This window comes from Congregibacter sp., from assembly GCF_965660375.1.
Taxonomy (GTDB): Bacteria; Pseudomonadota; Gammaproteobacteria; order Pseudomonadales; family Halieaceae; genus Congregibacter.
This window is the reverse complement of record NZ_CBFHZO010000118.1, coordinates 57,672-114,315: the sequence shown is the minus strand read 5'-3', so window position 1 is coordinate 114,315 and position 56,644 is coordinate 57,672. Positions and strand designations below refer to the sequence as shown.

The window sequence follows — 56,644 nt, the reverse complement described above, 5'->3', positions numbered from 1 at the left end:
TGAAGCGAAGGTTGTCAGCCCCCACGAACATGTAAATGGACCCGCCTGCAGGCGTTTTTCCCATGGTCTTAAAACCCAGAATCCCCGCCGCCTGAGCCATGGCCTCTACCAGCAGCACGCCGGGGAACACGGGGTTATCGGGGAAGTGTCCATCAAAAAAAGGCTCATTAATGCTGAGATTCTTGTAGGCTACGATGGATTCGCCGGGGGTCAGTTCTACGACCCGATCTACCAGCAGGAAGGGATAACGGTGAGGAAGGTGGTCACGGATCTCCGATATGTCCATTAGACAGTTATTGTTCAAGTCCGCTATTCCTTTTTTGCAATTAACCGTTAATCGTCGTCGCCAGCTGCCTCATCCAGCGCGTTCAGCCTGGCCTCCAGCTTCACAAGGCGACGCTGGAGCGCATCGAGCTGGCTGAAGCGCACCGCGTTCTTGCGCCATTGGCGCGTCGGTTCCAGGGGTGTTCCCGATGAGTAGTTGCCCGGCTCTTCGATCTTCCTGGCAACTTTTGCCTGCCCGGTGAAGTGCGCATTGTCGCAAATCTTCAGGTGACCGGATACTCCGACCTGTCCGGCAAATGTACAATCCTCGCCCACAACGGTACTCCCCGCCATGCCCACGCAGCCAGCGATCGCGGTGCGGCGACCAATGACGCAATTGTGGGCAATATGCACCTGATCGTCGATGATCACGTCATCTGCGATCACGGTATCGTCGAGAGCCCCCCGGTCGATAGTCACACCCGCCCCGATATCGACCCGGTTACCAATGCGCACGCTGCCGAGCTGAGAGATTTTTTCCCAGCCATCAGCCCCCCTCGCAAAACCGAACCCGTCAGCACCGATGATGCTGTTAGCGTGGACGACACAGTCATCACCCAGCACCACACCGTGATAGAGAACGGCGCCCGGCCATAGACGACTGTTCTTGCCGAGGCGCGCACCGTGGCCCACATAAGCACCGTGTCCCAGTACGACATTCTCTCCCAGCACGGCCCCCGCATCTACGCAGGCACCGGGACCTATACTCGCCGAAGCCGGGACCGTGGCCGTGGGGTCAATGAAGGCGCTGGGATGCATGCCGGCAGCGGGTCGCGGCAAAGTTTCGAAGAGCCGCGACAGCCGTGCGTAGGCCAGATAGGGGTCAGCCACACAGACGCATGGCACAGGGCAGTCATCCAGCCACTCGGCCTTAAGAATGACGCATCCAGCGCGACAGTCCTTGAGAGCATCCAGATAGCGGACCTCCGACACAAAGGCCAGATCCCGGGGGCCGGCACGCCCGAGGGGCGCGATGGCATCCAGTTCGATGTCCGCATCCGCTGTACCCGGTTCACACCCCAAATGTGCCACCAGGTCGCCGAGGGTCACCATGTCAGACGCTTAGTTTGCCGCGGAACGCTGGTTGAGCTTGTCGGTGACTTTCGCAGTAATACTGTAACCGGGGTCCGCATGAATCACGGAGGTGCGCTGCAGCAGGAGGCCGATACCTTCCGTGGTGATCAGCTCACTCAAGACTTCCTGCACCATGGGCGACATCTCCTGAAGGAGCGCCTGCCCCGTGGCCTGCTCTGCCTGCTGGAGTTTACCGCCAACGTGCTCCAGGTCCGCCTGCTTGCTTGCCAGACGCTTACGCGCGGCAATCTGCTGCTCCTGGCTCATCACCGCCGCGTCTTTCTGAAACTCCCGGACGAGCTTGTCCAGCTCTTCCCGGAGACGGTCAAACTCATCTTTGTCGGCTTTGTAGCCCTCTTCACTGCGCACAGTGTCAAGACGCTGCTGCGCTGCATCGGACTGCAAGATAGCCGCCTGCAGGTCGACGACCGCAACCTTACCCTGGGCAAATGCTCCGAGCGGCGTCATGGCAACACCCAGGGCAACAATGGCTAAAAACTTCTTCATCACAACAATTACTCCTTGGAGAAAAAAACTGAAAAACGGTGAAAATTTAGAAACTCTGCCCCAGCGTGAACTGGAATACTTCTTCGCGGTCGATTTCTGAAGCATTCAATGGCTTTGCTATCGCGAAGGTAAGGGGACCGAATCCGCTCAGCCACGTGACACCAACTCCTGCAGAATAGCGCAGTTCGTCTGCGTCGAAATCAAAACAGTTGGGCTGATTGATGCCGCAGTTGTTGTTAAATACATTGCCCACGTCAACAAAAAACGCGGAGCGCACGCGGCTGCGATCTTTCAGGAAGGGCAAGGGGAACAGTAATTCTGCGCTGCCTTCCACCAGGACGTTGCCACCGAAAGGCGCTGCCCTGCGCTGCTGCTGAAAGGTTTCAAAGTCGAGCTTGCCCGTTTCCGGATTCAGCTGATAGCCAAACTGTCGACCATCGGGACCGCCAATTTCCGTCGGCTGGCCATTTTCATCGATACCGGTGGTGGGCTGGTCCACGGTGTAAATACTGGGCGGCGTGCTGCGAGGCCCCAGGGTGTTCACCTCAAAACCTCGGACGGAACCAAAGCCACCGGCAAAGAAGTGCTCATAGAACGGAAGCTCGGTGGTTTTACCGTAGCCGTCGCCATAGCCGACTTCAGAGCGAAAATGCAGAATCCAGTCATTCTTGATGGGGTAGAAGACCTCACCGCGATAGGTGAGCTTATAAAACTCCAGATCGGATCCTGGCATGGATACTTCCAGGGCAACGGACTGCGCTGCTCCCCGGGTGGCCATCTGGCCGCGATTCAATGTGGATTGACTCCAACTGCTAGTGAGCGTCCAGTTGAGATAGGAGTCGCCGTTTTCGTCGAGGAAGCCCAGCTCCGGCGGAATGGTTAACGCGCTCAGGGGCAGATCGGCGAGGGGCTGAATAACCTCCGGCTCGCCAAAGCTTCCGTCATCGAGTCGCGTGCTTTCGTAGAAACTCTCAACACCCTGCAACAATCGGGGGCTGGCCTTGATTTCCTGCACCGCGAAACGACCGGCGGTAATGTCCGTCTTGGCCAGGCCAAAGCTGAAACCCAGACGAGCCGTTTCCTTAATGGGATAACCAAAGTTAATCGCTCCGCCCCAGGTGTCCGTCGTGTAGCTCGCCACGTTTACCTCAGCAAGATCCGTAGAGCGGAAGAAAACGTTAAAACCCCGGCTGACACCATCCTCCGTGAAATAGGGATTGGTGTAGCTGAAGTTGTAGAGATCCTGAAACTGGGACGAGGACAGATTAATCCCTACACGCTTACCCGTGCCCAGGAAATTATTCTGCTGCAGGTTGAGACTCAGGATCAGACCCGCCTGCTGCGCAAAGCCCAGACTGGCGCCGATGCTGCCGGAGGTTTGCTCCTCTACGGTGAATTCAACGTCAATGAGATCGTCGTGTCCCGGAACTTCCGGCGTCTCGACTTCGGCCTTACTAAAGAACCCCAGACGCTGGAGGCGGATACGTGACTGTTCGATGGCGGCAGCGGAGGCCGGCGCGCTCTCCATCTGGCGCATCTCCCGCCGGAGGACGTTATCGGCAGTTCGCGTATTGCCCTTGAAGCTGATGCGTCGCACATAGGTACGCTTGCCGGGATCCACGAAAAACTTGATTGCGACGGTATTGTCCTCTTCGTTCATTTCGGGAATGCCGGTGACCTTGGCAAAATTATAGCCCTCGTTCCCCAGCCGGCGGGTGAGATAGTCCTCTGACGATGTCACCAATTGCTGGGAAAAGGTCTGCCCATCCCGCACCAGCACGAAACGGCGAAGGTCGGCTTCGGGGAGTACCAGATCCCCGGAGAGATCCACTTCACTGACCGTAAACTTGTCGCCCTCAATCACGTTCGCTGTGATGTAGACCTCTTCCTTGTTGGGGGAGACGGACACCTGAGTTGAGTCAATAACAAACTGCAGGTAACCCCGGTCCATGTAATAGGAAGTCAGCTTTTCCAGGTCGCCGGTGAGCTTCTCCCGGGAGTACTTGTCATCGTTGGTAAAAAAGGACAGCAAACCAGTGGTTTTGAGCTCGAAGAAATCCTTGAGCTCCTCGTCGCTAAACACCTTGTTGCCCACAACGTTCACGTGTTTGATAGCGGCAACCGTGCCTTCATCTACATCAATATTGATGGCCACCCGGTTCCGGGGTTCGGGAATCACTTCGGCATCGATGGCCGCATCGTAGCGCCCCTGAATCACGTACTGCCGCTGCAATTCCAGCTGCATCCCTTCCAGGGTTGAGCGCTGAAACACCTGCCCCACGGACAAACCCGCGCCTTTCAATCCCTCCAGCAGGGCTTCCGTTTCAATAGCCTTGTTACCGTCAATGGTGATCTCGCTGATACTGGGGCGCTCAGCGACCACGACCACCAGTACGGTGCCGTCGCGGCCGATGCGGATATCGTCAAAATTCCCCGTAGCAAACAGCGAACGCGCTGCCCGGCGGATGCTTGCCGTGTCGGCAAGATCCCCCACGCCGATGGGCATGGAGGCGAACACTGAGCCGGCGGCGATACGCTGAAGTCCTTCCACCCGAATATCTGACACCACAAAGGCCTGGGAAGCGGTCGCCTGTGGTCCCCCGTTAGCAGCGCCAGGCTCCTGTGCAGACAAAGTCAGGGGACCCATCGCCGCACAGAAACAGGTCAGATACACCGCAGCACGACGCCGGGAAGTCACCCGGAATCGTGACCGCAGCTTCGCAAGTGCGCCGGCAAAACCCGCATCGCCCAATAGCGCTATCACGGTAGTGTTCATTCCCTTCGTCAAAGTTGTATCCGCCAGACGCCGCAGCGCCTGGCTAAGCTCCCTGGGCACCTTTAGGAAAGGCGCGAAAAATCGTTGTAAAGCGCAAATACCATGAGACTGACCACCATCAGAAGGCCAATCTGATACCCCACCATCTGCACACGTTCCGGCACCGGCTTCCCCACCACAAGCTCAATGCTGTAATACAGCAGATGACCGCCATCCAGCACGGGTATGGGTAAAAGATTCAGCACGCCGAGGCTTACACTGAGCAGCGCAAGAAAACCGATGTAGGACTCCAGACCGGACTTGGCCGAAGTGGTCGCCACTTTAGCAATGGTGATGGGACCACTCAAGTTTTTCGGAGAGATGAGCCCCTGTACCATTTTAACCATAGAGTTCACCGTAAAACCGACCATTTCGGCGGTGCGCTGAACGCCGGCACCGAGGGCCTCTATGGGACCGCGATGAAACTCGCGACGCTGGCTTTCGGGCATCTCGGGAAGCACAACGCCAACGCCGACGCGACCGATGACTTCCCCCGCATCCGTGGTGGATTCCTCGGGGGTGAGGGTAAACTCGAGAGGGGCGCCGTCTCGCTCAAGTCGCACGCTCATGGCTTCACCGGGGCGGGCACGAACATAGTCAACCCAGTCTTCCCAAAGCGCCATAGGCACGCCGTCGGTGGAGATAATTCTGTCTCCCGGCTGCAGACCGGCCCGCTCCGCGGGACTTCCCGGAACCACCTCATCCAAAAGGGGAACAACGGGCGGCATGTAAAGCGTGAGTCCAAGGCCGCCGAGCAGATCAGGCTCCTCGTCGCCGGCGAGCCAGCGATTGAGCTCTCCCCGGGAGTCATAGATGACATCAGATTCGGGATAGCGCACGGAGAACCGTATGGCACCGGTATCCCCGATGCGATCCAGCAAACGGAAGGACACCGCTTGCCAGGTGGGGGTTTTGCGACCGTCGATGGCGACAATTTCCTGCCCGGGCTCCAGTCCCGCCACTTCGGCGACAGATTCGGTTTCCACTTCACCGATAATCGGGGCATAGCCGCTCTCTCCGGCGATAAACAACGCCCAGTAGGCGACGATAGCCAGGATAAAGTTAGCTAAGGGCCCCGCGACCACCACGGCGATCCGCGACAGGACCGGCTTACGGTTAAAGGCCAGGTGCTGCTCGGCGGGATCCACCTCCCCTTCGCGCTCATCGAGCATCTTGACGTAGCCACCCAGAGGAATAGCTGCAATGGCATATTCGGTGTCCAGAGAATCTTTCCAGCGCAGCAACGGCTTGCCAAAGCCAATGGAAAAACGCAGTACCTTCACGCCACAGCGACGGGCCACCCAGAAATGCCCGAACTCATGCACCGCAACCAGTACCGCCAGCGTCGCCAGCGTAATACCAATGCTGTAGAGAATATCGATCAAAGCTTTGCTGCTCCCTTGCTTTCAACGCTCTCGACGCTTGCCCTGTTGGACCTGCCTCCAGTGCTCACGGCGGCGCCTTTGTGCAATCCCTGCTTGACGTATTGATGTGCGAAGGCCCTCGCCTGCCGATCCACATCTTCGACCTCAGCAAGGCTCCTGGGTTCAATCAACGGGATGCCCGAAAGTGCCGCCTCAATGACCACCGCAATATCGAGAAACCCGATCTGCCCCTCGAGGAACGCCGCTACCGCAACCTCGTTGGCGGCATTGCACACTGCCATGGCGCTACCACCGCTGGCGATACATTCCCGAGCGATGCGTAAGCAGGGAAAAGCCATCATGTCCGGGGGTTCAAAATCCAATCTTCCCGCCGCGACAAGATCCAGCGCTTTCACTCCCCCATCGATCCGCTCAGGCCAGGCGAGGCAGCAGGCGATGGGGGTGCGCATGTCTGGCTCACCCAGCTGCGCCAGAACCGAGCCATCGTCATAGCGCACCAGGGAGTGGACGATGCTCTGCGGGTGAACCACCACCTCCACCTGATCCTCAGATACATCGAACAGCCAGCATGCCTCTGCCAGCTCCAGGCCCTTGTTCATGAGACTGGCGGAATCCACGGATATCTTGCGCCCCATATCCCAGTTGGGGTGCGCACAGGCCTGCTCCGGCGTCACCTGCTGCAGGAACTCGCGGTTCTTGCCACGAAAAGGCCCTCCGGACGCGGTGAGAATCAAACCGGCCACGCCGTCGCGCTGAGGGCGCGCCCGCGCATCGACGGGCAGGCACTGAAAAATAGCATTGTGTTCGGAGTCCACGGGCAGCAGGATCGCGCCACCCTCTTCCACGGCGCCCATGAGGAGACTACCCGCGGTCACCAGGGCTTCCTTATTGGCAAGGAGAAGTCGTTTTCCCGCCCGGGCCGCCGCCATGGCCGAGGCCATGCCCGCCGATCCGACAATCGCCGCCATCACCGTGTCTACGTCATCATGGGCAGCGACCTCCTCCAGAGCGCCGGCGCCTGCCAGTACCTCGGTCTTCAATCCACGCTCCGCCGCAACCCGCCGGGCGAGTTCCGCTGCTGATGACTCGTCCGTAAGCACGGCGTAGCGCGGCTGAAACTGGCGACACTGTTCAAAAATAGCATCCACGGAGCGCCGCGCCGCCAGTGCAAACACTTCAAAGCGATCCGGGTGCTTCCGAAGAACGTCCAGAGTATTCACGCCGATGGAGCCATTGGAGCCCAGCACCGCAACCCGTTGCAGATCCGCAGCCCCCATCAGAACCCCACCATGACCAGACCCAGGGCAAAGGTCGGCGCGGCGGCACACAGACTGTCCAGGCGATCCAGCAGCCCCCCGTGTCCCGGCAGCATGCTGCTGGAATCCTTGACGCCCCCCACCCGCTTCACCATGCTCACGGTGAGATCACCGAGCACCGACGCAAATGCCGTTGCCAGCACCACCACCAGAACGGCGACCAGGCTGAGATGATCGAAGCGTTCAGGCAAAAGACTCCAGATACCCACCGCGAGGACCGCGACCGCCAGGACTCCGCCCCAGAACCCCTCCCAGGTTTTCCCCGGACTGACCGCCGGTGACAGCGCGTGGCGCCCGAAGGCCTTACCGGTAAAGTAGGCACCGATATCCGCGGTGGCAACGATGAGCACCAGGGCGACCATGACCGCGCCACGCGCTTCGATAGTTAACAGATACAGCGCCGCGAACCAGGCGGGGACCAGAATCAGGACTCCTATCAAGGAGCGTCCCAGGCGGCTATCCCAAAGACCAGCGCTTGCGGGGAAGGACTTCACCCAAAGCAGTGCAAAGCACCACCACAGGCAGGTAAGCCCCAGTACCGGCTGCACGAGGTCCCGGGTAAAACTCTGGCCGTCGTCGGCGTAGCGATACAGTGCGCCGGCACAGGCCAAAACCAGCAGCAAATAAAGGATTTTTGACCGCAGGGGTGCAAGTCCCGCGAGCAGCGACCACTCCCAGGCCCCCAGGGCGATAATCACCAGGAAGATGCCCGCCAGAACCGGCGTGGGCAGCCAATAGGCGCCCGCCAGGAAGGCTCCCGCCATGGGAATAGCCGTTAGAACCCGCTGCTTAAGCATCCAGCGATCCGCCAAAGACGATGCCGTCGGGCTCGCCGCGACCACCGAAGCGTCGCTCGCGCTTTCCATAATCCGCCAACGCCCGGGCAAATTCGAGCTCACCAAAATCGGGCCAAAGTATCGGCGTAAAATAGAACTCGCTGTAGGCAAAATCCCAGAGCAGAAAATTGCTGATGCGCGCATCGCCGCCGGTGCGGATACACAGATCAGGGCTGGGAAAATCGCCAAGGGACAGTGCGCTTTGAAGCAGCTCCGCCGTGATGTCACTCGGCTGAAGCTCACCTTTCTGACAGCGCTTTGCAAGCCCCTGCGCCGCCTGGGTGATATCCCACTGGCCGCCATAATCTACGGCGATGACGACGGTAGCCGCGGTATTGTTCGCCGTTACGGTCTCGGCGTGGTTGATAAGCCGCTGAAGCCCCGCACTGAAACGACTCCGCTTACCGATAAAATGCAGTCGCACGTTATCTTCATGCAGCTGCTTGACCTCTGTGCGCAGGTAGCGGGAGAACAAGGCAAGGAGTGATCGAACCTCGGGTAAAGGGCGAGACCAGTTCTCGGAACTGAACGCAAATAGCGTGAGCACCTCAATCCCGTGCTCACGGCAGGCTCGCATGATGTCGCGCACTGCCTCTACACCGGCGCGATGTCCCGCAACTCCGGGCAGCGAACGTTGGCGGGCCCAGCGGTTATTACCATCCATAATGATGGCGACATGCCGGGGTGTCTGGGCGTCAGACAACCTCGTAGCGGGCTCACTTGTTCCACTGGTAGCGCCCATGGGTAATCAGATTTCTAGGAGGTCCGCTTCTTTTGCCGTGAGCATTTCCTCAACGCGCGCAACAAAGCTGTCCGTCAGCTTTTGGATCTGGTCCTGCCCTCTGCGCTCATCGTCTTCGCTAATCTCCTTGTCCTTCACCAGATCTTTGAGCATCCCCATGGCGTCTCTGCGGGCATTGCGGATGGACACGCGGGCTGCCTCCGCCTCACTGCGGGCCTGCTTGATGTAGCCCTTACGCGTCTCTTCCGTCAGCGCAGGCATGGGAATGCGAATAACCTCCCCGGCCGTTGCGGGATTGAGGCCCAGATCTGACTTCATGATGGCGCGCTCGATGTCAGGAATCATGGATCGGTCCCATGCCGTCAGTGCCAGTGTCCGGGCGTCTTCCACATTGACATTGGCAACTTGATTGAGCGGGGTATCGGAGCCGTAGTAGGACACCTTGATGCCATCAAGCAGACTCGGGTGAGCCCTGCCTGTGCGTATCTTGTTAAAGTTTGTGCCTAGCGCTTCCAGGCTGTTTTGCATCCGGGAATCGGCGTCTTTTTGAATATCTTCAAGCACTTCTTTGTCTCCAAAAAACCAGCGGTCTATTCTATCAGCGTTCCGTCATCGCCTCCCCGGACGATATTCAGTAAGGCTCCGGCTTTTTCCATCTCGAATACGCGCAAGGGGATTCGGTGATCCCGACACAGACAGATAGCCGTGAGGTCCATGACTTCCAGCTTGCGATCGAGCACTTCGTCATAACTCAGGCGGTCGTAGCGCACAGCATCAGGATCCTTCATGGGGTCCGCAGAATACACACCGTCCACCTTCGTGGCTTTGAGAACAACGTCCGCCTCAACCTCGATACCCCGTAGACAGGCCGCCGAATCCGTAGTGAACATGGGGTTACCGGTGCCGGCACAGAAAATCACCACATCACCGTTAGAGAGCGCGCGGATCGCCTTGCGACGATCGTAGTGATCCACCACACCGCTCATGGGAATGGAGGACATTACCTGGGTGGCAATGTTGGAGCGCTCCAGAGCGTCCCTGAGAGCCAGGGCATTCATCACTGTAGCGAGCATACCCATGTGATCGCCGGTGACGCGATCCAGCCCCGCCGCCTGCAAGGCAGCCCCCCGAAACAGGTTACCCCCACCCACAACGAGACCGACCTGAACGCCAATACCCACCAGCTGCCCGATCTCCAGGGCCATCTGGTCAAGTATCTTGGGGTCTATGCCAAAGCGCTCACTGCCGGTTAAAGCTTCGCCGCTGAGCTTCAGCAATATGCGTTTATATTTTTTCTCGACACTTGCCTTGTTCATGGATATTCCTCCCAGCGCGCAAGTCTACTAAAAATACCGAGCTGCGCGGTGCCGAATCCTGTTTATGGGTACAAAAAACGGGGCCTGAGCCCCGTTTCGATGTTCCTGATTGACCTCAGCTCTTGAGCTGCGCCGCCACTTCGGCCGCAAAGTCCACCGTTTCCACCTCGATACCCTCGCCTACTTCAAAGCGAGAGAAAGATTTCACGCTTGCACCAGCGCTGCTCACGAGCTTACCCACCGTGGTGTCAGGATCCTTAACAAAGGCCTGATCGACCAGGCTGTTCTCCGCGAGAAACTTCTTGATGCGACCACCGATCATCTTTTCGACAATTTCCGCAGGCTTGCCGGACTCCAGGGCCTGAGCGGTGTAGATTTCTTTTTCCTTCTCCACCAGTTCCGCGGGCATGTCCGTCGGGTTGACCACCTGAGGGTTAACCGCAGCCACGTGCATGGCGACATCCCGGGCCAAATCCTGATCGCCGGCCTGCAGCTCCACCAGTACCGCAATGCGGTTGTTGCCGTGGACATAGGCTCCCACCACGCCGTCTTCTGCGTTAGTGAGGGCCACGCGGCGCACGCCGATGTTCTCGCCAATTTTCTGCACCAGCGCTTCCCGCGCTTGCTCAAGACCGTCGGCCATCAACGCAGCAACATCCGTCTCGCGGGTTTCAAACGCGCGATCTACGACCTGCGAAACAAATGCAAGAAAGCTGTCGTCGCGAGCGACGAAGTCCGTCTCGCTGTTTACCTCAACCAGTACACCGTAGCTGCCATCGTCTGCAACGCGAGCCGACACGATACCGTCGGCAGCGGTACGACCCGCCTTTTTCGCAGCTTTCATACCGCTAGACTTACGCAGCTCTTCGATAGCCGCGTCAATGTCGCCATTGGCTGCGCTCAGCGCTTTTTTACACTCCAAAAGTCCGAGACCTGTGCGCTCCCGGAGTTCCTTAACCTGTGAAGCTGACATGCAATATTCTCCCGTCGGGGCGCCGTCTCCCGGCGCCCATTTGGATTTTCAACAATGTGGATCTTCAGATCACCATGGGTGATCTGACGGACATACCTGCTTAAGCGTCCGTAGTGGCTTCGGTCTCTGCCGCAACGGTGGGCTCTACTGCCGCTTCCGGTTCTGCAGCTTCCGCAGCAGCGGGCTCTGCAGCGGCCGCTGCCTCCTCGACAAACTCATCCTTCACAGGAGCAGCGCCACCGGCTTCTACTTTACCGGCGATACAGGCATCAGCCACGGCCGTCACGTAAAGCTTGATGGCGCGAATAGCGTCATCGTTGCCTGGAATCACGTAATCAACACCGTCGGGATCACTGTTGGTGTCTACAACACCGATCACAGGGATACCCAGCTTGTTGGCTTCAGTGATCGCGATGCGCTCATGGTCCACATCTACAACAAACAGCGCGTCGGGAAGACCACCCATGTCCTTGATACCGCCGATGCTGCGCTCCAGCTTTTCCATCTGGCGAGCACGCATCAGGGCTTCCTTTTTAGTCAATGCTGCAAAGGTGCCATCGGACTGCTGAGACTCAAGCTCACGCAGACGCTTGATGGATGCACGGATGGTCTTGTAGTTAGTGAGCATTCCGCCCAGCCAGCGATGGCTGACATAGGGCATGCCGGCACGCTCTGCCTGCTCTTTCATGATCTTGCCTGCAGCACGTTTGGTGCCCACAAACAGGATCTTGTTTTTGGACCCGGAGAGTCGCTTGACCATATCGAGCGCTTCGTTGAACGCGGGTACGGTGTACTCGAGGTTAATAATGTGGATCTTGTTGCGGTCACCAAAGATGTACTGGTCCATCTTGGGGTTCCAGTAGCGGGTCTGGTGACCGAAGTGTGCTCCAGCCTGGAGCAGGTCTCGCATGCTTACCTGTGACATAAAATTACCTGATTTTTAACGGGTTAGTCTTCCACACACCCCAACTGCAAACCCTCTAAACGGTTCGCTGACGCTAATCAGGAGCAGTTCAGGTGGCACCCTGCAGAAGGTTGTGGCATGCGGGCGTCGTTGGCCGCTCGGGAACACCCCTAATACGGCGGCGCGCTTTATAACACAAGGCACAGCACAACTCCAGAAAAACTGCCGATCAGGTGCCTGATTGTCAGACTTAGGCTACAATGGGCATTTTTGCGGGTCGTTTTCGAGCTGCCGCGTTCCCATCGTCCAAAGTAGGTCTCGAGGGACGCAAGGTGCCCGGGGAGTATCGCGGGCAGAAACACCCGGGCAAATCACCCTAAAGAATCATCCGAAAGAGCCAAGAATGTCTGTATCGATCAAAAGCGAAGAAGAGTTCGCGCGAATGCGTGTTGCCGGCGCGATGGCCGCCGAAGTGCTCGAAATGATCAAGCCCCGGGTCGTCCCCGGGATCACCACGGGAGAGCTGGATCAAATCTGCCACGACTACATCACCGATACGCTGGAGGCCATACCTGCGCCCCTCAACTACAACGGCTTCCCGAAATCCATCTGCACCTCCGTTAACGAAGTGGTATGCCACGGCATCCCCTCTGATAACAAAAAGCTTCGCAGTGGTGACATCATCAATATTGATGTCACCGTCATCAAGGATGGTTACCACGGCGATACCAGCATCATGGTGGGCGTAGGCGATGTGCTCCCCCACGCGGAGCGCCTGATGGCGATCACCCAGGAGTGCCTGTACAAAGCGATTGCTCTGGTAAAGCCCGGCGCCCGCCTCGGCGATATTGGCAGCGTTATCCAGCAATACGCCGAGAGCAACTACTACTCGGTAGTTCGGGAATACTGCGGCCATGGCATCGGAAAAGTCTTTCACGAAGATCCCCAGGTGCTCCACTACGGACGGCCCAATACGGGGCTGGTGTTACAGCCCGGCATGACCTTTACCATCGAACCCATGATCAACGCGGGGAAGCGTCATACCAAACTGAACGCCAGGGATGGCTGGACAGTCACCACCCGGGACGGGCGCCTGTCCGCCCAGTGGGAGCACACCCTGGGCGTTACCGACGATGGCTGTGAGATTTTCACGCGACGTAGCGACGAGACGCTTTGACCGAAAATGGACGCCGCCGTCTCCGAAGCCCCTGCCGATTTTGACCTGGAAGCCATCCTCCGGGAGGGTGCTGACGCAGGTCTCATCCCCGGGTTACGGGATGTGCTGCAACAGGCATCAACACGATTGGACGAGGATTTCCGGAAGGGACGCAGCGCCGGAGAGCTACTCCGTGCCCGGGCGACCCTCATCGATGATGTACTTCGTCACGCCTGGAATAGTCTCGAGCTAACCGTAGAAGGAATCGCTCTGGTTGCTGTGGGCGGCTACGGTCGTGGCGAGCTCCACCCCCACTCGGATATCGACCTGCTGATTCTTCGCGGCGGAGACAACGAGGGCGACAGTAAAAGGCTGGAGAATTTTCTGACCCTCCTCTGGGACCTGGGCCTTCAGATCGGTCACAGTGTTCGCAGCGTTGAAGAATGCATCACTCAGGCCCGGGATGATGTCACGGTGCTCACTAATCTCATTGAGGCGCGGCTCCTTTTAGGCGAGGCGAGCCTGCTGGACGCCGTGGCCCAAGGCACCCAGGACAGCAAAATGTGGGCGCCGGATGCGTTCTTTAAAGCCAAGCTCAGGGAACAGGAGGCGCGTCACGCCAAATTCGGGGACACAGAATACAGCCTCGAGCCCAATGTAAAGGGTTCCCCCGGTGGACTGCGGGATTTGCAGTTGATCGGCTGGCTGGCCCAGCGACATTTTGGCTGGAGATCGGCTGCAGAGCTCACCGATAACGAGTTCCTCACCGAGGCGGAGGCGACCACGATTATTCATGGCCAGGAATTTCTCTGGCGTGTCCGCTATGCCCTGCACATGATCACCGGCCGCGAAGAAGACCGGCTTCTGTTTGACCACCAGAGAGAGCTGGCGCGAATCTGGGGTTTTGTAGACAGCGATAAGCTGGCGGTAGAGCAGTTCATGCAGCTCTACTATCGCTGGGCCCTGGCGCTGTCCCAATTGAATGAAGTGCTCATGCTGAGCTTTGACCAGGCTGTACTACAGGCGGGGAACCCCGACACTGTTATTGACATCAATGATTGGTTTGAGCTGCGCAACGGGTACATCTGTGCAAAACGAGAGTCTGTTTTTGAGGAGTACCCGGGGGCACTGCTGGAGGTATTTCTCCACGCGGGCAATAACCCCCAGGCTTCCGGTATTGCCGCGGAAACCATCCGCCTTATCCGCGAGAACCGGCACCTCATTGATGACGACTTCCGGCAAAACCCAACCCACAAACAGCTGTTTCTCGAGGTCTTGAGATCCAACAACCGCCTCACCCGGCAGCTCAGACGTATGTCGCGTTATGGAATACTGGGGCGTTACCTACCGGCCTACGGCCAAATCGTCGGCCAGATGCAACACGACCTGTTCCACAGTTACACCGTGGATGCCCACACGCTGCAGGTGATCGAGAATATCCGTCGTTTTCTCAAGCCTGAGAATGATGAGCGGTTTCCCGTCACCAGCCGCGTTGCCCGGCGTTTACCCAAAATTGAGCTTCTGTACATTGCCGGCCTGTTCCACGACATCGGCAAGGGACGCGGGGGTGATCATTCGGAGCTCGGGGCTGTGGACGCCCGAAACTTCTGTGAAGAACATGGTCTCGGGCGTCGCGATAGCAACCTTGTAGAATGGCTGGTGCGCAACCACCTGTTTATGTCAGCGGTCTCCCAGCGCAAAGATATTTCTGATCCAGATGTTGTTCAGGAATTCGCTCAGCACGTGGGAGACCAGAATCGTCTCGATTACTTATTCGCTCTTACCGTTGCCGACATCAACGGCACCAACCCGAAGCTCTGGAACGCATGGCGGGGCAGCCTTCTGAGACAGCTTTACACCGAGAGCAAGCGTGCGCTGCGCCGGGGCCTCGAGAACCCGGTGGACAAGCAGGAGTGGATTCAGGAAACCCGGGACGCTGCGGCAAAAATCCTCGAGTATCGCGGTTTTACCGAAAGCGAACTGTCAGCATTGTGGCAGGAACGGGGCGAAGACTATTTTCTGCGGGAAAAGGCGGAAGACATCGCCTGGCACACGGAAGCCATTGCGGACCACCAGGAGCGGGGTCAGCCGCTGGTACTGGTGCGCAACGGCGTGGAGTCCAGCGTTGCCAACACCACGCAGATCTTTATTTATGCCCGCTTTGATATCGGCGCCTTTTCCCGCACCTGCTCGCGGCTGGAGCAGCTGGACCTGAGTATTCACGATGCGCGGATTTACCACGGCAGCGATGGCATGAGTCTCGACACCTACTTTGTCCTCGATTCCAGTGGCAATGCCGTAGAGGATGTGGATCGCCTGCGGCATATCACAAGTTACCTGAGTGACAAGCTGGCACCGGAGACCAACGCAAGCTTCATCCCCTCCAGGCTGACACCCCGCCGCGTGCGCTCTTTCCGTCTCGATACGGAAACGAACATGCGGATTGATCCCGTGCGTGAAGTATCGGTGCTGGAAGTCATTTCCCTGGACCGGCCGGGGCTTCTTGCGCGCATCGGTGAGGTCTTTGTGAAATATGGCGTGATCTGTGAAGCGGCAAAAATCCAAACCCTTGGGGAGCGGGTGGAAGACGTCTTTTTCGTCACCGACACAGAGCAACAGCCCATTCGCGACGCGGCGCTTGCAGAAAAAATTCAGGCCGCTATCCGGGATACCCTCGACGCGCAAGAGTCACATTAAAGAGCCCCGATGACGTGAATCCGGACCTGGCCCTCCTCAAGCCTTACCCCTTCGAACGCCTGGCAAAGCTCCTTGAGGGAGTTTCCCCTCCCGGTGACCGCCCTCTGCTGCGCCTGTCCATCGGAGAGCCTCAGCATGCACCGCCTGAAATTGTTCTCACGGCGCTAAGGGACAACCTGGACCTTCTGTCCAGGTATCCAACAACCCGAGGAGACTTTGCCCTGAGAGAGGCTCAGGCGGACTGGGTGTGTCGACGCCACGGGTTGAGGGTAGACCCCGATCGTGAAGTGCTGCCTGTCAATGGCACCCGGGAAGCCCTCTTTGCTATCGCCCAAACCTGTGTGGGGCACGCGCAGAATGCTTTGGTGGGCTCACCTAACCCCTTCTACCAGATCTACGAAGGCGCGGCCCTGCTCGCCGGCGCCCAGAGTGTGTTGCTCAATACCGTGGAGGAGACAGGTTTTCTTCCGGATCCCGACACGCTTTCCAAAGAGAAATGGGACGCCATGCAGTTGCTCTACCTATGCTCACCGGGCAACCCCGCGGGTGCGGTGATGGATAAAGCGTTGCTCCAACGCTTTATCGAAAAAGCGATGAAGCATGATGTGATACTGGTTTCTGACGAGTGCTACTCCGAAATCTACCCTGATGAGTCCACCCCGCCCACGGGACTCCTCGCCGCCTGCACCGCCATGGGCCTTGATGACTTCCAAAACTGCATCAGCATGCATTCCCTGTCCAAGCGCTCAAACCTCCCGGGGCTGCGCTCAGGATTCGCCGCTGGTGATAAAAACATACTGGCAGAGTTCCTGCGTTACCGCGGTTATCACGGTTCCGCCATGCCGCCCCACCATCAGCTTGCAAGCGCTGTTGCCTGGAGCAATGAAGAACACGTCAGGGAAAACCGTGACCGCTATCGGGAAAAGTTTGCTGCCGTGCGGGAGATCCTTGCGCCCGTGCTACCCCTGAACAATCCCGGAGGCGGCTTTTATCTCTGGCCCACCGTGCCCCTGGATGACGAAACCTTTACACGCCGTCTCTACAGCGAAGCTGGCGTGCTGGTGCTGCCCGGCAGCTATCTCAGCCACGAGGTGGATGGGGTGAACCCCGGCAGCGGCCGAGTGCGCATGGCGCTGGTGGCTGAACTGTCGGATTGCATCGATGCGGCCCAGCGCGTTGCTGCGTTCGTAGCTACCCTGTGACTAGCCGCGAAGGTCATAGCCCCGGCATCTGGCCCCCTAAAACCACGCCATGCTGAAAGCGGAGCGGGCAGCCTACATTCTGCAGCGGCTTCAGGAGCTCTACCCTGAAACGCCACCACCCCTGGATCACAGCGATTCCTTTACGCTGCTCATTGCGGTCCTCCTCAGTGCCCAATGCACGGACGAACGCGTGAATCAGGTGACCCCCGCATTGTTCGCCCATGCGTCTACGCCCCAGGCAATGCTCACCCTCACGGTGGACGAAATTCGCGACATTATCCGTCCCTGTGGATTATCGCCACAAAAAGCCAAGGCGATTGCCGGTCTGTCACGAATATTGATGGAGGAACATCAGGGACTGGTACCTCCCGATATGGAGGCGCTGGAGCGTCTGCCCGGCGTTGGTCACAAAACTGCAAGCGTCGTGATGTCCCAGGCTTTTGGGGTGCCAGCGTTTCCGGTGGATACGCATATCCACAGGCTAGCTCAGCGCTGGGGACTGAGCTCGGGGAAAAACGTCACCCAAACAGAACGGGACCTTAAAACGCTGTTCCCCCGGGAGTATTGGAACCGCCTCCATCTCCAGATTATTTTTTACGGGCGGGAGTTTTGCAGCGCCCGGGGCTGCGACGGACGGGTATGCGAGATCTGCCGCCACTGCTATCCCAATCGCAAGAATCCAAAGCTTACCCGCAAAGCTTAGGATATTTGCTATATTCCCCGCCCTTTTCCAGGGGGTTATCGCAATGGCAATCACGCTTTATGGCATCGGCAACTGCGACACCGTGCGCAAGGCGACGCGGTGGCTGGACAGCAACGACATAGACTATCGCTTTCACGACTTTCGCAAGGACGGGCTGGAAGAAGCCACGGTAAAAAAGTGGCTGCAGTCTGAGGACTGGGACAAAGTCATTAACCGGCGCAGCACGAGCTGGAAAGCACTGCCTGAGACGGAGCGGAAGAACATGGATGCAAAAACCGCGGTCGCGGCGGCCCTGGCCACCCCCACGCTAATAAAACGCCCGGTATTGGAAAGTAACGGCGTACTGGAGTTCGGTTTCAGTGAATCCCGCTACGACGCGCTGCTGAAATAGTCGTGCTTAGCATCGTCTAAACGACAAAGCGATAGCCTTGCAGCGCAATCGCAGAATCATCGCAAAACCACAGCAACAGCAATTAAGAGGAGTTTAAAGGATGGACGCATATGCATTGGGGCTAGGCCTGGGAACGCGGGATCGCGAGGGCAACTGGCTCGACGTGTTTTTCCCCGCGCCTATGCTCAAGCCCGCGCCCTCCCTAGCCAGCTGTCTGGGCGGTCACCCCTCTGATCAGCTGTTGAGCCAGGACGACCTTCAAGCCATCGCCCGCGACTGCGAGGCCGCAGGGCACAGTGATACCGCAGCCCTGGCGCGGAAGATGGCACAGAGCGGTCAGCCCGCGGTGGCGGTGTGTCTGACGGAGGATAGCGCACCGGATACCGTGCCCGCCGCCTATCTGAAGCTGCACCTGCTGTCACACCGGCTTCTGAAGCCCCAGGAAACAGCACTGCAGGGTGTTTTTGGCGTCCTCCCCAATGTCGCCTGGACTGACCAGGGCGCCGTCGCGCTCAACGAACTGGCCGACCGGCAATTGGATGCGCGACTTCGCGGCGCGGTGCTGGAAGTGAGCTGCGTCGACAAGTTCCCCAAGATGACCAACTACGTTGTCCCGGGCGGAGTCCGCATTGCTCACACCGCCAGGGTGCGCCTGGGCGCCTATGTGGGCGAAGGTACAACGGTCATGCACGAAGGCTTTATCAACTTCAATGCAGGCACCATCGGCCCGGGCATGATCGAAGGGCGGGTATCTGCCGGGGTGATCGTCGGCGCGGATTCTGACCTCGGAGGCGGCAGTTCCACCATGGGAACGCTTTCCGGCGGTGGCAACATAATCATTTCTGTTGGTGAGAAATGTCTCATTGGCGCCAATGCAGGCATCGGCATTCCGCTGGGTGATCGCTGCATCATTGAGTCGGGGCTCTATGTCACCGCAGGCACCAAGGTAACCATGCTGGATGCCCAGGGCTCCGTCACAGAGACCCTCGCCGCACGGCAGCTTCAGGGGATGTCGGATCTGCTCTTTCGCCGCAACAGCCTCAATGGCGCCGTCGAGTGCCTCACCCATAAAACCGCGGTTCAGCTCAACGCCGAACTCCACGCCAACGACTAAGAGACACCTCTCCCATGCCCTCGACAACGTCTTCGCCGAACGACGACAGCACTCTGGAACTGGCCTGTGAGCTCATTCGCCGCGCGTCAGTCACTCCCGAAGATGCCGGCTGTCAGGCTCTGATGATGGAGCGTCTTGACGCCCTGGGCTTTCATTGCACGCCCCTGCCCTTTGGTGACACCGAGAATTTCTGGGCCCAATGGGGCAGCAGCGGCCCCTTGCTGGCGTTCGCGGGACACACTGACGTAGTGCCGCCCGGCCCACTGGACAAATGGGACAGCGACCCCTTCGTCCCCACGGTTCGCGACGGCATGCTTTATGGCCGCGGTGCAGCAGACATGAAAGGCAGCCTCGCCGCTATGATCACGGCCTGCGAAGATTTCCTGAGGGGTTGTGAAGCCGCCGGCAACACGCCCCGAGGGCGCATCGGGTTTCTCATCACCTCCGATGAGGAGGGTCCCGCAACCCACGGTACCGTGCGCGTCATGGATTGGTTGGCGGAGCAGAAGATCACCATCGATTACTGCCTGGTCGGGGAGCCCTCCAGCGCCGACCGCCTTGGCGACACCATAAAGAACGGTCGCCGGGGATCCTTGAACGGCGCGCTAAAGATCCTCGGGAGACAGGGCCACGTAGCCTATCCGCAACACGCGGACAATCCGCTCCATCGCGCCCTTCCCGCACTTGGGGCGTTAGTCACGCGGCAGTGGGACACAGGCAATGAATACTTTCCTGCGACCAGCTTTCAGATCACCAATTTGCACGGCGGCACCGGCGTCACCAATGTCATTCCCGGACATGCCGATGTGCTCATCAACTTTCGCTTTTCCACGGAGCAGACCGCGGAGCAATTGCAGGACGCCGTGGAACAAACGTTTAAAGAGTATGGCGTGAACGTTGAGATTCAATGGACGCTGAGTGGCAACCCCTTTATCACCGGTGAGGGCGCTCTCACCGACGCCTGTGAGGGAGCGGTCAGGGATGTTGTCGGCATAGCTACGAAGTTATCCACCAGCGGCGGCACCTCAGACGGCCGCTTTATCGCGCCCTATGGCGCACAACTGGTGGAACTTGGCCCCATCAATGCCAGCATCCACCGCATCAACGAGCACGTGCGGGCGGCGGATCTGGCAAAGCTGTCAAAAATGTATGAGGGCATTCTCACCCGCTTGCTGAACACCCCCTAGACAGCCCCAGGGGCGAACATCAGCTCGGATAGTGAAGATCGGCGCGGAGCGCCTCCATTTCCCGGGCCACCACCTTACGGTTGTGATCGCCAGACACCAGCAACCATTGGTCCGCATCATCGCTGATCGCGGCAAGACTCTCGGCAACGACCACGTCAGCCTCCATCCAGAGTTTTTCCGGCACGATGTTCACATCAAAGTCCGCCATGGTTTCGCGGCTGTGGATTTCTGAACGCGTATACCCCGGGCACAGACACTGCACTCGCACACCCTGCTCTTTCAGCTCCTGGCGCAAGGCGCGGGTAAAACTCACCAGGAAAGCTTTTGTGGCGCCATAGACTGCGACATTGGGGGTACTTACCAGCCCCGCTACGGATGCCACATTGATCACCGCCCCGCTGCCCTGCTCAATCATCGCAGGCAACGCTGCGCGGGTAAGCACCATGGTGGCCTCGTTATGCAGACGCAACATGCCAAGCTCATTATCCAGGTCACTACTTGCGTAGGGCCCGATGGTGGAGTATCCGGCGTTATTGACCAGAAGGTCCACGGGGGGCCCCTGGCGGATAGCTTCGACAACGCGCGCCTGGCCCTCGGTCGTTGCCAGATCCGCGTCCAGGGTTTCCACCTTACATTGCCCCTCCAGGGCCCTCGCCAGTTCCTGAAGACGCTCCCCGCGACGGGCAACTACCACCATACTATCGCAGCGTCCTGCGAGCTGACGCACATAGGCATCGCCGAGACCGGCCGATGCGCCGGTGACCAGGGCATGAAAACTTTTACTCACTGTTAGGCTTCCTTATTAATTGCAGTTAAAAATTATGTTTCCCGGAAAACGGGATAAACATCAAAACGAACGGCCTTACCCGTGAGGCTGTGCCCCGGTGGCGGGCCGTCTATCGCCGGCGCGCGTCGTGGTCGCTTGACCACCACGCGCTTGACATCCTGCGCTCTCGCCCACTGGAGGAGCGCCCTATCCTCCGCGCCCTGGCTAGGGAACTCACCCCCCGGCCGGCTGCTGTCAGCAGGAACGCTGCCTTGCAGCCGTTCCCCGGGATTCAGCAGCTTATGGAGGATCTGCATTTCCTTGGCAGGTGCTGCCCGGCGATCCAGGGGAAACATGGGATCCAGGTAAATCACCTCCACGGCCTCCAACCGTGACGGAGCCACTGATTGAGCGTCTTGATGATGTACGGTAATGCGATGGACGACGGATACGAGCCAGTCATCCCCGGATCCCGCTGCACGGGATAAGGCGGCTTCGAATAACGCCGCCATGACCAGATTTCGTTCACAAACCGCTACCTCACAACCAAGATCCGCGAGGAGGAACGCATCGCGACCAAAGCCCCCCGTGCCATCCAGAACCCGGGGCGCATGGGCCTGCTTCCAGCCCACAGCTTTACCCAGCAATTCGTTATGACCGGCACGCCGCCGCTGAGCCATGGTTTTGTCCGCGAAATCGACGGTGACGGGACCCGGTACGCCGCGACCGGTCAACTGAATCATGGGAACCCCGTCCGTCATTTGCAGCACTGCCTGGCCCAAAGAGAGATCTCGAGCCTGCTGCAGGGGACGCAGCAGAGGAAGACCCAGTCGCCGGGCCAGCTGCCCCGCTCTCTCGGCTTCCAGGCCCTCCTCGACCTCCGGTATTACACCCACCAGGAATCGGATTTGCCGTTTCCTCTGGGCAGGTTTTTCTCCCGCGCCTCACTGAATTCTTCGGGGGTCATGCCGAGGGTCAGGGTGGAATCATCGAACTCGATTTCCCCCTGAAGATTGAAGGCATGGTGCTTGATCCCATGTTTGTCGGTCATGCTGACATCCAAAGGCTCGGCGTCGTCGCTCGCCGAAGCTTCTCGGGATAACCAGGTACGGAGCGCGCGTAGCGGTTTCCCCATGAGCGTCAGGCCCTCCAACGATTTCGCCGCTTCTTCGCAGCCCTGCACAAACTCCCCGCTGCCGTGCTCCTCACCGGCACAGGCGCCAAAATCACCCAACATCACCTGCCCCGGCAGGGTTTTTTCAAGAATCCGCGCCAGCTCAATGGTGACGTCACCGACGATGTAACTGAATACTGTCGGGTTAACGCCCTCGGCCTGGTACAGCTCGTAGTGGCTGCCGATATGAAAGGCCGCTCGCACCACGGGCACGGTGTTGCCCCGGGATGCGGCGCGCGCCATCGCGTTGTCAGCCAGCACAAGCTGGAGAAACAGAAACAGCTCCTGGTCAGACTGGGGGTAATTATCACGATTCCACACGTAATAGCCGTCACCGGTCGTGGTGCGTGCAAAGTTGATCTCCATGCCCCGCGCTGCGAGCTTGTTGTAGACCGAATTCATGGAGTAGGACAGGCTGTTAAGCTGACTCGCCTGTTCGAAGGAGCTGAACAGCGAAAAGTCCGCGATGTCGAATAGCAGTACACCCCGCCGCTCGACAAAACTGAGGCCGTAGCGCCGGATAATTTCCTCCACGCCACGCATCACGGCGATGGACTCGTCAAGGGGATTTTCCAGCTTGATAAACGTGGGCGATACGCTGAGTCGCACCGCCACCGCAAACAGTTCATCGCGACTTTTTCGGCGACGCCCGGAAATCAGTGCGCGAATATAGTTTTCGTTTTCCGTGGCTATTTCCGGATCATCCCGGTGCGCGCAGTAGTTGCCCAAAAAGTAATGGGGTACAAAAATGACTAATAAACCGCGCTCGTCCCAGCACCAGCACAGCACAATACTTTGGCCAAGACGCCATTGCTTGCGCAGGGTCTTCTCCAGGTTCTGCAGGTTCCCCCGCTGTACGATACTGATGGGATCTTTAGACACGGTCGCCTCGCGTAATTTGAGCGATAATAGTATGCACTCTCAGCGCAGCGCGGCGCCAGTTACAGAGCCTGCGCGGGCTCACGCTGAGCTTCTGCGTTTGCAGTGTTCCGCGCAGCCTCGATCCAGTCAAAACCCGAACCCTGCGACGCCCACACCACCTTTTCCAGCAGTAACGGGTCAAGGGCATTCAGCTGTTTCTCGACACAGCTGCGACTGTTGTTCTTCTCACTGATGTGTGCAATGGCAAGGAACTGGAGGCGTCGCAGGTTGAGCTGCCTCAGAAGCTCAGCGGCCTGGGTGTTGGATAAATGTCCCCAGTCTCCCCCTACGCGGCGTTTCAGCGCCGGGGGATAGGGGCCGTCGGCCAACAGCCCGCGGTCGTGGTTAAACTCCAGCAACAGCAAATCGCAGTCATCAAAAGCGCTGCGCACATGGTTCGTTACTGACCCCAGGTCCGTAAGGACCCCCGCGCGCTGCCCCGAACATTCAAAGCAATACTGCACCGGCTCCCGGGCATCATGAGGTACGGTAACAGCCTGCACTGTGAAAGCGCCTATGTGCAGCTGCGTGTCTCCGTTAAACACCCGGAGTTGGGGACAACTCGCCACCCGACCACTGGCGAGAGTACCGTGGGTGAGATACACGGGGATATCGTAGTGTTTGGCGAGGGCCGCGACACCGCTGGCATGATCACTGTGCTCGTGGGTGACGAGGATTGCATCGAGATCACCGAGATCTATGCCCCGTCGGACGGCCCGGCGCTGGATTTCCTTGAGAGAGAACCCGCAGTCGACGAGTACGCAGCTCCCGGCGGCCTGCAGCAGGGTCGCGTTGCCGCGGCTACCGCTGCCCAGGGACGCCAGTCTCACTAGTTGATGTTGCCCTTGACCAATACCAGCAGTGCATCGATCTGCTCGCGGCTGAGAGACTCCCCTCCCTCCTCGAAGGACATGCGTATCACCATGGTTTCCGGATCCCGTGGCTTGACATCCAGAATCAAAGGCACGCCCTCCGCCGGATGCTCATCATCGTCTCCCAACCAGGCAAACCAACTGGAGCCTTCCTCGTCGTCATCACCAACGTAGCGCAGGTAATAGCGACCGTCGCTGCGATTGCGATCAGCGATTTCAAAACCGGACAACTCCAGAGAGCGAGCGACGGACGCCCAGGCCCGATCAAAGGGCAGCTCGAGAAGAATAAACCCGCCCTGATCATCATCGCCCAGGGAGACCTTGCCGCCCGCGCTGATGGACTGCTCCGCCATCATCGACACAGGAGCGGTATCGGCGCTGTTGGCAACGTACTGAGCCACACCGCGGAGCATTTCTGACTCCAGAAAAAAGTCATCGGACTCTGCAGGCCAGGCGGTATTTTCGCTGGACTGATACATCTGCAGGACATGCAGCTCACTGTTGCCCCGCTGCACACCGCGCTCAACGCGGAATCGAAAACGCGTAGGCCGAGGGTCTTCTTCAAGCGTGAGATAGGTGGACTCGATAATGCCCGCCCGCGCATCCATGCGCGCTATGTCTATATTGGCCGCAGACAGGAAGCTCCGTAACTGGGGCCAAAGCTGGCCCGGGGCGATCGCCACCAGAGCCCAGGTATCTTCACCGAGCTTCTGAATGCGCACAAGCTGATCGGCTCTCGCGGCTACCAGGGGCGCCGGACGGGGCACTTTGTCGCTGTCCACGAACTGGGGCTCGCTCTCGATGGGTGGAATAGGATATATGTCCACCAGCTCGTCAGCGCTCGCACCGCTGGGCAAATCCAGAGGTGGCATTTCCCGCGCTTCGCGATAGTCTCCCGCCGAGTCACGGAAAACGCCATTGTCCCCAAACAGATACCCGCAGGCCGTGACAGGCGCGAGAAGCAGAATCAGGCCGCAAAACTTCAGACACTTCATAGCCCCAGACTCTTCAGCGCAGCATCAATGCGTTCGGCGCTGTCACCCTCAGGCAGCGTGAGCGGTAGTCGGATACCGTTCTCCATTCGCCCCATCTTCGCCAGCGCATACTTCACAGGCATGGGGTTAGCCTCTACAAACAGCGCGGTGTTTATCCCCTCAAGCTCCTGATCGATACGCTTTACGGTCTCTGCGTCGCCGGCCAGCGCCGCCGCGCACAGTGCCGCCACCCTGTCCGGAACCACGTTAGCCGTAACGGAAATATTGCCCACGGCCCCCGCGAGCATGTACTGGGCAGCGGTGCCGTCATCACCCGAATACACCGCGAAGGTGTCAGGCACCATGGCAAGAAGCTCCTTCCCGCGACCCACATCACCGGTGGCATCCTTGATGCCCACGATGTTGTCCAGGGACGCAAGACGGCTGGTCGTATCGTTGCTTAGATCAACAGCGGTCCGCGAGGGTACGTTATAGAGGATTTGTGGCACAGCCACCGCCTCAGCAACGGCCCTGAAATGCGCATAAAGCCCGCGTTGGGAGGGTCGGTTGTAGTAGGGCGTCACCAGCAGGCAGGCGTCAACGCCCGCCGACGCGGCGCCCCGGGTCAGCTCCACGGCCTCTCGCGTGGAATTAGCGCCGGTACCGGCAATCACGGGAATTCGTCCCCCCAGATATTTCACGCAATGCTGGATAAGTGACAGATGCTCGTGCACGTCCAGAGTCGCGCTTTCCCCGGTAGTTCCCACAGCGACAATGGCGGCTGTTCCCGATTTCACGTGCCAATCGAGGAGGCCGTCAAGGGCTCCGTAGTCAATCTCCCCATCTGCATTCATGGGGGTGACGAGGGCGACAATACTTCCTTTAATCATAGTCTTGCGAGTACCGCTGGATTTTAGTGGCGATTGCGCCATTGAAGGCTCGCAATTATCCATGACAATATGCCGAACACAAGCAAAGCGATGGGGTTTAGCTATCTTGATTTCGTTTATGAAGTACTTTGGTGGTGTTCCAGCACGCCTTTTAACCCGACAGGACCATCCTCCACTGGGCGCAGCGCTTCGGTGTATGGGGCTTGTCGCCGTTCTTGGGAGCCTGTTTTGCGCCCCGATGGCGTCGGCTCAGCTCATCGACAAACGGGTGACAGCGCTCAATCCCCTGGACCGGCAATACATGGATGTGCAGCGTCAAACGCTCAACGAGCTTACCCTGCGCTACTATGGCGGTCGCTGTTGTCGCAGTGAAGCCGAGCTCGACTATCTTCAGCGTTTGCTTGATGACGGCCATGTGGGCCCTGATCAGACGCGGGAACTCCAGGCCATGGGCGTTGCTCTTGGGGATCTGCTTGCCACAGAGCTGGATATGTACTGGGTGGTGTATGAGGACATCAAAGGACGGAGCCGCGCCCTGAGACTGGGGGAAACAGAGAATTACCTGTTTCCGGTTACGATGATAGCCAGGCGTCACGAGAGCGGAGATAAAACGCCGGTGGCGGATATTTATCAACAGGCCTACGAGGCGATAGAAGCGGTACGCCCACCGCTGCCCTTCGAAGAGCGCCCGAAAAACGTCCAATGAAGCTGCAAAAAAAATACTGACGCCATGAACACTCGAGAGCTTTGTCCGTGAGTCACCCAGCGCTGGCGCAGTTGAGCGATGATGGCGATCAACTGCAGATCAGCGGCGACTGGACAGCGGCGGAGCTCCCCGCACTGGTACCTCTCTTCACAACGCTCCTTGAGACCCGTGAGCCTCCCGCAGTTGACGTTTCTGCGGTGACCCAGTGGGACCCGCGGCTTGAGGCCAGGCTGCTACAGCTGCAGAGGCTCGCCCGGGCCAAGAACCGGGTTATCGCTTTCCTCGGCGCACCGGACAGTCAAACCCAGCTCATAAATCTCGCCACGGCCGTCGCACCCTATGAGGCCCCTGCCGCGACCGCCGCCGGTTTTTTCTCTGCTAAGCGGCTCCGCCGCAGCCTTGCCGGCATCGGCGACGATTTACTGGAATCTTTGGAATTTCTGGGCGCCACCAGCATCGCCGTGGGGCGAACGCTCACCGGCCGCTCGGGAATGCGGCGACGGGAGTTCGTCGAGAGCCTCGCCCAGGCCGGCCCTCAGGCCATCGGCATCATTACCCTCACTAGCATCCTCGTGGGCATGATTTTGGCCTATCTGGGCGCCGCGCAGCTTCAGCAGTTCGGCGCCGCCGTGTTTGTTGCCGACCTGGTGGCCATCGGCATGCTTCGGGAAATGGGTGCTCTCATGACGGCGGTGGTCATGGCCGGACGCACCGGGGCTGCCTACGCAGCGCAGCTGAGTACCATGCAGACGAACGAAGAGATCGATGCCATCAGCACCCTGGGCATCGACCCTATGGAGTTTCTGGTGGCACCCCGGGTGCTCGCGCTTTTTCTGATGATGCCCTTGCTGGTGGTCTATGCAGACGCGCTGGGCATTTTCGGCGGCGCCGTGGTTGCCGGGGGCATGGGCGTCACGCCACTGCAATACATCAGCCAACTGGGCACGGCGATCACCCCGACGCACTTTTTTGTGGGTATCTTTAAAGGCATTGTTTTCGCCGCCCTCATTGCCACGGCGGGATGCCGTGCGGGCATGAATGCAGGGCGAAACTCGGAAGCCGTGGGGCGGGCCACTACTGAAGCGGTAGTCACCGCCGTGGTCTATCTCATTGTTGCGGACGCCGGTATCAATATTCTCTGCCAGGTGCTGGACATCTAGTATGAGTGACGCCGTAATCAGCATCCGTGACCTCACCATGGCCTATGGCAGTCGGCTGATACAGCAGGACGTGAATTTTGATGTCATGCGCGGCGACATTTTCGTCATTATGGGTGGTTCGGGATGCGGCAAAAGCACTCTCTTGAAGCATCTCCTGGGCCTTATCGAACCGGCCCGGGGAAGCATTTCCTACGGCAACCAGAACTTCACCCAAGCCGGGCCAGCGGAGCGTCAGGCGCTACGGCAGAACTGGGGCATTACCTATCAGTCCGGCGGTTTAATCAGCGCCATGACCCTGGCAGACAACGTGGCACTGCCTTTAGAACAATACAGCGACTACAGTGCCAACGACATCCGTGACATCGTGGCACTCAAACTGGCGCTGGTCGGCCTCGATGGCTACCAGGACTTTTTACCGGCGGAGATTTCCGGCGGCATGCGAAAACGCGCCGCCCTTGCGCGTGCAATTGCGCTGGACCCTGATATTCTCTTCTTCGATGAACCGTCTGCGGGCCTGGATCCCATCAGCTCGCGTAGGCTTGATGACCTTATTCTGCAGCTCAAGGAGTCCACCGGCGCATCGGTTGTTATGGTGACTCACGAGCTTCCCAGCATATATGCCATCGCCAATAATGCTATTTATCTCGATGCGGACAGCAAACGAATGATTGACTCGGGAAATCCCGCCTGGATGCGCGAGCACAGCAAGCACGCGGTAGTGCGACAGTTTTTAAACCGGGCGGCGGATTCTGCGCCGGGAGAACCGCAGTCATGAGTGAACGCAGAAGCAGCATCCTTGTCGGTGCTTTTGTCGTAGGCGCGCTGATCATTGCCGCTGCCGGGGCTCTGTTTTTTGCCGGCGGCGGCCTCGGAGCGGAAAAAAGCAAAGTGGTCATGGTCTTTGACGGCTCCCTCCGCGGGCTGACCATCGGTGCGCCCGTAGCCCTGAGGGGAGTCACCATAGGACAGGTTACCGACATCGATTTAATCCTTGATGCAAATGCGGGGGATGTCACCATGATCGTCGAGGCGGATATCAGCCCCGACTCCATGCAACTGGTGGGCAGCGTCACTGAACCGGTGCTGGGAGAACTTGTGGAGCGGGGACTTGCCGCACAGCTCAATACCCAGAGCCTGCTCACCGGCCTCCTTTATATACAGCTGGATTTCCTGCCGGGAAAGGAGTCCTCACTCAGCAGTATTTCTTCACCGCATCCCCAGATCCCCACTATCCCGACAGAACTGGAGCAGCTCCGTCGTTCCCTGGAGTCCATTGACTACGCAGCCATAGCGGAGAATGTGGACCGTATTGCCAAGGGCCTCGACGAACTCCTCAACAGCAGCGACATGCAGTCCCTTCCCGGCTCCATGCGCAGCAGCCTGGGCGCTCTGGAAGCGGCCAGCAACAGTCTCAGCACAACTCTGGAGGAAAACTCCTCGAGTCTAAGAGCCTTCCTCGAAGAAGGTACCAAAACCGTCGCGACCCTCAATGCGGAACTCCCGAGTATCACGGACACCATCGAGAGCTCCCTCGAGCGTCTCGACGAAGCGCTGGTGTCTGCCAACGCCAGTCTCGAGGGACTCGAAAAGGCCGCTGCGCCGGACTCTCCTCCCCGCCGTCAGTTGAGCCAGGCCATGCAGGAAGTCACCCTGGCCGCAAGGGCCCTGAGGTCGCTCGCGCGAAGCCTCGAGGAGCACCCGGAAGCGTTACTCCGCGGCCGCCCGGGAGACGAAACGTGACCCGCTCGCTAATACTCGCGGTCGCTATTCTCACTCTGCTGGGATGCGTCCCAACGTCCCTGCAGATACAGCATCTTCAGCTTTCAGCCGGCCAGGCGCCGCTCGCTCTGGGAGAGAGTCCGGTCATTGTTCTGGATGGTATTGCTATCCCCGATTACCTCCTCAGAGATGAGCTTCTGTATCGGGAGAGTGAATTCACCGTGCGCTACGACCCAGCCCGGCGCTGGGCGGAGCCCCTCGATCTGGGAATTCAGCGTGTCCTTGGACGCCGTCTTGAAAGTGTCCTTGATACCCAGCGAGTCATCCTGTTTCCTGACGCGTCCGCAAATCCTGCAGACTGGCAGCTGCGGGTCACCATCGAGGAGTTTGAGGCTACGGGTAGTATCGTCAGGATCGCCGCCGAGGGACGCTGGGAGCAGGCAAGCGAAGATAGACTGGTCCGGGAGTCTGTGGTGTTTGAGGATTCGCTGACCCTGGCTTCGAATAATGGTGACGACATCGCCAAAGCCATGAGCAAACTGTTATGGAAATTCGCTGACGAGCTTGCAGCGGGCATTTCAGGCATAGCGACGCCACCGGCAACCGATGAGCAAACAGACGCTGACACAGACTTTAAAAACGTCACAGAAACCATCATAGAAACTACCCGCTAATGAAGGACACGATCATGGAACTTCTGAAAGACCCCGCCCAGTGGCTGCCACTGGCGATTGAATACGGCACCGCGTTGGCACTCGCCATTGTCATATTCTACGTAGGCCGCATGGTCGTGGGACGCATTGTGAGCGTCTGCCACAAAGTGATGCTCAGCAGGGGCACCGATGAAACCCTGGTGAACTTCGTATGCTCCATACTCCGCTGGGTAGGGCTTCTCTTCGTCACCATTGCCGCACTCAGCAGGCTGGGTGTAGACACCACATCCCTTGTTGCACTTTTGGGTGCGGCCGGACTGGCTATCGGCCTATCGCTGCAAAGCTCCCTGGGGAATTTTGCCGCCGGAGTCATGTTGATTGTTTTCAAGCCCTTCAAGAAAGGTGACTTCATCGAGGCTGCGGGCACCATGGGAACCGTGGATTCCATCGGTATTTTCACGACAACCATGACGACGCCGGACAACAAGGAAATCATTGTTCCCAATGGCGGCATCATCGGCGGCAATATCACGAATTTTTCTGCCCGGGCCACGCGCCGCGTCGATATGGTCTTCGGCATCTCCTACGGGGACAACCTCCACGAGGCGAAAACCATACTCGAGGACATCATTAAATCCGACAGCCGTGTCCTCGCCGAACCCGAACCGGTAATCACCGTGGGCGCACTGGCCGACTCCAGTGTGAACTTTCTGGTGCGCCCCTGGGTGAATGCGGCGGATTACTGGGGGGTTCTCTGGGACACCACAGAAGCGGTAAAACTTCGCTTCGACGAGGCGGGTATTTCTATTCCCTTCCCCCAAATGGAACTGCACATGCAGCGTCCCGAAGACGCCAAGGCAGAGTGATTTTCAGCGTTGCTCAGTGCAGTTCGCAGCTGATACAGCGCATATAAAGATGGCCGGGATCGGCAAAGCTGTCGACAAAGTCGACGCTTTGCCGCATCGGTTCCAACAACGCGCCAAGCCCTAATGCAAGCCCCGGCACTTTTATCAGCCGGCCGGCCCCCATGCGATCGCTCAGCTGTTGCAATAGCAGCTCGCTGGACGAAAACTCCGGCAGAATACTGATCACAGTGTATTCGTCCGCACCAAGACCGGCGAGAGCAGCGGCCTCCTCCGCGGCGTACTGCAGACTCCCCAGCCCATCGATAAGACCTGCCTCCAGGGCGTCGCTGGCACTCAGCGTCCTCCCCTCTGCTTGCTTACTGAGCGTTTCCATGTCAATGGAGCGGCTCTCTGACACCAGCGTGAGAAACCGCCCATAAAGGTAATCCACCGACTGCTGAAGCGTGTCAGCGAGAGCAGGATTAAGCGCCCGGTCCGGCCGCAGGGCCCCCGCCAGCTCGGTGGTACCCACGCCGTCGGTTTGCACACCGCCCTTTGCAAGAAGACGTTCCACAGTGGGAAAGGCGGCAAACACGCCAATACTCCCCGTGAGGCTGGTGGGCGTGGCAATAATGCGATCTGCCGCGGTGGAAATGTAATAACCACCAGAAGCCGCAACGCTGCCCATGCTCACCACAATGGGCATTCCTGTTTTTCGAATCCGCTCAATCTCTTCCCGGATGATTTCAGAAGCGAAAACACTGCCTCCGCCGGTGGTTACCCTCAACACTATCGCCTCAACACCCTTGCGCTCCGCGGTTTTTCGAAGCAGCCGGGAGAGTGTGGCGGACCCAATGGTGCCCGGGGGCTGCTCCCCGGGCAGCATGTTCCCCTGAGCGGTGACAACAGCCACCCTGGGTAGGTCCGGTGATGCCTTCGCTGGCCTCATCCGCGCGACATAACGCGCAAAAGACACGCCCTGAAAGCCCCCATCCTCATCAGCTGCGCCCACCAGGGAAACAAGATGCTTGTTTTGCTGGGATCGATCCAGCAGCTCATCCACCAGACCCGCCTCCAGGGCCAGACGGGCGCTATCGCCGCCAGCGGCCCGCAGTCGCACAGGGAAATTATTCAACAGCGCATTGACCGCCCCCGGTTCCAAACCACGACGAGATTCCACCGCGCGACTGTAAGCGGACCAAAGGTCGTCCAGCCACCTTCTGGTAACCACTCGTTCTCCCGGCGACATATCGTTGCGCATGAGCGGTTCGGCAATGGACTTGTACTCCCCGGCTCTGAACACGTGCATGGTCACGGAGAGCTTTTCCAGGGCGTCGGCAAAATAGTTGGTGTAAAGACTGAAGCCCTCGAGCGCTACCGCGCCGAAGGGGTGCATCAGCAGCCTGTCTGCCTCCACGGCGAGGCGATATTGATCCTGGGTGAAATAATCCCCCACGGCAATCACCGGTTTGCCCGTCTCCCTGAAACGGGCGATGGCCTCCGCCAACTCGGTAGTCTTGCTCTGACCGATGGACACCATGCCCTCCAGCTGGAGCACCAGCGCAGCAATGCGTTCGTCAGCACTGGCAAGCTCAACGCTGTCGATAAGATCCCTGAGTAATGTTTCCCGACTTGCTGCCGGCTGCTCAAAAAGCAGGCTTGCCGCTTCCACCTGACTTCGCTCATCCACTACGCGGCCCGTGGGGTCGAGCACCAGGGCAGCACGCCGGGGCAGAGGCTCAGGCGAGCCACTAAAGCTCGTCCATAGCACCACCAGCAGCACGATGAAAATCACATTGGCCAGAGCCAGGCGAAGTATCGTGAGACCCCGCCACAGAGACAGAAAAATTCGTTTAATCAAGAGACGCTAAACCTTGGGGTCGGGGTGCGGGTCGGGGTGCGGGTCGGGGTGCAGGTCGGGGTGCAGGTCGGGGTGCAGGTCTAAGTCGGAGCCGGCTTCTTTAAAAGCCCGGATCTCCCGGGAACGCTGGCGCACGTAAAACATGGAACACAGGAACAGAAGAATAACCGCGAAGAGCTCCGCCTGGGCCCGTCCACTGGCAGGCTCGGCAAAGATGCGCAGCGTCGCAAAGACAAAATACATAAGACTGATGAAGGCCAGCCAGGTGTAGCTTCGCATGCCGTCGCGCAACATACCGGGGATCAGTATCAGTAGGGGCGTGAACCAGAAAAACAACAAACACGCCGGCACCGACCGCTGCCAGGCATCGACGACTTGGGTGCCCAGGAGGAGTAACAAGCCAGCCCAGGTTCCCATCCAGATCCATCGTACCGCTGAACCCCGGGAAGGGTTAGCCACAGACCCCATGCTCATGCGAGACGTGCGCAGGTTTGCGCCACCCGTCGTCCCAGCGCCCGGCAGAGCTGAAGTTCCGTTTCATCCAGAGCCCGGGCACCATCGGCGCCGGCCCAATGCGTTGCACCGTAGGGTGTTCCCCCGGAATCAGTGGTCATCAAACCAGCTTCACTGTAGGGCAGCCCCATCACCAACATGCCGTGATGAAGAAGCGGTAACTGCATGGATAACAAGGTGCTTTCCTGTCCGCCGTGAAGGCTGGCCGTAGAGGTGAACACCGCCGCCGGCTTATCGATCATGGCGCCGCTGAGCCAGAGATCCGATGTCTGATCCACAAAATATTTCAGTGGTGCAGCCATATTCCCAAAACGAGTGGGTGACCCCATCACAAGGCCCGCGCAGTGACGTAAATCATCAATGCTGCAATACAGAGGCCCGTCCTCCGGCACGGGATCCATGCTCTGCTCGGTCTCCGCTGACACGGAGGGCACCGTGCGCAGTCGCGCCTCGATGCCCGTAACGCCAGTCACCCCGCGAGCCACCATGCGGGCCATGGCCTCAGTGCTGCCCTGGCGGCTATAAAAGAGAATTAAAACGTAGGGAGTTTCGGGCATCAGGGCGTTTTGCTGGCAATCTAAACGATGGATTAGTATAGCAAAAGGAGTCTGCGGACCCCGCCCGTATTTACCCGCACAGCTTTCTGCGATAATTGAAGCATGGAAGTTTTGAACATATTCCCAAAGTTGCGACGCCGGGCACTCTATCTGGCCAGCCGCTACAAGTCAGACCGCTGCCGCGATACCGCGGCGGCTCTGACCTACATGTCGCTGTTCGCCCTCGTGCCGCTGATGACTGTGCTCTACACCATGGCCTCGGTAATGCCCGCGTTTCAGGGGCTGGAGTCGGACATCCAGAGCTTGTTATTCGATAATCTGGTACCCGAAACCTCGGCAGGCATCGAAGAGTATCTTTCGGACTTCTCCCGCCAGGCCAAGAACCTCACGGGGGTTGGTATTGCCGTTCTTATCGTTACCGCCATCCTGATGCTGCGGAATGTTGAGCAGGCCTTCAACCAGATCTGGCGCACCCGGGATAATCGTGGCACGGTCTCCAGCTTCTTGTTGTATTGGGCCATTCTCTCTCTGGCTCCTGTCACCATCGGCCTGGGCCTTGGCGTCAGTACGTTTCTCACGTCCTTTGCCGGTCGCCTGGAGGAATGGGACATTATCGGTATCGGCGGACTGTTTCTGCGCCTGCTCCCCTACTTCCTGCAAATCCTGGGCTTCACACTCATTTACGCGGCGGTTCCCAACTGCCGCGTTCCGGTAAAACATGCGTTTGTGGGCGGTATCATCGCGGCGACGAGCTTTAACATCGCCAGGGCGCTATTTACAAAGCTGGTGGCCGGTTCAAGCATCACTTTCATTTATGGCGCGTTTGCCGCGGTGCCGCTATTTCTGCTGTGGATTTATATCTCCTGGAACATCGTTCTCATCGCCGCAATCGTCGTGCACAGCCTGTCGGCTTATCAGAGCGAGGCCCAGTCACGACGTCCGCTGCTCATGAAAGGACTTGAGGTCCTTGAGACCCTCTGGCGACGGCAAGCCCAGGGCATGCCCCTCAAAGAGCTGGAGCTGCTGAAGGGACGGAATTTAGCTGTGGACGCGGAGAGCTGGCAACAGCTGAGAGATTGCTTGCTTAACAACCGGGTCATCGCCAAAGACGAGCGGGGCCATTTTCTGCTGGCAAGAGACCTGCACACCGTGCCGCTGTGGCAACTCCAGCAATGGCTGGATAGCGAGGGCGAGCTCGCCATTGAATCCCGGGATAGCATGCCCAGCTGGGAGCAGCGGGCTATTGGCCTCCTTCAGGAGCAGCAGCAGGGCATCCGGGAACACATGGGCATCCCCTTGGCGACACTATTTGAGCAATGACACCATGAAGCAACAACGAAAATCGTCCCCAAAGCGCGTCACTCTTAGCGTGCTGTTAATACTCACCTCCCTTACCGCCTGCGAGCAGAGCGTCGATCCCACCAGTCTCGACAACAGGGGCGAGTGGACTTTCATCAATTATTGGGCAAAGTGGTGTAAGCCCTGTATCAAGGAAATACCCGAGCTCAACCTGTTGCATGCCCGGGAGGGTATCCGCGTCCTGGGGGTCAATTACGACGGCGCCGTGGGAGACGATCTTCAGGCGCAGCTGGACAGCCTGAACGTGCGGTTTCCCACGCTGGGTGCTGACCCGGCAGCACGCTTCGACGTTGAACGACCTCAGGTTCTGCCCACCACCCTGGTTGTAGACCCCAGAGGAGCCCTCACCACCGTGCTGGTAGGCCCACAGACCGAAGCGTCATTGCTGGCCGCAGCAGGCATTACGAAGGCCGGTGAAATGAATGGGGAGCAAGACTCAGGGAAGGAGTAGCGAGGAACCCACCGTACGCCGCGCTTCCAGCTCCGCGTGCGCGCGCTGCACCTCAGCCAGGGGATAACGCTGAGCGATCGTAACCTTGATACGCCCGTCCAACACCCGATCGAAAACCGCCGCCGCGCTGGCACGCATCTCTTCTTTGCTGGCCACATAGGCCATGAGACTGGGGCGAGTAATGTAAAGCGAGCCGCGCGCAGCAAGCTGCTGTAGATCAAAGGGTGGAGGACTGCCCGAGGCATTGCCGAAACTCACCATCAGACCCCGGGGCGCCAAACAGTCGAGGGAGTCGGTGAACGTTGCAGCACCGACTCCGTCATAAACCACGGGCAGCATTTTACCGCCACTGATCTCCCGCACCTTGGCGACAAGGTCTGGCTCATCATTTAGAAAACAATGCGCATAACCGTTTGCCAGGGCCAGTTCGCGCTTTGCCTCGCTGCTGACGGTGCCGATAACCTCGGCGCCCAGCGCCGCAGCCCACTGTCCAAAAATCAAACCCACACCGCCAGCAGCCGCAGGAAAGAGGGTCTGATCTCCGGATTTCAGGGCATAGGTGCGCTGAATGAGGTACTCCACCGTCGCCCCCTTAAGAAGCACCGCAGCGGCCGTATCAAAATCAATGCCCTCAGGTATGGGTACCAGGCGCTCGGCCGGAAGCAGGATGGCCTCGCTGTAGGCACCAAAGCCTGCAGCGCAATAAGCGACGCGATCACCCACCGCCAGGTCCACACCGTCACCAACGGCATCCACCACACCCGCACCTTCAAGACCGATACCCGTGGGGAGCGGCAGAGGGTAAAGACCGCTGCGGTGATAGGTGTCGATATAGTTCAGACCAATGGCGCGATTTGCCACTCTCACCATGCCCGGACCCGGGGCCCCGACTTCTGCTTCGACCAGGCTCAGTACCTCGGGGCCGCCTACTGTCTGTATCTCTACTTTCTTCATTATTTCACCCGGTTTCTATGGAACTCTCTTTCTGCTCTCTTTCTGCTCTTTTTCTGGTCTCTTTCTGGTCTTTTTGTGCTCTTTCTGTGCTCTTTATTGACCGCCTCGGTCATGTCACCGCCGGTTGATACCCTAAATGGATAGGGTTTCGATCAGGCGATGCCCTCATCCATAGCTGACCAGCGGGCACTGCCCTTTTGCCCCGGACCCGATGCAACACACACTTCCAATTCCGCTATCGCCTCCCCCGCAGACTCTTCCAGCATACGTCGCAATAGATAATGGGCAAACTCCTCGACGGTCGAATTCACAATGGGTAGCACCAGGGTATCGGAGCGCAAAAACAGCATTTCTTCGCCATTGAACTTCACACAGTAGTTATCGCCGTCTTCCTCTATCGATTGATGGGGAGAGTACTCGGGCAATACCATGTATTCATCGAGCTCATCGCAGAGCCCTTTTATGCGGCGCTTGTACACGTTGTAGTCTGCGGCAAAACCGTTGTCCCCCATGGGCGCGGCGATCATGGCAGACACAGAAAAGTTGTGCCCATGGAGTCGTTCCCGCTCCGTTGCCGAGAAAATCGTGTAATGCGCAGCAGAAAACTTGTGACTTTCCTTGTCGATGTACAGTGTTGCAAGGCGTTCCATCCAAACCCTCTCATATCACGTATTCTTCGCGTATTCTGTCGTTTGACGATCAACGCACCAACAACAAATTCCGAGGGAGAATAGCATGACCATTGCGATCATTACCGGAGCAAGCGTCGGCATTGGCGAGGCCACCGCCCGGGCATTTCAGGATGGTGGTTACGAGGTCGTGAATCTGTCCCGTCGCGCATGCAAGGTCCCCGGCGTGCACAACATGCCCTGCGACCTTGCGGATCCCGATAGCATCGGCGACGTCATTGATGCGCTACTGAGTCGCATTTCGGGCTTGTCAGAAATCAGCCTCATCCACAACGCCAGTCAAATGCGCAAGGACAGCGCGGACAACTGTGCCGACGACAGCCTCCGTGCCGTGATGGAAACCAACGTGATCGCTGTTAACCGGCTCACCCGAGCCCTTCTCCCGGGCATGGGCCCCGGAAGCAGTGTTCTCTATGTGGGTTCTACTCTCGCCGAGAAAGCCGTGCCCAATACTTTCAGCTATGTCGTGTCCAAGCACGCGCAGCTCGGCATGATGCGTTCCACCTGCCAGGACCTCATGGGTTCGGGCATCCACACGGCCATGGTCTGCCCGGGTTTTACTGATACAGAAATGCTCCGCAATCACCTGGGCAATGATGACGCGCTGCTTCAGCAAATCGGGGGCATGAACAGCTTTGGCCGACTCATCGAGCCCGAGGAAATCTCGGCGGTGCTACTTTGGGCCCACCGGAACCCGGTAATCAATGGCTCGGTTTTACATGCGAATCTCGGACAGCGGGAGAGCTGATGAGCCCGCCCCAGCTACAGGAGCGCCGCGAGCGGGTATTTCTGGTTTTAGCCGGCACCTTCCTCTGCGCCATGACCCTGTTAAATGTCATTGGTATCACGCGCTTTGTACAGTTGGGCCCCATGGCTCTGGCAGTGGGGGTGCTGCCCTACCCCCTCACCTTCCTGTGCACGGACCTGATCTGTGAACTCTACGGCAAAGCCCGGGCGAACTTTCTGGTCAGTGTCGGTCTGGGACTGAATTTTCTGATTCTTTTTGTGTTGTTTCTTGGCAACAGCATCCCTTCGGTGCCGGCAGATGCCATGCCACCCTGGCAGATAATCCAGCTGGCAGCGCCGGTTGCGCTGCCCAATGGCGATGTGGTCGAAAGCAGCATAGGCCTCTACCAGCTTATCTATGCCACAACCTCGGGAGCTGTCTTCGCATCAATGCTCGCCTACATCGCCGCGCAGTATTGCGACGTGCAGCTGTTTCATTTCTGGAAGCGCGTCACCAAAGGGAAACATCTTTGGATTCGCAATAATTTCAGCACGCTCATGAGCCAGATGGTCGACTCCGTGATGGTGGTTACGGTCACCTTTGGCGCGGCATTTATCCGCGGGGATGTCACCACCAAGGCGCTGGCGATACTGGTGGGCAGCAACTACCTTTTCAAAGCCTGTGTGGCACTGCTGGACACCGGTCCCTTCTACCTCGCCGTGCATTACCTGCGACGTTACCTGCACCTTGAAGAAGGCAGCTATGCTGCGGCGGAGCATGCCCGGACAACGCCCGCGGCAACGTCCCCGAACTGATTAGAACGATCAAGCGACGCTGCGTAGCCCTGAGGGCTGTGGCGCAACGCTGTCCATGAGTTCCTCTGCGAGCTTTTCGGCGATGTCTTCCGTAGGCCGGTGGCAACGATCTGCCCGCTCAAGCACTTCCCCCAATCGATCGCCGATGCTCTCGATATGGGATAGCAACGCGCTTCTGTCCATACCGCTCCGCTGATAGTGCACATCGATGATGCCACCCGCGTTAATGAGAAAGTCGGGGCAGTAGAGAATACCGCGATCCGCCAGGCGGGCGCCGTCTGCCCTGTCTCGAAGCTGATTATTTGCGGCTCCAGCAACAATGCCTGCACGCAGTCCTGCGATACTCTCAACATTCAGCGCCCCACCAAGGGCACAGGGGGCGAGGACATCAACGTCCGCAAATAGAATGTCGTCCGCAGCCACCGCGGTTACGCCAAGCTCTGCCTCTGCACGGGCAAGATTTTCCGCGTTGATGTCGGAGGCCAATACCCGGGCGCCGGCTTTAGCCAACAGTTCCGCCAGGGCGTAACCCACATGACCCAGCCCCTGAACAGCGACGCGAACCCCCTGGAGGTCACTGGCGCCCAATCGATGTGCCAGCGCTCGACGAATGGCGACAAAAACTCCCCGTGCAGTGCTCGGCGAGGGATCACCGCCATGCTCTGTTGCGGCAAAACCACTGACAAAAGCCGTGTGCTGACTCATGGCGCGAAGGTCAGCAACGGATGTGCCGGAGTCCTCTGCTGCCACGTAGCGACCGCCCAGGCTGTCGATGAATTCTGCCATGGCGCGCCACAGAGCAGGACTTTTGTCCTGCGTTGGGTCGCCAATAATCACAGACTTACCGCCACCCAGGGGGAGCCCCGCCAGAGCTGACTTGTAGGTCATCCCCCGGGAGAGACGCAGCACATCATCGAGGGCTTCGTCGTCCGACCCGTAGGGATACATTCGACAGCCACCCACGGCCGCGCCCAGGCGGGTGTCGTGCACGGCAATAATCGCCCGGAGACCGCTCGCGCGATCTGCAGCAAAAACCACTTTTTCGTGATCATCAAAAGATGGAGCGCTGAATACTGTCATTGCCTTAATCTCTGTTATTAGAATCTTCGGGTGCTGTTTACGCCGCTTCAACGATCTGGACGACATCTTCCTGACCATCCAGACGCGCCAGCAAGGTGGACTGACGCAGGGCAAGCTGATCACGGTTTCGGTCTTTTACATGACCGAACCCTCGAAGCTGCTGGGGCAGCGCAAGGAGCTCGCGCAACAGCTCATATTCAGTATCTGAGCTCGCGACGGATATCCGCGATTGCAATTCTGCAAGGAGGGATGTGTAGTCCTCGATATCCTGCCGTTCCTGACGACGCTCCGCGGTATATCCGAACACATCAAAAGCGGTGCCGCGAAGCCGCCGCAACGGTGCAAGGAGACGGAACGCGTTCAGCATCCAGGAACCAAACTCGGCTTTCTTGAGTTCCCCCGTGTGGGGGTCGCGCTTGCTGAACAGCGGCGGCGCCAGGTTAAACGTCAGGTCGTAATCGCCTTCGAACCGCGCCTCGATCTTCGCTAAAAATGCGGGGTCGCTGTACAACCGCGCCACTTCGTATTCATCTTTATAGGCCATGAGCTTGAAAAGCGATCGAGCGGCGGTAGCAGTGAGGGAATCGGGCTCGACCGAACGCTGGTCGGCTGCCTCTACCGCTGCGATTATCTCGCGGTAGCGCCGGGCATAGCGCTCGTCCTGATAATCGACCAGGCGGGCAGCGCGGTCCTCGATCAGCTCCGCTGTGGACAGGGTAGCCACCGTCTTCGCCTCGGGCAGCAGGGCAAGCACCTGATCTGGACGGTTTGCGTAGCGGCGCCCGTAGAGAAAGGCCTGCTTGTTAAAGTCGACGGCCACGCCATTGAGCTCAATGGCTCTCTCCAGTGATGCAGATGACACGGGCACCAGCCCCCGCTGCCAGGCATAACCCAGAAGAAATAGGTTACCCGCAATGGTGTCACCCATGAGCGTGGTCGCGATACGACTGGAATCGAGGAAGTGGCAATCGCTGTCACCCACCTCCTCCAATACGCGCTGCTTCATGGTGTTGGTGGGAAAGCGCGCGTCAGGATTGAGAATGAAACTGGCGGTGGGCACCTCGGCATCGTTGACCACGGCGTGAGTGCGTCCGTGCGCCACTTTGCCCAGGGCCTCGTAGGTTGTCGTCACCACAAGGTCGCAACCCAGGAGCAAGTCCGCCTCTCCCGCGGGAATGCGCACGGCCATAATGTCATCCTGAGCACTGGAGACCCGCACATGGGACACCACGGCGCCAAACTTCTGCGCCAGTCCCGTCTGGTTCAGGGTCGCGCAGCCCTTGCCCTCAATGTGCGCAGCCATGGCCACGAGAGAGGTAATCGTCAGCACGCCCGTGCCACCCACGCCGGTCACGACGGTGTTCCAGGGTCGCTCCTCAAGATTGGGAAGCTGGGGCTCGGGCAGCGGATCGAAAACCGTCTGTGCGGTATCCACGCGCTTGGGCTTTCGCAGACCGCCGCCGGTCACCGTCACGAAGCTGGGGCAGAACCCTCTATTGCAGCTGTAATCCTTATTGCAGGCGCTCTGATCAATCTGGCGCTTGCGCCCCAGCTCCGTCTCTTTGGGAACAATGGATAGGCAGTTTGATTTCACCGAGCAATCACCGCAGCCCTCACACACGGCGTCGTTGATAAAGAGACGCTTGGCCGGATCCACGGCGCTGCCTTTCTTGCGACGGCGACGCTTCTCTGCAGCACAGGTCTGCTGATAAACGATCACCGACGTACCTTTTGTCTCGCGCAATTCACGCTGCAGGGCGTCCAGGTCGTCACGGTGATGCAAGGTTAGACCGCCAACAGAAGGCAGATGGCCCCGCCACTGACCGGGCTCATCGCTCACCAGGGCAATGCGCCTCACCCCCTCACCCTGAAGCTGCTTCAGCAGATCGGGAATGGCCAGTGAACCATCAATGGGCTGGCCACCGGTCATCGCTACCGCATCGTTATAGAGAATCTTGTAGGTGATGTTGACCTTGGAGGCGACGGCAGCGCGCACCGCCAGAATACCGGAGTGGAAATAGGTGCCATCACCCAGGTTCTGAAATACATGCTCGGTTTCGGTAAAGGGCGCCTGACCTATCCAGGTAACCCCTTCACCACCCATCTGAGTAAAGGTCAGCGTCGGGCGGTCAGGCATCCAGGTGGCCATGTAGTGACAGCCGATACCGCCCATGGCGCGGCTGCCATCGGGCAACTGCGTCGAAGTGTTATGGGGGCAGCCGGAGCAAAAATGGGGAACACGCTCCGCCACTTCCGCGGGTCGCGCCAGGGACAGCTCCTTACCCTCAATCCAGCGGATACGCTCATCCATCAGCTCGGACTGATAAAAACGCCGGATGCGCGCAGCGATGGCCAGCGCGACTTTCGCCGGGGTGAGCTCTCCGAGATTGGGCAGCAAATCCTTACCGGTCTCGTCAAACTCGCCGATTACCCGGGGTCTCGCCGCCACAGGATAGTTGTAGAGTTGTCCGGTAAGCTGGTCTTCGATGATCGAGCGCTTCTCTTCGACGACCAGAATCTCTTCGAGGCCATCTGCAAATTCGTGGGTCGTCTGGGGCTCCAGGGGCCAGGGCATACCCACCTTATACACACGCAGGCCAATTTCTGCTGCGACGCCTTCGCTGATACCCATATCGTCCAGCGCCTGCATGACATCAAGATAGGCCTTGCCCGAGGTAATGATACCGAAGCGTGCCTTGGGGCTATCCAACACAACTTTGTTCAAACCGTTCGCCCGGGCAAATTCCCGCGCCGCATAAATTTTGTAACGGTTAAGGCGCTCCTCCTGCTCCATGGGCTGATCCGGCCAGCGGGCGTGCACGCCGCCCTCGGGCAACTGAAAGCCCTCGGGGATAGCGACCTGAATACGCGACGCGTCGAGGTCCGCAGAAATCGCCGAATCCATATTCTCGGTGATCGCCTTCAACGCCACCCAACACCCGGAATAGCGGGAGAGTTCCCAACCGTAAACGCCGAGATCCAGCACTTCCTGTACATTCGAGGGACTCAGCACGGGAATGGAAGCGGCGATGAAATCGTGTTCGGACTGATGGGGCAGTGTTGAGGATTTGCAGGCGTGATCGTCCCCGGCTACCGCCAGAACCCCGCCAAATTCCGATGTGCCCGCCGCGTTGGCGTGTTTGAACACATCCATGCTGCGGTCCACGCCCGGCCCCTTGCCGTACCACATGGAAAACACGCCGTCGTAGCGCGCACCGGCAAACAGGTTGGTCTGCTGGCTTCCCCACACGGCCGTGGCTGCCAGCTCTTCATTGATCCCCGGTTGAAAGTGGACGTTGTGGGGCTCCAGCCATTTGCGGGCCTTCCAGAACGCCTGGTCAACGCCCCCCAGGGGGGACCCCCGATAGCCGGACACAAAAGCGGCGGTGTTCAGTCCCCGCTGCTGGTCACGCTGGTGCTGAAGCATGGGTAGACGAACAAGGGCCTCAATGCCCGTCATGTAGGCCCGATCAATGTCCAGAGAATACTTGTCGTCCAGACTTACCTGGTGTCTGTTCGCTGTAGTGCTCCGATCAGTCCCGTCAGCCATTGTTTATCCCTTTTATTAAGGCCTAAAAATTGTAAAGGAGATGGAAGAATTTACTATGCTATTTATCTGTCACCTCGCCCTATAAATGGATAAAATATGTGCTTTTAGCATTCACTACGCATAACTATGTCAGAAAAACTGGATAGCACAGACTTAGCGATTCTCGATCTCCTTCAGGGCGATTGTAGTTTGAGCACCGCGGCTATCGCGGAGCGGGTCAACCTCTCCCAGTCTCCCTGTTGGCGTCGGATCAGTCGCCTGGAGGAGCGAGGTTTGATCCGCGAGCGCGTGGCACTGCTGGATCGCCAGGCGCTGGGAATGGACGTGGTGGTATTTGCCACGGTGAACCTCACAGCGACGGGGCGACAAAATCTCCTCAGCTTTGAAGAGGACATTATCCGCTACCCCGAAGTCATCGAGTGCTACACCATGACGGGAATTTGGGACTACCTGCTAAAAATCGTGACCCGGGACGTTCGTCACTACGAGCAGTTCGTTCGGGAAACGCTGAGTACCAATCCGGACCTTCGGGAACTCCACTCGCACATGGCGGTAACGGAAATCAAGAACAGCACGTCGCTGCCGCTGCAGACCCAGGGCTAAGGCGGGAGTCGGAGAGCTACCAGCCCATGACCGCCTTGACCAGCGGGACCGTCAGGGGCCGCTGTCGCTGCAGCGATGCGCTGTCCAAACGGTCGAGGGTGTCCATGAGATCTCCCAGGGCGCGGGTCTCCCGCGCGCAGAGATAGCTGGCAACGGGATCCGGCAGAGCGAGACCCCGCCGCTCAGCGCGAAACTGCAAAATCCGCCGCATTTCCTCATCATTGGCAGCGGCGATCGCCCAGGTCACACCCCCCGCCAAACGCGAGCGGAGATCCGCCAGTTCAATACCCAGCTCCATAGCGGGACGCCGTGCAGCAACCCAGAGTGGGCAGTTTACCGCCCGGGCCCGATTGATGAGATGGAAAAGCGCCTCTTCCCATTCCGAATCCCCGGCGATGAATTCAAGGTTATCCAGCGCCAGCAGCGCCGCCATCTCCAAATTATCCAAAAGCGACCGGGGCGGCGAGCCGTGCACATCTGCGAGGGGCAAATACAGCGAACCCTCCGTTGTGTGGCAAAGCGCCTGCAGGAGATGAGTTTTGCCCACCCCTGCTCCACCATGGAGAAACTGCAGGGGCTCCGCAGCAGGTCGCGTCATACTGTCGAGAACGGCTGCGAGGGATTCCCGGGGACAGAAGTTCTCAAAGTTCGCCTCGTCACGCAGGCCGATTTTCAGTGCCAGCTGTGGGGGCTGCTCCTGTGCGGCAGACGACTCAGGCATCCCGGTGAGACTCGCCGCCGCGATCGCCATCGCTGTCTTGATCGAGATCGGTGTAAAGCGCACTGTTGCGATAATGCACCAGGGCGTGGCTGGCAAACACCTTGATCACCGCTGCCACCGGTAGTGCGACAACCACACCCACAAAGCCCGCAAGCTGGCCACCGGCCATGAGCGCAAAAATCACCATCACCGGATGCAGGCCAATACGATCCCCCACCAGTACAGGGGTGAGTACCATGCTCTCGATGAGCTGCCCCACGCCGAAAACCACCGCGACATAAAGCAGGGGCAACGGCTCATGAAATTGCAGCCAGGCCGCTATCAGCGATGCGGTGATACCCACGATAAAACCGAGATAAGGCACGATACTCGCAAGACCGGCAACCAGTCCCAGGAGCAAAGCGAGCTCGATACCTGCCAGGTAAAGACCCGTTGCATAAAGTGCACCCAGGGCGCACATGACGACGAACTGTCCCCGAAGAAAAGCGCCCACCACCTCGTCGGCTTCGCGGACCATTTGCTGCGTTCCCGTCTGCCAGGCTTTGGGCATGAGGTGCAGGATACGCTCGGCAATATCATCCCAGTCCCGCATGAGATAAAACGCCACCACGGGCACCAGCGCGATGTTGGCCATACCCAGGAGCAGTCCCAGCCCCGAACCGGTGATACGGGAGATAGTGCTGGCCGTCACTTTTCCCAGAGACTGCCAGTTTTCAAGCAACTGCGCCGACCAGTCAATCTGTGGAAGGCTGGCTCCTGTGACCAGCGTGCGTGATTGAAGCCAGGGCACGGCAACATCCCGTAGCCAGGCGTAGACCACGGGGACACGCCCGATAAGACCATCCAGCTGCTGAAGCAGGACCGGGACTGCGAAAAACAGGGCCACCAGTGACAGCGTTGTAAAAAACAGAAAAACCAAAATGACACCGAAGGTCCTGCTCCCGCCGCGCTCCTCCACCCGGTCAACCAGGGGGTCTCCCAGGTAGCCCGTCAATGCGCCCAGTACAAAGGGCAGCAGAATCGGCTCAAGGAGATAAAACAGCACCGCCAGCGCGGCAAACACGGCGAACACCAAAGGCCAGCGGTTAACGGGAATTTCAGCTTTGACCTCGAGGTCAGGGCTCGAGTCACTCATGGAATCCACTCGTAGAAAAGCGCGCCCTGCCCCGGCTCCCGGGGCAGGGCAACAAAGCGCGCGTCCAGTTCGATAATTCTTGCCAGCTGCTGTAAATCGGTTTCTGCCTCAATCCTTACGCTCACCTGGTCGCCCAGAAGACTCTCGGGCACCACCGCCCGAACCGCCTCCAGGTCACCGAGACTCTCCTGAGCCAGTTTATAGTCTGCAAAAGAGCGAATACCCCGAAGCACAATCCGGTAGCGTTCATCCCGGTCGGCACTGAGCTTCACACCGTACTGTTCTGCCAGCGTTCCTGCGACTAGTTCTGCCCCGGCATTAGTAAAGGCTTCCAGATTGGCCGCGACCGTGGAGCGGCTTTTCCAGCGACCGTTATCCAGATAGCGCCAATCGCCGACCCAACTGCCATCGGACAGCCGGGCCACGCGTCCGGCCAGCAATTCGGCGCCGCGATAGCGGTCCGACGCATCGATAAGGGCCGCAGAGGACTGCCGCCAGGCCTCTCCCAGAGAGATCGTCGCAGTATCCAGAAGATCGTAAAGAGGCGTTTGCAAAGGCACACCGCGACGCAAAAAGCTCTCTTTGAGCATCGCGTCTACCTGCGGCGCAGCTTCCAGCGACGCGAAGCGACGCCCTCGTTCATCGCTAATCACCAGCCAGGTCAACACCAGGGGCCGATTTGCGGTCCACAGACGCAGGTCCGCTTCCCCAAGGAGCTTCTGTAACGCCTGCTCGTCGTAGTCGAGGCGAAGACGGAGAGCGTTGTCGGCGCCCTCCTCATAGCTGTAGCCAAGCAGATAACCCTGGGCATCATCCAGGGCCCGAAGCACTGCGGGCCGCTCCACGGCCAGCGGGTTTCCCGAGGCTTTGATGATCACCTCGGCAAGCCCGGCTTTGCGCGCGGCAGCGAGAGACCGGGCATCCCGCCCCTCAACGGTGACCAGGGCACTGTAGATGTTGTCTACCATCTCCGCCCGGGCATATTGACCGCCCAGCAGCAGGCTCCCGCAGAGCAGCGCCGGTGCCAGAAAGCGTTGGAGGATAGACTGGGACATGGTGCCATTGTACAGCGCCCGGCACCCTCGTGGCATCGACCACGGCGCCCGGCACCCTTTACTGGCGGGCCCGGGGCGCTACACTGCGCGCTCACCAACACGCCGGCCGAGCCTCATGTCAGAAAAGCACCAGAAAACACCCCTCACCTACCGCGATGCAGGAGTGGATATCGACAAAGGTAACGCGCTGGTGGGACGGATCCGCGATGCGGTGGACCGCACCCGACGGCCAGAGGTTATGAGCGGCCTGGGCGGTTTTGGCGCACTCTGCGCACTCCCCACCGGATACCGGGAACCCCTGCTGGTCTCCGGCACCGACGGCGTGGGTACCAAGCTGCGTCTCGCCATCGAACTCAATCGCCACGAACATATCGGTATAGACCTGGTCGCCATGTGTGCCAACGACATTGCCGTGAGCGGCGCGGAACCCCTGTTTTTTCTCGACTACTACGCCACGGGTCAGCTTGACCTGGATGTTGCCACCGATGTTGTGCGCGGGATCGCCACAGGTTGTGAACTGGCCGGTTGCGCCCTCGTGGGGGGCGAAACGGCAGAGATGCCCGGCATGTACAGTGACGGTGACTACGATCTGGCAGGCTTCTGTGTCGGCGTCGTGGAACGAGACAGCGTAATAGATGGCAGTGGCGTCGCTGCGGGAGATGCCCTCGTCGCTATCGCCAGCAGCGGCCCCCATGCCAATGGCTATTCACTCATCCGCCGGGTGCTGGAGCGCAGCCAGGTGGATCTGGATGCGAACCTCGAGACCGACGGGAAACCTTTGGCCGAACTGTTGCTGGAACCCACAACCCTTTATTGCAAAGCTTTACTGGCATTACGAAGCCAGATCGAGATCCACGCCATGGCGCATATCACCGGTGGCGGGCTCCTGGAAAACCTGCCCCGGGTCTTGCCCGACAATGTCACAGCGCAGATAAACACCCGGAGCTGGGAGTGGCCCGCTGTATTCCGGTGGCTCCAGGAGACGGGAAACATCGAGCGGATGGAGATGTTCCGCACCTTTAACTGCGGCGTGGGCATGGTGTTGTGTATCCCCAAGGCGCAGGTCACCCGGGCGATCGATACCCTCGCGGACCAGGGTCTGTTCGCCTGGCAGATCGGTGACACTGTTCCGGGGGACGCAGGCATCAGCTTCAGCGAATGAGCACCCCCCGCCGTATCGCAGTAATCGCGTCCGGCTCGGGCTCCAACATGGCTGCCATCGCCGCGGCCTGCGAACGGGGCGACATTCCCGCAACGCTAAGCCTGGTCATCAGTAACGTACCCCACGCCCGGGTGCTCGCCCGCGCGGCCGAATGGCAACTCCCTAACCGCTGCATCAATCATCGCGATTATGAAAGCCGGGGCGCCTTCGAGGAGGCCATGCTGCAGGTGCTGCAGAAAAACGCCATCGACCTCGTGGTGCTTGCGGGCTTCATGCGCATACTCACCGATCGCTTTATTCGGGAATATTACGGGTCGCTATTGAACATTCACCCGTCTTTGTTGCCTAAATACCCGGGACTTAACACGCATCAACGCGCGCTGGATGCGGGTGACGAAGAAGCCGGTGCTACGGTGCACTTTGTGATTCCGGAACTGGATGCGGGCCCCACCATTGTGCAGGCGCGCGTCCCGGTTCTTTCAGGAGACGATGCAAGCAGTCTTGCTGCACGGGTACAGGCGCAGGAACACCAGATTTATCCTTTGGCAGTACGCTGGTGTGTTGAGAAAAAGGTTGAGCTGCGCAAGGGAAAGGTCTGGAAAGACCCATCACTCACAAGCAATGGAACAAACGCATGACAGCGACAGATGCAGGATCAAAAGGCGTAGCCGGGCGGGGACCAACATCACGCTTCGCGGGTAAAACAACATCTGCGCTGCCAGCAAACACGCGATTAACACAGCAATCGAAACCGCGGTCAAAGCTGCTACCGATCCTGGCGTTGACCGCGCTTGCGTCGACCGCCATCACTTCGCTCGGTGTCACCAGCGCCAACGCGCGGGCGGAGGAACCCGAAGCCAGAGAGGCCTCGAAGGAATACCGCAAACTGACGCCCTACGATGCCGTATACAAGACCTCGACTTCGGGCCTCAGCATCAAACTTCGTCGCAGTCTGACCATGGACGCAAGCGGCGACTGCAGGCTCACCAGCGAGGGCAAACTGCTGGTTGCGGGCATCAGCGAAGTGAGTCTGTTCACTCTCGACGGCGAAAACATTCAACCCCGCTCCTATGTTTATCAGCTCAGCGGTCCGGTGAGCCGGCGGCGGGAGGTACACTTTGACAAAGATTCCAGCGTCATCAGAAGCCTGTACAAAAAAGAGTGGTATGAACTGCCGAAAACCGGCGCCACCCTGGACCGCATGAGCCAACAGGAGCAGTTGCGTCTGTCATTGCTCAACGATCCCACACCCAAGGACGACATCCTGTTCCATGTTGCTGATGGCCGCAAAGTGAAGGAGTACCGGCTCCTGTTCGCAGGCGAGGAACGACTCGAGACGCCCATGGGCTGGGTGAATACGCTGCATTTTGAACGGGATCATGATGATCCCGATCGCCAGTCCGGGGTCTGGATAGCGCCCGAGTGGGACTACCTCATGGTCCGCACGGTGCATATCGATGACGGAAAGACCATCGAAGCGAATCTCATCAGCGCCGATATAGCAGGCACAGCCGTGACCGGCGCCAACAGCTGATCAGGCCCTGGGGAGCGTAACGCCCGTCTGGCCCTGATACTTGCCCCCACGGTCCTTGTAGCTCACCTCACACACTTCGTCGGACTCGAAAAACAGCATCTGAGCAACACCCTCATTGGCGTAAATTTTTGCCGGCAGGGTGGTGGTGTTGGAGAACTCCAGCGTCACATGGCCCTCCCACTCCGGCTCAAGGGGCGTCACGTTAACGATGATGCCGCAACGGGCGTAGGTGGATTTACCGAGACAGATGGTGAGTACATTGCGGGGAATACGGAAGTATTCCACCGTGCGCGCCAGGGCGAAGGAATTCGGGGGAATCACACAGACATCACTAGTGATGTTCACAAAGCTGTTATCGTCAAAGGCTTTCGGATCGACGGTGGCAGAATTGATGTTGGTGAACACGCGAAACTCGTCGGCGCAACGCACATCGTATCCATAACTTGAGGTGCCGTAGGAAATAACCTTTCCACGATCACTATCGCTGCGCACCTGCCCTCCCTCAAAAGGTTCGATCATGCCGTGCTCTGCCGCCATGCGACGGATCCACTTGTCAGATTTGATACTCATAGCTTCTCTCGTCAGTCATCGCTGATAGTAATGCTTGGGAAATCGCCCTCGGCAGGATGCTCACCCAGTGCCCGCATCACCGCCTGTGCCGCCGCACTGTAGGCCTGCCCCGCGGGGCTCTCTGGCTCGCTGAGAACGACGGGCGTTCCCGCATCCGTGTACTCCCGGATCGTACGGGCGAGGGGCAGGCTCGCCAGCAACTCTACGCCATATTCGGCGGCAATACGCTGACCTCCATCTGCACCAAAAATAGATTCTGTGTGTCCACACTCGCTGCAGACATGCATGGCCATATTTTCAATGATTCCAAGAACCGGAACGCTGACCTTGCGGAACATCTCGATACCTTTGCGGGCATCAAGGAGCGCAATGTCCTGCGGCGTTGTCACGATAACAGCTCCGGATACCGTCGCTTTCTGCGACAGCGTCAGCTGAATATCTCCAGTGCCTGGGGGCATATCAATAATCAGATAATCCAATTCACCCCAGCGGGTCTGCTCGAGCATCTGAATGAGCGCACCGCCGGCCATGGGCCCCCGCCACACCATGGGCGTGCGATCACTGGCCAGGTAGGCCATGGACATGCTTGCCAGACCGTGGGCCTCCACCGGACTCATGGTTTTACCGTCGCTGCTCTCCGGGCGGGTACCATCCGCCACGCCAAGCATCAGCGCCACGCTGGGGCCGTAGATATCGGCATCCAGCAAGCCCACGCGGGCGCCCATGGCCTTTAACGCCAGGGCAAGATTCACCGCCGTGGTTGATTTACCCACTCCCCCCTTACCGGAGGCAACGGCGATAATGTGCTTGGCCACTTGCATACAATCTAGGTCCTGCGGCGAGAAAGGCGCCAAGTATAGGTATTGCCCCCCGTGCACTCAATCAATGCAGATGAAATCGGCGGGGCCACTCGCTATGATAGCGCGCCTTTTCTCGCGGACAGATTCGCAATGACTCAAGCCAAGCGGCGTATTTTGGTGACCAGCGCCCTCCCCTATGCCAACGGCCCCCTCCACCTGGGCCACATACTCGAGCAGGTACAGACGGATATCTGGGTTCGCTTCCAGCGCTCCCGGGGGCACGAGTGTCATTATGTCTGTGCCGATGACGCCCACGGCACCGCCATCATGCTCAGCGCGGAGCGCCAGGGCATCACCGCAGAGCAGCAAATAGAGGCCATCCACAAGGATCACTTGGCCGCCTCCCAGGCTTTTGCCATCAGCTTTGACAGTTTTTATAGCACTCACTCGGACGAAACACGCCAGTGGTCCGAGACAATTTACGAGCGCCTCAAGGCAGCAGGAGCCATCAATGAGCGGGAAATCACCCAGGCCTATGATCCCGAAAAAGGACTGTTCCTCGCCGACCGTTTCATCAAGGGGACCTGCCCCAAATGCAAAACACCCGATCAATATGGTGATAACTGCGAAGCCTGCGGCGCTACCTACTCGCCGGCGGAGCTCATCGATCCGGTGTCGGCGCTGTCCGGCGCCGCGCCGGTGGATCGGCAATCGCGGCATTTCTTCTTCCGCCTGCCGCTGTTTGCCGACATGCTCCGGGAATGGATCGCCTCGGGAACGCTACAGGACGCGGTAGCCAACAAACTCCGCGAGTGGACCGATGGTGGTCTCCAGGAATGGGACATCAGTCGGGACGCGCCCTACTTCGGTTTTCAAATCCCCGGAGAGACCGACAAGTATTTTTATGTCTGGCTGGATGCACCCATCGGCTACATGGGGAGCTTCCAGAATTACTGCGATCAAAGGGGCATCGCCTTCGACGATTTCTGGCAGCCTGGCGGCGACACCGAGCTATACCACTTTGTGGGCAAGGACATTATCAACTTTCACGGCCTGTTCTGGCCTGCGATGCTCCACGCGGCCGAGCTTCGCACTCCCACCGGCGTCTTCGTTCACGGCTTTCTCACCGTCGATGGCACCAAGATGTCGAAGAGCCGCGGCACCTTCATCAATGCCCATCACTACCTGCAACACCTTGATGCCGAATACCTGCGCTATTACTTCGCCGCCAAGCTCAGCGCGGGTGTCGATGATATCGACCTCAATCTCGAAGACTTCGTGCAGCGGGTCAATTCCGATGTAGTCGGCAAGGTTGTCAACATCGCCAGCCGCTGCGCGGGCTTTTTGCGCAAGGGCTTTGAAAACCGCACATCCCAACACTGCAGTGAGCCGGACCTCCTTGCGGCCTTTGACGCGGCCGGTACAGACATCGCCCAAGCCTACGAGGACAGGGAATTCAGCAAAGCAATTCGCCTGATCATGGAACTTGCGGATCGAGCCAATCAGTATATTGATCAGCACAAACCCTGGGTGATGGCGAAGGAACCTACACAGGCCGCCGATGTGCAGCTGGTGTGCTCCACCGGCATCAACTGTTTCCGTCTCCTTATGATCTACCTTCAACCGGTACTGCCGCTGATGGCCGAGCGGGCCGCCGCTTACCTGCGCTGCAGCCTTGCCTGGGATCAGCGGGGCGCGCTACTCCTGAACCATGAACTGGCGACCTTCGAGCCACTCATGCAACGCGTGGACCCCAAGATTGTGCGCAAAATGGTGGAAAGTAATCGCGAGGAAGCCCCTGCTGAAGGCTCCGATGAAGGTGCTAAAAAAGGCAAGACGGAGCAATCAGTGGAAAAATCCGCAGTACCGCCAGACAGCAATTATCTCGATATCCGCGATTTCCAAAAAGTGGATCTACGGGTCGCCCGCATTGAGGCGGCGGAGGCAGTCGAGGGCGCCGACAAGCTATTGGCACTGCACCTCGATCTTGGAGAATTGGGTAAACGACAGGTGTTTTCCGGCATCAAAGCGGCCTACGACCCGGCAACCCTGGTCGGCCGGCTCACAGTAGTCGTTGCAAACCTGGCGCCCCGGAAAATGCGCTTTGGCGTGTCCGAGGGCATGGTGCTGGCCGCGGGTGAGGGAGACTCCGATGTTTTTCTCCTGTCGCCAGACAGTGGTGCCACACCCGGAATGCGGGTTAGCTAAGCCGCAGACAGGCCTTTAAAATCAGCGCGCAAATTACTCCAACGCATTGTTTATTAAGGAGAGTCTGCCTACCATGACGACTTCGGGACTGCCTGAGCCTGCGAAGCTTTTTTCGCTGGCCCAACCCGACGATTTTTAGTGCGCATCCCCGGATGCTGTGGGTGAGGAAATGCTGGCGGATTATTCGCTGCTGCTGATTGGCGCCATTCTGGTAAACAATTTTGTGCTGGTACAGTTTTTGGGACTGTGCCCGTTTATGGGCGTCTCCAACAAACTGGAAACGGCCATGGGTATGTCCATGGCCACTACCTTTGTGCTCACCCTGGCTTCGGCCTGCAGTCACCTGACCTACCATTACCTGCTGTTGCCTCTGGGTCTGGGATACCTGAAAACCATCGCGTTCATACTGGTTATTGCGGTCGTGGTGCAATTCACGGAAATGGTGGTGCGAAAATCCAGTCCCCTCCTGCACCGCGTGCTCGGAGTGTATCTTCCGCTGATCACCACCAACTGCGCAGTGCTCGGAGTCGCTCTCATTAACACGAATAAGAGCCATAGCTTTATCGAAGCCCTCCTCTACGGATTTGGCGCCGCCCTGGGCTTCTCCCTGGTATTGATTTTGTTTGCCGCCATGCGTGAGCGCATCGCGGTCGCCGACGTGCCCGCACCGTTTTCCGGCGCCGCCATAGGTATGGTTACCGCAGGCCTAATGTCTCTGGCTTTTATGGGATTCGCCGGGCTGGTATAGCGGGATGTCAGAACTCATCAGCAACTACCCCTTCGTCGCGGCACTTCTGGCCATGCTGAGCCTGGGTCTGATTTTCGGCTCAATCCTCGGTTTTGCCTCGATTCGATTCCGCGCAGAAGGCAATCCTATCGCCGATCAAATAAACGCTATTCTTCCCCAGACCCAGTGCGGGCAGTGCGGTTACCCTGGTTGCCGTCCCTACGCGGAGGCCATCGTGGCGGGAGAAGGCATCAACAAATGCCCCCCCGGGGGTGAGGCCGGTATACAGGCGCTGGCAGACCTGCTGGATGTGGAGGCCCCGCCCCTGGATGCAGAACACGGCGACGAAACGGAAACCACTGTTGCCTTCATCATCGAGGAAGACTGCATCGGCTGCACCAAGTGCATTCAGGCCTGTCCGGTGGACGCTATCCTGGGCGCCGCGAAGCAGATGCACACGGTCATAGCCTCGGAATGCACCGGCTGCGATCTCTGCGTGGACCCCTGTCCTGTAGATTGCATTGAAATGCTGCCCTTGCCAAAGACTCTTACGAGCTGGCACTGGGATCTGCCCACAGCAGACGTCAGCCCTCTGATTATCGCCACCGATGCAGGTCAGGAGCGCGCTGCGTGAGGCGTGTCCATGATTTCCATGGGGGTATCTACCCTGCGGAGCGCAAGACACTGTCCAACGGCCAGGGCATCCGCAAAGCGGCAATCCCCCCTCAGCTGGTGCTGCCGCTGGCGCAGCATATTGGCCCTCCCGCAGAGCCCGAGGTGGCCGTGGGTCAGACAGTGCTGGGAGGAGAGCGGCTGACGGATCTCAGCGGCCTCCCGATTCATGCGCCCACTTCCGGCGTCATCGCTGCCATTGAGGAACGCCCCGTACCTCATGCCTCGGGCATGGCAGCCCCGTGCATCGTCATCGACTGTGACCATGAGGATCGCTGGATCGATCTTAAGCCTGTAGGTGACTTTCGCAACCTGGCGCCCGGTGAGTTAGCGCAACAAATATTCGAAGCGGGCATTGCGGGACTGGGCGGCGCGGGCTTCCCCACTGCGCGAAAGCTCCCCGGGGAAAGCAACGACGCTATCGACACGCTGATAATCAACGGCACGGAATGCGAGCCTTACATCACCTCGGATGACGTTCTGATGCGCGAGCGCGCCGACCGTATTATCGCGGGCGTGGAAATTCTGGCACACATCGCACGCCCGAAAGAGATCCTTATCGGCATTGAAGACAACAAACCCGACGCTATCGCTACTTTCGAGACGGCGCTCGCTCATCGCGAGGACATGGAGTTGGTGACTTTTCCCACCAAGTATCCCTCGGGGGGCGAAAAGCAGCTTATCGAGATACTCACCGGCAAGGAGGTGCCCAGCGGTGGCTTGCCCGCCAGTATCGGCATTCTCTGCCAGAACGTCGGTACCGCAGCTGCGGTCCATGACGCCGTCATTCTTGGGCGTCCCCTTGTCAGCCGCGTAACCACGGTTACCGGCGAATCCGCGCGCGATCGCGGCAACTTCGACGTACTCCTCGGGACGCCCATGGAAGACCTCCTGGCCCAGGCTGACTACCAACCGGCGTCACCACAGCGACTGATAATGGGCGGCCCCATGATGGGGGTGACCCTGGCGGACCACCACTGCCCGGTCATCAAAACCACTAACTGCCTGCTAGTGCCCGGCCACGGCGAATTACCGGAACCGGCGCATGCCCAGGCCTGTATTCGTTGCGGACTCTGCGCCGAGGCCTGCCCGGCCCGCCTTCTGCCGCAGCAGCTTTACTGGTTTGCCCGCGCGCAGAATCATGAGCAGCTGGAACAGCACCACCTGTTTGACTGCATAGAGTGTGGCGCCTGTTCCTATGTCTGCCCCAGCCACATTCCGCTGGTGCAGTACTATCGTGCTTCCAAAGCGGCTGTGCGGGAGCAAAAAGCCGACAATGCCCGAGCGGATCATGCCCGGGAGCGCTTTGAGGCCCGCCAGGAACGCATGGCCCGGGAAGCGGCCGAGAAAGAAGCCAGGCGTGCAGCACGCAAGCGTGCGGCCCTGGCCAAGGCTGCGGATCAGGCTGCAGACGGAGATCCTATCCAGGCGGCCATTGAAAGAGCGCAGGCTCGCAAGGCAGCCCTCGCGAAATCGCCCACCGATGACAAACAAGCGCAACGAGACAAGCTTGCGCGCATTGAGACGCGCCTCGCCAAAGCGCGAAATAAACTCGCCACCGATGATGGCAGTGACTCCG

At 58.9% G+C, this 56,644-nt stretch carries 55 protein-coding genes (2 of these 55 only partly in view); 25 read left to right on the top strand and 30 right to left on the bottom strand.

The features are described 5' to 3' along the window. The 12 genes from fabZ to rpsB all read right to left on the bottom strand — a co-directional run. Nucleotides 1–286, bottom strand: the 5' portion of a protein-coding gene (gene fabZ / locus ACTG3T_RS12185) for a 3-hydroxyacyl-ACP dehydratase FabZ (protein WP_439102584.1). 149 nt of this gene lie to the left of the window's left edge; 286 of the gene's 435 nt are visible here — the first part of the coding sequence; its start codon is at nt 284–286; its stop codon lies beyond the left edge, outside the window. 47 nt (nt 287–333) lie between these two features. Further along, nucleotides 334–1,377: a UDP-3-O-(3-hydroxymyristoyl)glucosamine N-acyltransferase gene (gene lpxD / locus ACTG3T_RS12180; RefSeq protein WP_439102546.1), complete on the bottom strand. Its 1,044-nt coding sequence runs from the start codon at nt 1,375–1,377 to the stop codon at nt 334–336. 9 nt (nt 1,378–1,386) lie between these two features. Beyond that, on the bottom strand, nt 1,387–1,905 hold the full coding sequence (locus ACTG3T_RS12175; protein ID WP_439102545.1) for an OmpH family outer membrane protein: 519 nt from the start codon (nt 1,903–1,905) through the stop codon (nt 1,387–1,389). 46 nt (nt 1,906–1,951) lie between these two features. Continuing rightward, nucleotides 1,952–4,552 (bottom strand): outer membrane protein assembly factor BamA, encoded by a 2,601-nt coding sequence (gene bamA, locus ACTG3T_RS12170; protein WP_439102583.1) that lies wholly within the window; start codon nt 4,550–4,552, stop codon nt 1,952–1,954. A 191-nt stretch (nt 4,553–4,743) separates the two neighbouring features. Beyond that, nucleotides 4,744–6,105 (bottom strand): RIP metalloprotease RseP, encoded by a 1,362-nt coding sequence (rseP, locus tag ACTG3T_RS12165; RefSeq protein ID WP_439102544.1) that lies wholly within the window; start codon nt 6,103–6,105, stop codon nt 4,744–4,746. Continuing rightward, entirely contained in the window at nt 6,102–7,382 is a 1,281-nt protein-coding gene (ispC, locus tag ACTG3T_RS12160; protein WP_439102543.1) for a 1-deoxy-D-xylulose-5-phosphate reductoisomerase, read from the bottom strand. Before ispC ends, rseP begins: the two co-directional genes overlap by 4 nt. Beyond that, on the bottom strand, nt 7,382–8,287 hold the full coding sequence (locus ACTG3T_RS12155) for a phosphatidate cytidylyltransferase (protein WP_439102542.1): 906 nt from the start codon (nt 8,285–8,287) through the stop codon (nt 7,382–7,384). Before ACTG3T_RS12155 ends, ispC begins: the two co-directional genes overlap by 1 nt. Further along, nucleotides 8,211–8,921, bottom strand: coding sequence for a polyprenyl diphosphate synthase (gene uppS, locus ACTG3T_RS12150; protein WP_439102582.1), 711 nt, complete (start codon nt 8,919–8,921; stop codon nt 8,211–8,213). The genes ACTG3T_RS12155 and uppS overlap by 77 nt, the downstream gene beginning before the upstream one ends. An 84-nt stretch (nt 8,922–9,005) precedes the next feature. Then, a complete protein-coding gene (gene frr, locus ACTG3T_RS12145) occupies nt 9,006–9,563 on the bottom strand; it encodes a ribosome recycling factor (RefSeq protein WP_439102541.1) in 558 nt (185 codons plus the stop codon). 26 nt (nt 9,564–9,589) lie between these two features. Beyond that, nucleotides 9,590–10,315 carry a UMP kinase gene (gene pyrH / locus ACTG3T_RS12140; RefSeq protein WP_439102540.1) on the bottom strand — a complete coding sequence of 242 codons (726 nt, stop codon included), beginning with the start codon at nt 10,313–10,315 and terminating at the stop codon, nt 9,590–9,592. 115 nt (nt 10,316–10,430) lie between these two features. Beyond that, nucleotides 10,431–11,288 carry a translation elongation factor Ts gene (tsf, locus tag ACTG3T_RS12135; RefSeq protein ID WP_439102539.1) on the bottom strand — a complete coding sequence of 286 codons (858 nt, stop codon included), beginning with the start codon at nt 11,286–11,288 and terminating at the stop codon, nt 10,431–10,433. A gap of 100 nt (nt 11,289–11,388) precedes the next feature. Then, nucleotides 11,389–12,213: a 30S ribosomal protein S2 gene (gene rpsB, locus ACTG3T_RS12130; protein ID WP_439102538.1), complete on the bottom strand. Its 825-nt coding sequence runs from the start codon at nt 12,211–12,213 to the stop codon at nt 11,389–11,391. A gap of 382 nt (nt 12,214–12,595) precedes the next feature. On the opposite strand from rpsB, the gene map reads away from it, so the two are divergent. The 7 genes from map to dapE all read left to right on the top strand — a co-directional run bounded on the left by map (nt 12,596) and on the right by dapE (nt 20,642). Next, nucleotides 12,596–13,369, top strand: a complete 774-nt coding sequence (gene map / locus ACTG3T_RS12125) for a type I methionyl aminopeptidase (protein WP_439102537.1) — start codon at nt 12,596–12,598, stop codon at nt 13,367–13,369. A 6-nt stretch (nt 13,370–13,375) separates the two neighbouring features. Beyond that, the gene (gene glnD, locus ACTG3T_RS12120) at nt 13,376–16,045 is read left to right on the top strand and encodes a [protein-PII] uridylyltransferase (RefSeq protein ID WP_439102536.1); all 2,670 of its coding nucleotides are present in this window, start codon (nt 13,376–13,378) and stop codon (nt 16,043–16,045) included. Between the two features lie 14 nt (nt 16,046–16,059). Continuing rightward, on the top strand, nt 16,060–17,247 hold the full coding sequence (gene dapC, locus ACTG3T_RS12115; protein ID WP_439102535.1) for a succinyldiaminopimelate transaminase: 1,188 nt from the start codon (nt 16,060–16,062) through the stop codon (nt 17,245–17,247). Between the two features lie 49 nt (nt 17,248–17,296). Further along, nucleotides 17,297–17,950 (top strand): endonuclease III, encoded by a 654-nt coding sequence (gene nth, locus ACTG3T_RS12110; RefSeq protein WP_439102534.1) that lies wholly within the window; start codon nt 17,297–17,299, stop codon nt 17,948–17,950. 43 nt (nt 17,951–17,993) lie between these two features. Then, nucleotides 17,994–18,341: a Spx/MgsR family RNA polymerase-binding regulatory protein gene (locus ACTG3T_RS12105; RefSeq protein ID WP_439102533.1), complete on the top strand. Its 348-nt coding sequence runs from the start codon at nt 17,994–17,996 to the stop codon at nt 18,339–18,341. 100 nt (nt 18,342–18,441) lie between these two features. Beyond that, nucleotides 18,442–19,455 carry a 2,3,4,5-tetrahydropyridine-2,6-dicarboxylate N-succinyltransferase gene (gene dapD / locus ACTG3T_RS12100; protein WP_439102532.1) on the top strand — a complete coding sequence of 338 codons (1,014 nt, stop codon included), beginning with the start codon at nt 18,442–18,444 and terminating at the stop codon, nt 19,453–19,455. Between the two features lie 14 nt (nt 19,456–19,469). Further along, nucleotides 19,470–20,642 (top strand): succinyl-diaminopimelate desuccinylase, encoded by a 1,173-nt coding sequence (gene dapE / locus ACTG3T_RS12095; RefSeq protein WP_439102531.1) that lies wholly within the window; start codon nt 19,470–19,472, stop codon nt 20,640–20,642. Between the two features lie 19 nt (nt 20,643–20,661). On the opposite strand, the gene ACTG3T_RS12090 is transcribed toward dapE, so the two are convergent. The 6 genes from ACTG3T_RS12090 to dapA are packed head-to-tail and all read right to left on the bottom strand — an operon-like array spanning nt 20,662 to nt 26,239. Beyond that, a complete protein-coding gene (locus ACTG3T_RS12090) occupies nt 20,662–21,429 on the bottom strand; it encodes an SDR family NAD(P)-dependent oxidoreductase (RefSeq protein ID WP_439102530.1) in 768 nt (255 codons plus the stop codon). Nucleotides 21,430–21,461: 32 nt separating this feature from the next. Then, nucleotides 21,462–22,304 (bottom strand): class I SAM-dependent methyltransferase, encoded by an 843-nt coding sequence (locus ACTG3T_RS12085; protein ID WP_439102529.1) that lies wholly within the window; start codon nt 22,302–22,304, stop codon nt 21,462–21,464. Further along, the gene (locus ACTG3T_RS12080) at nt 22,295–23,464 is read right to left on the bottom strand and encodes a hypothetical protein (protein ID WP_439102528.1); all 1,170 of its coding nucleotides are present in this window, start codon (nt 23,462–23,464) and stop codon (nt 22,295–22,297) included. The genes ACTG3T_RS12085 and ACTG3T_RS12080 overlap by 10 nt, the downstream gene beginning before the upstream one ends. 59 nt (nt 23,465–23,523) lie before the next feature. After that, entirely contained in the window at nt 23,524–24,333 is an 810-nt protein-coding gene (locus ACTG3T_RS12075) for an MBL fold metallo-hydrolase (protein WP_439102527.1), read from the bottom strand. Continuing rightward, nucleotides 24,333–25,370, bottom strand: coding sequence for an outer membrane protein assembly factor BamC (gene bamC, locus ACTG3T_RS12070; RefSeq protein ID WP_439102526.1), 1,038 nt, complete (start codon nt 25,368–25,370; stop codon nt 24,333–24,335). Before bamC ends, ACTG3T_RS12075 begins: the two co-directional genes overlap by 1 nt. Further along, nucleotides 25,367–26,239 carry a 4-hydroxy-tetrahydrodipicolinate synthase gene (gene dapA / locus ACTG3T_RS12065; RefSeq protein WP_439102525.1) on the bottom strand — a complete coding sequence of 291 codons (873 nt, stop codon included), beginning with the start codon at nt 26,237–26,239 and terminating at the stop codon, nt 25,367–25,369. Before dapA ends, bamC begins: the two co-directional genes overlap by 4 nt. Before the next feature lie 238 nt (nt 26,240–26,477). Here dapA and ACTG3T_RS12060 point away from each other — a divergent pair, with 238 nt between their 5' ends. The 6 genes from ACTG3T_RS12060 to ACTG3T_RS12035 are packed head-to-tail and all read left to right on the top strand — an operon-like array spanning nt 26,478 to nt 31,343. Further along, the gene (locus tag ACTG3T_RS12060; protein ID WP_439102524.1) at nt 26,478–26,945 is read left to right on the top strand and encodes a DUF3806 domain-containing protein; all 468 of its coding nucleotides are present in this window, start codon (nt 26,478–26,480) and stop codon (nt 26,943–26,945) included. 47 nt (nt 26,946–26,992) lie between these two features. Further along, nucleotides 26,993–28,105, top strand: a complete 1,113-nt coding sequence (locus tag ACTG3T_RS12055; protein ID WP_439102523.1) for an ABC transporter permease — start codon at nt 26,993–26,995, stop codon at nt 28,103–28,105. Between the two features lies 1 nt (nt 28,106). Further along, complete coding sequence (locus ACTG3T_RS12050; protein ID WP_439102522.1) at nt 28,107–28,880, top strand: ABC transporter ATP-binding protein; 774 nt, start codon at nt 28,107–28,109, stop codon at nt 28,878–28,880. Next, nucleotides 28,877–29,845: an MlaD family protein gene (locus ACTG3T_RS12045; RefSeq protein ID WP_439102521.1), complete on the top strand. Its 969-nt coding sequence runs from the start codon at nt 28,877–28,879 to the stop codon at nt 29,843–29,845. Before ACTG3T_RS12050 ends, ACTG3T_RS12045 begins: the two co-directional genes overlap by 4 nt. After that, on the top strand, nt 29,842–30,498 hold the full coding sequence (locus tag ACTG3T_RS12040) for a PqiC family protein (protein WP_439102520.1): 657 nt from the start codon (nt 29,842–29,844) through the stop codon (nt 30,496–30,498). Before ACTG3T_RS12045 ends, ACTG3T_RS12040 begins: the two co-directional genes overlap by 4 nt. 14 nt (nt 30,499–30,512) lie before the next feature. Next, on the top strand, nt 30,513–31,343 hold the full coding sequence (locus tag ACTG3T_RS12035) for a mechanosensitive ion channel family protein (protein WP_439102519.1): 831 nt from the start codon (nt 30,513–30,515) through the stop codon (nt 31,341–31,343). Nucleotides 31,344–31,356: 13 nt separating this feature from the next. Here the strand turns inward: ACTG3T_RS12035 and sppA are convergent, their stop codons facing one another. From sppA to wrbA, 3 genes are read right to left on the bottom strand one after another with little or no spacing between them, the layout of a single operon-like run. Then, complete coding sequence (gene sppA, locus ACTG3T_RS12030; RefSeq protein ID WP_439102518.1) at nt 31,357–33,183, bottom strand: signal peptide peptidase SppA; 1,827 nt, start codon at nt 33,181–33,183, stop codon at nt 31,357–31,359. A 6-nt stretch (nt 33,184–33,189) separates the two neighbouring features. Continuing rightward, nucleotides 33,190–33,600, bottom strand: coding sequence for a DUF2069 domain-containing protein (locus ACTG3T_RS12025; RefSeq protein ID WP_439102517.1), 411 nt, complete (start codon nt 33,598–33,600; stop codon nt 33,190–33,192). 53 nt (nt 33,601–33,653) lie between these two features. Continuing rightward, nucleotides 33,654–34,253 (bottom strand): NAD(P)H:quinone oxidoreductase, encoded by a 600-nt coding sequence (gene wrbA / locus ACTG3T_RS12020; protein ID WP_439102516.1) that lies wholly within the window; start codon nt 34,251–34,253, stop codon nt 33,654–33,656. Between the two features lie 111 nt (nt 34,254–34,364). Here wrbA and ACTG3T_RS12015 point away from each other — a divergent pair, with 111 nt between their 5' ends. After that, nucleotides 34,365–35,573: a YihY family inner membrane protein gene (locus tag ACTG3T_RS12015; protein ID WP_439102515.1), complete on the top strand. Its 1,209-nt coding sequence runs from the start codon at nt 34,365–34,367 to the stop codon at nt 35,571–35,573. A gap of 4 nt (nt 35,574–35,577) precedes the next feature. Further along, nucleotides 35,578–36,063 (top strand): TlpA family protein disulfide reductase, encoded by a 486-nt coding sequence (locus ACTG3T_RS12010; protein WP_439102514.1) that lies wholly within the window; start codon nt 35,578–35,580, stop codon nt 36,061–36,063. On the opposite strand, the gene ACTG3T_RS12005 is transcribed toward ACTG3T_RS12010, so the two are convergent. Together ACTG3T_RS12005 and ACTG3T_RS12000 are read right to left on the bottom strand one after the other, a co-directional pair. Continuing rightward, nucleotides 36,049–37,017 carry a quinone oxidoreductase family protein gene (locus ACTG3T_RS12005; RefSeq protein ID WP_439102513.1) on the bottom strand — a complete coding sequence of 323 codons (969 nt, stop codon included), beginning with the start codon at nt 37,015–37,017 and terminating at the stop codon, nt 36,049–36,051. The two genes, ACTG3T_RS12010 and ACTG3T_RS12005, sit on opposite strands and share 15 nt — an antisense overlap. A 152-nt stretch (nt 37,018–37,169) precedes the next feature. Beyond that, nucleotides 37,170–37,667 (bottom strand): 6-pyruvoyl trahydropterin synthase family protein, encoded by a 498-nt coding sequence (locus ACTG3T_RS12000; RefSeq protein ID WP_439102512.1) that lies wholly within the window; start codon nt 37,665–37,667, stop codon nt 37,170–37,172. An 85-nt stretch (nt 37,668–37,752) separates the two neighbouring features. Between ACTG3T_RS12000 and ACTG3T_RS11995 the strand changes: the two genes are divergently transcribed. Next, a complete protein-coding gene (locus ACTG3T_RS11995) occupies nt 37,753–38,454 on the top strand; it encodes an SDR family NAD(P)-dependent oxidoreductase (RefSeq protein ID WP_439102511.1) in 702 nt (233 codons plus the stop codon). Beyond that, complete coding sequence (locus tag ACTG3T_RS11990; protein ID WP_439102510.1) at nt 38,454–39,248, top strand: queuosine precursor transporter; 795 nt, start codon at nt 38,454–38,456, stop codon at nt 39,246–39,248. Before ACTG3T_RS11995 ends, ACTG3T_RS11990 begins: the two co-directional genes overlap by 1 nt. A gap of 9 nt (nt 39,249–39,257) precedes the next feature. On the opposite strand, the gene ACTG3T_RS11985 is transcribed toward ACTG3T_RS11990, so the two are convergent. Next, a complete protein-coding gene (locus ACTG3T_RS11985; protein ID WP_439102509.1) occupies nt 39,258–40,328 on the bottom strand; it encodes a Glu/Leu/Phe/Val family dehydrogenase in 1,071 nt (356 codons plus the stop codon). 37 nt (nt 40,329–40,365) lie between these two features. Continuing rightward, nucleotides 40,366–43,878 carry an indolepyruvate ferredoxin oxidoreductase family protein gene (locus ACTG3T_RS11980; RefSeq protein ID WP_439102508.1) on the bottom strand — a complete coding sequence of 1,171 codons (3,513 nt, stop codon included), beginning with the start codon at nt 43,876–43,878 and terminating at the stop codon, nt 40,366–40,368. A 126-nt stretch (nt 43,879–44,004) separates the two neighbouring features. On the opposite strand from ACTG3T_RS11980, the gene ACTG3T_RS11975 reads away from it, so the two are divergent. Next, nucleotides 44,005–44,481, top strand: a complete 477-nt coding sequence (locus ACTG3T_RS11975; protein WP_439102507.1) for an Lrp/AsnC family transcriptional regulator — start codon at nt 44,005–44,007, stop codon at nt 44,479–44,481. A gap of 16 nt (nt 44,482–44,497) precedes the next feature. On the opposite strand, the gene hda is transcribed toward ACTG3T_RS11975, so the two are convergent. The 3 genes from hda to ACTG3T_RS11960 are packed head-to-tail and all read right to left on the bottom strand — an operon-like array spanning nt 44,498 to nt 47,392. After that, nucleotides 44,498–45,202, bottom strand: a complete 705-nt coding sequence (gene hda / locus ACTG3T_RS11970) for a DnaA regulatory inactivator Hda (RefSeq protein WP_439102506.1) — start codon at nt 45,200–45,202, stop codon at nt 44,498–44,500. Continuing rightward, nucleotides 45,195–46,337: an AI-2E family transporter gene (locus ACTG3T_RS11965; protein WP_439102505.1), complete on the bottom strand. Its 1,143-nt coding sequence runs from the start codon at nt 46,335–46,337 to the stop codon at nt 45,195–45,197. Before ACTG3T_RS11965 ends, hda begins: the two co-directional genes overlap by 8 nt. Further along, nucleotides 46,334–47,392 (bottom strand): DUF2066 domain-containing protein, encoded by a 1,059-nt coding sequence (locus ACTG3T_RS11960; protein WP_439102504.1) that lies wholly within the window; start codon nt 47,390–47,392, stop codon nt 46,334–46,336. The genes ACTG3T_RS11965 and ACTG3T_RS11960 overlap by 4 nt, the downstream gene beginning before the upstream one ends. Before the next feature lie 115 nt (nt 47,393–47,507). On the opposite strand from ACTG3T_RS11960, the gene purM reads away from it, so the two are divergent. Genes purM through ACTG3T_RS11945 form a run of 3 tightly spaced genes read left to right on the top strand, consistent with a single transcriptional unit; the run spans nt 47,508 to nt 50,088 of the window. Then, complete coding sequence (gene purM / locus ACTG3T_RS11955; protein ID WP_439102581.1) at nt 47,508–48,554, top strand: phosphoribosylformylglycinamidine cyclo-ligase; 1,047 nt, start codon at nt 47,508–47,510, stop codon at nt 48,552–48,554. Next, entirely contained in the window at nt 48,551–49,192 is a 642-nt protein-coding gene (gene purN / locus ACTG3T_RS11950) for a phosphoribosylglycinamide formyltransferase (protein WP_439102503.1), read from the top strand. Before purM ends, purN begins: the two co-directional genes overlap by 4 nt. Then, complete coding sequence (locus tag ACTG3T_RS11945; RefSeq protein WP_439102502.1) at nt 49,189–50,088, top strand: DUF3108 domain-containing protein; 900 nt, start codon at nt 49,189–49,191, stop codon at nt 50,086–50,088. The genes purN and ACTG3T_RS11945 overlap by 4 nt, the downstream gene beginning before the upstream one ends. Here ACTG3T_RS11945 and dcd read toward each other — a convergent pair whose 3' ends face one another. After that, the gene (gene dcd, locus ACTG3T_RS11940) at nt 50,089–50,658 is read right to left on the bottom strand and encodes a dCTP deaminase (protein ID WP_439102501.1); all 570 of its coding nucleotides are present in this window, start codon (nt 50,656–50,658) and stop codon (nt 50,089–50,091) included. An 11-nt stretch (nt 50,659–50,669) separates the two neighbouring features. After that, nucleotides 50,670–51,479 (bottom strand): iron-sulfur cluster carrier protein ApbC, encoded by an 810-nt coding sequence (gene apbC, locus ACTG3T_RS11935; protein WP_439102500.1) that lies wholly within the window; start codon nt 51,477–51,479, stop codon nt 50,670–50,672. A gap of 129 nt (nt 51,480–51,608) precedes the next feature. Between apbC and metG the strand changes: the two genes are divergently transcribed. The 4 genes from metG to rsxC all read left to right on the top strand — a co-directional run. Then, complete coding sequence (gene metG / locus ACTG3T_RS11930; RefSeq protein WP_439102499.1) at nt 51,609–53,666, top strand: methionine--tRNA ligase; 2,058 nt, start codon at nt 51,609–51,611, stop codon at nt 53,664–53,666. A gap of 169 nt (nt 53,667–53,835) precedes the next feature. Then, on the top strand, nt 53,836–54,414 hold the full coding sequence (gene rsxA, locus ACTG3T_RS11925; protein WP_439102580.1) for an electron transport complex subunit RsxA: 579 nt from the start codon (nt 53,836–53,838) through the stop codon (nt 54,412–54,414). A 4-nt stretch (nt 54,415–54,418) separates the two neighbouring features. After that, nucleotides 54,419–55,027 carry an electron transport complex subunit RsxB gene (rsxB, locus tag ACTG3T_RS11920; RefSeq protein WP_439102498.1) on the top strand — a complete coding sequence of 203 codons (609 nt, stop codon included), beginning with the start codon at nt 54,419–54,421 and terminating at the stop codon, nt 55,025–55,027. Next, nucleotides 55,024–56,644 carry the 5' portion of an electron transport complex subunit RsxC gene (gene rsxC, locus ACTG3T_RS11915; protein ID WP_439102497.1) on the top strand. It continues 137 nt past the right edge of the window, so 1,621 of the gene's 1,758 nt are visible here — the first part of the coding sequence; its start codon is at nt 55,024–55,026; its stop codon lies off the right edge, out of view. The genes rsxB and rsxC overlap by 4 nt, the downstream gene beginning before the upstream one ends.

Excerpts from the sequence above, each read along its gene's own strand:
- ACTG3T_RS12000 (WP_439102512.1), bottom strand. The coding sequence starts at position 37,667 with ATGGAACGCCTTGCAACACTGTACATCGACAAGGAAAGTCACAAGTTT.
- ACTG3T_RS11995 (WP_439102511.1), top strand. The coding sequence starts at position 37,753 with ATGACCATTGCGATCATTACCGGAGCAAGCGTCGGCATTGGCGAGGCC.
- bamA (WP_439102583.1), bottom strand. The coding sequence starts at position 4,552 with ATGGGTCCCCTGACTTTGTCTGCACAGGAGCCTGGCGCTGCTAACGGG.
- nth (WP_439102534.1), top strand. The coding sequence starts at position 17,297 with ATGCTGAAAGCGGAGCGGGCAGCCTACATTCTGCAGCGGCTTCAGGAG.
- dcd (WP_439102501.1), bottom strand. The coding sequence starts at position 50,658 with ATGAGTATCAAATCTGACAAGTGGATCCGTCGCATGGCGGCAGAGCAC.
- apbC (WP_439102500.1), bottom strand. The coding sequence starts at position 51,479 with ATGCAAGTGGCCAAGCACATTATCGCCGTTGCCTCCGGTAAGGGGGGA.
- purN (WP_439102503.1), top strand. The coding sequence starts at position 48,551 with ATGAGCACCCCCCGCCGTATCGCAGTAATCGCGTCCGGCTCGGGCTCC.
- ACTG3T_RS12050 (WP_439102522.1), top strand. The coding sequence starts at position 28,107 with ATGAGTGACGCCGTAATCAGCATCCGTGACCTCACCATGGCCTATGGC.
- pyrH (WP_439102540.1), bottom strand. The coding sequence starts at position 10,315 with ATGAACAAGGCAAGTGTCGAGAAAAAATATAAACGCATATTGCTGAAG.
- hda (WP_439102506.1), bottom strand. The coding sequence starts at position 45,202 with ATGCCTGAGTCGTCTGCCGCACAGGAGCAGCCCCCACAGCTGGCACTG.
- ACTG3T_RS12025 (WP_439102517.1), bottom strand. The coding sequence starts at position 33,600 with ATGGGAACCTGGGCTGGCTTGTTACTCCTCCTGGGCACCCAAGTCGTC.
- ACTG3T_RS12010 (WP_439102514.1), top strand. The coding sequence starts at position 35,578 with ATGAAGCAACAACGAAAATCGTCCCCAAAGCGCGTCACTCTTAGCGTG.
- ACTG3T_RS11965 (WP_439102505.1), bottom strand. The coding sequence starts at position 46,337 with ATGAGTGACTCGAGCCCTGACCTCGAGGTCAAAGCTGAAATTCCCGTT.
- metG (WP_439102499.1), top strand. The coding sequence starts at position 51,609 with ATGACTCAAGCCAAGCGGCGTATTTTGGTGACCAGCGCCCTCCCCTAT.
- ACTG3T_RS11980 (WP_439102508.1), bottom strand. The coding sequence starts at position 43,878 with ATGGCTGACGGGACTGATCGGAGCACTACAGCGAACAGACACCAGGTA.
- ACTG3T_RS12060 (WP_439102524.1), top strand. The coding sequence starts at position 26,478 with ATGGCGTCGGCTCAGCTCATCGACAAACGGGTGACAGCGCTCAATCCC.
- dapD (WP_439102532.1), top strand. The coding sequence starts at position 18,442 with ATGGACGCATATGCATTGGGGCTAGGCCTGGGAACGCGGGATCGCGAG.
- ACTG3T_RS11985 (WP_439102509.1), bottom strand. The coding sequence starts at position 40,328 with ATGACAGTATTCAGCGCTCCATCTTTTGATGATCACGAAAAAGTGGTT.
- ACTG3T_RS11945 (WP_439102502.1), top strand. The coding sequence starts at position 49,189 with ATGACAGCGACAGATGCAGGATCAAAAGGCGTAGCCGGGCGGGGACCA.
- map (WP_439102537.1), top strand. The coding sequence starts at position 12,596 with ATGTCTGTATCGATCAAAAGCGAAGAAGAGTTCGCGCGAATGCGTGTT.
- purM (WP_439102581.1), top strand. The coding sequence starts at position 47,508 with ATGTCAGAAAAGCACCAGAAAACACCCCTCACCTACCGCGATGCAGGA.
- bamC (WP_439102526.1), bottom strand. The coding sequence starts at position 25,370 with ATGAAGTGTCTGAAGTTTTGCGGCCTGATTCTGCTTCTCGCGCCTGTC.
- dapE (WP_439102531.1), top strand. The coding sequence starts at position 19,470 with ATGCCCTCGACAACGTCTTCGCCGAACGACGACAGCACTCTGGAACTG.
- wrbA (WP_439102516.1), bottom strand. The coding sequence starts at position 34,253 with ATGCCCGAAACTCCCTACGTTTTAATTCTCTTTTATAGCCGCCAGGGC.
- ACTG3T_RS12005 (WP_439102513.1), bottom strand. The coding sequence starts at position 37,017 with ATGAAGAAAGTAGAGATACAGACAGTAGGCGGCCCCGAGGTACTGAGC.
- lpxD (WP_439102546.1), bottom strand. The coding sequence starts at position 1,377 with ATGGTGACCCTCGGCGACCTGGTGGCACATTTGGGGTGTGAACCGGGT.
- ACTG3T_RS12105 (WP_439102533.1), top strand. The coding sequence starts at position 17,994 with ATGGCAATCACGCTTTATGGCATCGGCAACTGCGACACCGTGCGCAAG.
- glnD (WP_439102536.1), top strand. The coding sequence starts at position 13,376 with ATGGACGCCGCCGTCTCCGAAGCCCCTGCCGATTTTGACCTGGAAGCC.
- ispC (WP_439102543.1), bottom strand. The coding sequence starts at position 7,382 with ATGGGGGCTGCGGATCTGCAACGGGTTGCGGTGCTGGGCTCCAATGGC.
- ACTG3T_RS12045 (WP_439102521.1), top strand. The coding sequence starts at position 28,877 with ATGAGTGAACGCAGAAGCAGCATCCTTGTCGGTGCTTTTGTCGTAGGC.
- rpsB (WP_439102538.1), bottom strand. The coding sequence starts at position 12,213 with ATGTCACAGGTAAGCATGCGAGACCTGCTCCAGGCTGGAGCACACTTC.
- ACTG3T_RS11960 (WP_439102504.1), bottom strand. The coding sequence starts at position 47,392 with ATGTCCCAGTCTATCCTCCAACGCTTTCTGGCACCGGCGCTGCTCTGC.
- ACTG3T_RS12175 (WP_439102545.1), bottom strand. The coding sequence starts at position 1,905 with ATGAAGAAGTTTTTAGCCATTGTTGCCCTGGGTGTTGCCATGACGCCG.
- rsxA (WP_439102580.1), top strand. The coding sequence starts at position 53,836 with ATGCTGGCGGATTATTCGCTGCTGCTGATTGGCGCCATTCTGGTAAAC.
- dapA (WP_439102525.1), bottom strand. The coding sequence starts at position 26,239 with ATGATTAAAGGAAGTATTGTCGCCCTCGTCACCCCCATGAATGCAGAT.
- uppS (WP_439102582.1), bottom strand. The coding sequence starts at position 8,921 with ATGGATGGTAATAACCGCTGGGCCCGCCAACGTTCGCTGCCCGGAGTT.
- ACTG3T_RS12035 (WP_439102519.1), top strand. The coding sequence starts at position 30,513 with ATGGAACTTCTGAAAGACCCCGCCCAGTGGCTGCCACTGGCGATTGAA.
- ACTG3T_RS11975 (WP_439102507.1), top strand. The coding sequence starts at position 44,005 with ATGTCAGAAAAACTGGATAGCACAGACTTAGCGATTCTCGATCTCCTT.
- rsxB (WP_439102498.1), top strand. The coding sequence starts at position 54,419 with ATGTCAGAACTCATCAGCAACTACCCCTTCGTCGCGGCACTTCTGGCC.
- tsf (WP_439102539.1), bottom strand. The coding sequence starts at position 11,288 with ATGTCAGCTTCACAGGTTAAGGAACTCCGGGAGCGCACAGGTCTCGGA.
- ACTG3T_RS12155 (WP_439102542.1), bottom strand. The coding sequence starts at position 8,287 with ATGGAAAGCGCGAGCGACGCTTCGGTGGTCGCGGCGAGCCCGACGGCA.
- ACTG3T_RS11990 (WP_439102510.1), top strand. The coding sequence starts at position 38,454 with ATGAGCCCGCCCCAGCTACAGGAGCGCCGCGAGCGGGTATTTCTGGTT.